The 57,230-nt window shown below is 72.1% G+C and carries 49 protein-coding genes and 2 pseudogenes (1 of these 51 only partly in view); 19 read left to right on the top strand and 32 right to left on the bottom strand.

Going from position 1 to position 57,230, the window contains the following annotated elements; translation table 11 throughout:
- The first annotated feature begins 12 nt into the window (after positions 1-12).
- Positions 13-549, top strand: a complete 537-nt coding sequence (locus ACFYPM_RS16020) for an RBBP9/YdeN family alpha/beta hydrolase (RefSeq protein WP_387196703.1) — start codon at positions 13-15, stop codon at positions 547-549.
- 14 nt (positions 550-563) lie between these two features.
- Here ACFYPM_RS16020 and ACFYPM_RS16015 read toward each other — a convergent pair whose 3' ends face one another.
- Positions 564-1,385 (bottom strand): RNA methyltransferase, encoded by an 822-nt coding sequence (locus tag ACFYPM_RS16015; RefSeq protein WP_387197372.1) that lies wholly within the window; start codon positions 1,383-1,385, stop codon positions 564-566.
- Positions 1,386-1,692: 307 nt separating this feature from the next.
- Here ACFYPM_RS16015 and ACFYPM_RS16010 point away from each other — a divergent pair, with 307 nt between their 5' ends.
- A complete protein-coding gene (locus ACFYPM_RS16010) occupies positions 1,693-2,631 on the top strand; it encodes a hypothetical protein (RefSeq protein WP_387196701.1) in 939 nt (312 codons plus the stop codon).
- 20 nt (positions 2,632-2,651) lie between these two features.
- Here ACFYPM_RS16010 and ACFYPM_RS16005 read toward each other — a convergent pair whose 3' ends face one another.
- Entirely contained in the window at positions 2,652-3,458 is an 807-nt protein-coding gene (locus tag ACFYPM_RS16005; protein ID WP_387196698.1) for a hypothetical protein, read from the bottom strand.
- A gap of 110 nt (positions 3,459-3,568) precedes the next feature.
- Here ACFYPM_RS16005 and ACFYPM_RS16000 point away from each other — a divergent pair, with 110 nt between their 5' ends.
- Positions 3,569-4,705, top strand: a complete 1,137-nt coding sequence (locus tag ACFYPM_RS16000; RefSeq protein WP_387196695.1) for a tetratricopeptide repeat protein — start codon at positions 3,569-3,571, stop codon at positions 4,703-4,705.
- A gap of 31 nt (positions 4,706-4,736) precedes the next feature.
- Here the strand turns inward: ACFYPM_RS16000 and ACFYPM_RS15995 are convergent, their stop codons facing one another.
- On the bottom strand, positions 4,737-7,535 hold the full coding sequence (locus ACFYPM_RS15995) for a CHAT domain-containing protein (RefSeq protein WP_387196693.1): 2,799 nt from the start codon (positions 7,533-7,535) through the stop codon (positions 4,737-4,739).
- 74 nt (positions 7,536-7,609) lie between these two features.
- Between ACFYPM_RS15995 and ACFYPM_RS15990 the strand changes: the two genes are divergently transcribed.
- Both ACFYPM_RS15990 and ACFYPM_RS15985 read left to right on the top strand, forming a co-directional pair.
- Positions 7,610-8,008, top strand: a complete 399-nt coding sequence (locus ACFYPM_RS15990; RefSeq protein ID WP_387196691.1) for a hypothetical protein — start codon at positions 7,610-7,612, stop codon at positions 8,006-8,008.
- On the top strand, positions 8,005-8,907 hold the full coding sequence (locus ACFYPM_RS15985) for a hypothetical protein (protein ID WP_387196688.1): 903 nt from the start codon (positions 8,005-8,007) through the stop codon (positions 8,905-8,907). Before ACFYPM_RS15990 ends, ACFYPM_RS15985 begins: the two co-directional genes overlap by 4 nt.
- Before the next feature lie 23 nt (positions 8,908-8,930).
- Here ACFYPM_RS15985 and ACFYPM_RS15980 read toward each other — a convergent pair whose 3' ends face one another.
- On the bottom strand, positions 8,931-10,178 hold the full coding sequence (locus ACFYPM_RS15980) for an MFS transporter (RefSeq protein WP_387196685.1): 1,248 nt from the start codon (positions 10,176-10,178) through the stop codon (positions 8,931-8,933).
- A gap of 122 nt (positions 10,179-10,300) precedes the next feature.
- Between ACFYPM_RS15980 and ACFYPM_RS15975 the strand changes: the two genes are divergently transcribed.
- Positions 10,301-11,233, top strand: a complete 933-nt coding sequence (locus ACFYPM_RS15975; protein WP_387196682.1) for a LysR family transcriptional regulator — start codon at positions 10,301-10,303, stop codon at positions 11,231-11,233.
- A gap of 57 nt (positions 11,234-11,290) precedes the next feature.
- On the opposite strand, the gene ACFYPM_RS15970 is transcribed toward ACFYPM_RS15975, so the two are convergent.
- The 4 genes from ACFYPM_RS15970 to ACFYPM_RS15955 all read right to left on the bottom strand — a co-directional run bounded on the left by ACFYPM_RS15970 (position 11,291) and on the right by ACFYPM_RS15955 (position 17,317).
- On the bottom strand, positions 11,291-11,905 hold the full coding sequence (locus ACFYPM_RS15970) for a hypothetical protein (RefSeq protein ID WP_387196679.1): 615 nt from the start codon (positions 11,903-11,905) through the stop codon (positions 11,291-11,293).
- 46 nt (positions 11,906-11,951) lie between these two features.
- Positions 11,952-13,295, bottom strand: a complete 1,344-nt coding sequence (locus tag ACFYPM_RS15965) for a serine hydrolase domain-containing protein (protein WP_387196676.1) — start codon at positions 13,293-13,295, stop codon at positions 11,952-11,954.
- 194 nt (positions 13,296-13,489) lie between these two features.
- On the bottom strand, positions 13,490-16,564 hold the full coding sequence (locus ACFYPM_RS15960) for a S8 family serine peptidase (RefSeq protein ID WP_387196673.1): 3,075 nt from the start codon (positions 16,562-16,564) through the stop codon (positions 13,490-13,492).
- 477 nt (positions 16,565-17,041) lie between these two features.
- Positions 17,042-17,317, bottom strand: coding sequence for a hypothetical protein (locus tag ACFYPM_RS15955; RefSeq protein WP_387196670.1), 276 nt, complete (start codon positions 17,315-17,317; stop codon positions 17,042-17,044).
- Positions 17,318-17,475: 158 nt separating this feature from the next.
- Here ACFYPM_RS15955 and ACFYPM_RS15950 point away from each other — a divergent pair, with 158 nt between their 5' ends.
- The 3 genes from ACFYPM_RS15950 (at position 17,476) to ACFYPM_RS15940 (ending at position 19,442) form a co-directional block, all read left to right on the top strand.
- Entirely contained in the window at positions 17,476-18,288 is an 813-nt protein-coding gene (locus ACFYPM_RS15950) for a GntR family transcriptional regulator (protein WP_387196667.1), read from the top strand.
- A 2-nt stretch (positions 18,289-18,290) separates the two neighbouring features.
- Positions 18,291-19,013, top strand: a complete 723-nt coding sequence (locus ACFYPM_RS15945; RefSeq protein ID WP_387197369.1) for a PP2C family protein-serine/threonine phosphatase — start codon at positions 18,291-18,293, stop codon at positions 19,011-19,013.
- An 84-nt stretch (positions 19,014-19,097) separates the two neighbouring features.
- The gene (locus ACFYPM_RS15940; RefSeq protein WP_387196664.1) at positions 19,098-19,442 is read left to right on the top strand and encodes a cupin domain-containing protein; all 345 of its coding nucleotides are present in this window, start codon (positions 19,098-19,100) and stop codon (positions 19,440-19,442) included.
- A gap of 78 nt (positions 19,443-19,520) precedes the next feature.
- Here the strand turns inward: ACFYPM_RS15940 and ACFYPM_RS15935 are convergent, their stop codons facing one another.
- Together ACFYPM_RS15935 and ACFYPM_RS15930 are read right to left on the bottom strand one after the other, a co-directional pair.
- Complete coding sequence (locus tag ACFYPM_RS15935; protein WP_387196662.1) at positions 19,521-20,021, bottom strand: hypothetical protein; 501 nt, start codon at positions 20,019-20,021, stop codon at positions 19,521-19,523.
- A gap of 227 nt (positions 20,022-20,248) precedes the next feature.
- Positions 20,249-20,776, bottom strand: a complete 528-nt coding sequence (locus ACFYPM_RS15930) for a hypothetical protein (protein ID WP_387196660.1) — start codon at positions 20,774-20,776, stop codon at positions 20,249-20,251.
- A gap of 107 nt (positions 20,777-20,883) precedes the next feature.
- Between ACFYPM_RS15930 and ACFYPM_RS15925 the strand changes: the two genes are divergently transcribed.
- Entirely contained in the window at positions 20,884-22,443 is a 1,560-nt protein-coding gene (locus tag ACFYPM_RS15925) for an acetolactate synthase large subunit (protein WP_387196657.1), read from the top strand.
- Positions 22,444-22,460: 17 nt separating this feature from the next.
- On the opposite strand, the gene ACFYPM_RS15920 is transcribed toward ACFYPM_RS15925, so the two are convergent.
- The 3 genes and pseudogenes from ACFYPM_RS15920 to ACFYPM_RS15910 form a co-directional block, all read right to left on the bottom strand.
- Positions 22,461-23,309 (bottom strand): sugar phosphate isomerase/epimerase family protein, encoded by an 849-nt coding sequence (locus ACFYPM_RS15920; protein WP_387196654.1) that lies wholly within the window; start codon positions 23,307-23,309, stop codon positions 22,461-22,463.
- A gap of 56 nt (positions 23,310-23,365) precedes the next feature.
- Positions 23,366-24,517 carry a dihydrodipicolinate synthase family protein gene (locus ACFYPM_RS15915; RefSeq protein WP_387196651.1) on the bottom strand — a complete coding sequence of 384 codons (1,152 nt, stop codon included), beginning with the start codon at positions 24,515-24,517 and terminating at the stop codon, positions 23,366-23,368.
- Positions 24,514-25,664, bottom strand: a pseudogene (locus ACFYPM_RS15910) (Gfo/Idh/MocA family protein). Before ACFYPM_RS15910 ends, ACFYPM_RS15915 begins: the two are co-directional and overlap by 4 nt.
- Before the next feature lie 115 nt (positions 25,665-25,779).
- Here ACFYPM_RS15910 and ACFYPM_RS15905 point away from each other — a divergent pair.
- From ACFYPM_RS15905 to ACFYPM_RS15895, 3 genes are read left to right on the top strand one after another with little or no spacing between them, the layout of a single operon-like run.
- A complete protein-coding gene (locus ACFYPM_RS15905) occupies positions 25,780-26,853 on the top strand; it encodes a LacI family DNA-binding transcriptional regulator (protein WP_387196648.1) in 1,074 nt (357 codons plus the stop codon).
- Positions 26,850-27,866, top strand: coding sequence for a phosphotransferase family protein (locus ACFYPM_RS15900; RefSeq protein ID WP_387196645.1), 1,017 nt, complete (start codon positions 26,850-26,852; stop codon positions 27,864-27,866). The genes ACFYPM_RS15905 and ACFYPM_RS15900 overlap by 4 nt, the downstream gene beginning before the upstream one ends.
- A 47-nt stretch (positions 27,867-27,913) precedes the next feature.
- Entirely contained in the window at positions 27,914-28,399 is a 486-nt protein-coding gene (locus ACFYPM_RS15895) for a GNAT family N-acetyltransferase (RefSeq protein WP_387196642.1), read from the top strand.
- Here the strand turns inward: ACFYPM_RS15895 and ACFYPM_RS15890 are convergent.
- Positions 28,380-29,681 (bottom strand): MFS transporter, encoded by a 1,302-nt coding sequence (locus ACFYPM_RS15890; RefSeq protein ID WP_387196639.1) that lies wholly within the window; start codon positions 29,679-29,681, stop codon positions 28,380-28,382. The two genes, ACFYPM_RS15895 and ACFYPM_RS15890, sit on opposite strands and share 20 nt — an antisense overlap.
- A 254-nt stretch (positions 29,682-29,935) precedes the next feature.
- Here ACFYPM_RS15890 and ACFYPM_RS15885 point away from each other — a divergent pair.
- Positions 29,936-30,082: pseudogene (locus ACFYPM_RS15885) on the top strand (FAD-dependent oxidoreductase); the annotation flags it as partial.
- A gap of 84 nt (positions 30,083-30,166) precedes the next feature.
- Here the strand turns inward: ACFYPM_RS15885 and ACFYPM_RS15880 are convergent.
- The gene (locus ACFYPM_RS15880; RefSeq protein ID WP_387196636.1) at positions 30,167-31,072 is read right to left on the bottom strand and encodes a LysR family transcriptional regulator; all 906 of its coding nucleotides are present in this window, start codon (positions 31,070-31,072) and stop codon (positions 30,167-30,169) included.
- A 118-nt stretch (positions 31,073-31,190) separates the two neighbouring features.
- Between ACFYPM_RS15880 and ACFYPM_RS15875 the strand changes: the two genes are divergently transcribed.
- Positions 31,191-32,120 (top strand): SDR family NAD(P)-dependent oxidoreductase, encoded by a 930-nt coding sequence (locus ACFYPM_RS15875; RefSeq protein ID WP_387196633.1) that lies wholly within the window; start codon positions 31,191-31,193, stop codon positions 32,118-32,120.
- A 73-nt stretch (positions 32,121-32,193) separates the two neighbouring features.
- Here the strand turns inward: ACFYPM_RS15875 and ACFYPM_RS15870 are convergent, their stop codons facing one another.
- Positions 32,194-32,754, bottom strand: coding sequence for an NADPH-dependent FMN reductase (locus ACFYPM_RS15870; protein WP_387196631.1), 561 nt, complete (start codon positions 32,752-32,754; stop codon positions 32,194-32,196).
- Between the two features lie 136 nt (positions 32,755-32,890).
- On the opposite strand from ACFYPM_RS15870, the gene ACFYPM_RS15865 reads away from it, so the two are divergent.
- Positions 32,891-33,373: a MarR family winged helix-turn-helix transcriptional regulator gene (locus ACFYPM_RS15865; protein ID WP_387196628.1), complete on the top strand. Its 483-nt coding sequence runs from the start codon at positions 32,891-32,893 to the stop codon at positions 33,371-33,373.
- Positions 33,374-33,405: 32 nt separating this feature from the next.
- Here ACFYPM_RS15865 and ACFYPM_RS15860 read toward each other — a convergent pair whose 3' ends face one another.
- From ACFYPM_RS15860 to ACFYPM_RS15840, 5 genes are all read right to left on the bottom strand, one after another.
- Positions 33,406-33,906: a DUF1772 domain-containing protein gene (locus ACFYPM_RS15860; RefSeq protein ID WP_387196625.1), complete on the bottom strand. Its 501-nt coding sequence runs from the start codon at positions 33,904-33,906 to the stop codon at positions 33,406-33,408.
- Between the two features lie 49 nt (positions 33,907-33,955).
- The gene (locus ACFYPM_RS15855; protein ID WP_387196623.1) at positions 33,956-35,803 is read right to left on the bottom strand and encodes an IucA/IucC family protein; all 1,848 of its coding nucleotides are present in this window, start codon (positions 35,801-35,803) and stop codon (positions 33,956-33,958) included.
- The gene (locus ACFYPM_RS15850; protein WP_387196620.1) at positions 35,800-36,408 is read right to left on the bottom strand and encodes a GNAT family N-acetyltransferase; all 609 of its coding nucleotides are present in this window, start codon (positions 36,406-36,408) and stop codon (positions 35,800-35,802) included. Before ACFYPM_RS15850 ends, ACFYPM_RS15855 begins: the two co-directional genes overlap by 4 nt.
- Entirely contained in the window at positions 36,405-37,682 is a 1,278-nt protein-coding gene (locus ACFYPM_RS15845; RefSeq protein ID WP_387197366.1) for a lysine N(6)-hydroxylase/L-ornithine N(5)-oxygenase family protein, read from the bottom strand. Before ACFYPM_RS15845 ends, ACFYPM_RS15850 begins: the two co-directional genes overlap by 4 nt.
- 89 nt (positions 37,683-37,771) lie before the next feature.
- Positions 37,772-39,310, bottom strand: a complete 1,539-nt coding sequence (locus ACFYPM_RS15840) for a pyridoxal phosphate-dependent decarboxylase family protein (protein WP_387196617.1) — start codon at positions 39,308-39,310, stop codon at positions 37,772-37,774.
- A 182-nt stretch (positions 39,311-39,492) separates the two neighbouring features.
- Here ACFYPM_RS15840 and ACFYPM_RS15835 point away from each other — a divergent pair, with 182 nt between their 5' ends.
- Positions 39,493-41,541, top strand: coding sequence for a penicillin acylase family protein (locus ACFYPM_RS15835; RefSeq protein ID WP_387196614.1), 2,049 nt, complete (start codon positions 39,493-39,495; stop codon positions 41,539-41,541).
- Positions 41,542-41,596: 55 nt separating this feature from the next.
- On the opposite strand, the gene ACFYPM_RS15830 is transcribed toward ACFYPM_RS15835, so the two are convergent.
- The 4 genes from ACFYPM_RS15830 to ACFYPM_RS15815 form a co-directional block, all read right to left on the bottom strand.
- Positions 41,597-45,310 (bottom strand): S8 family serine peptidase, encoded by a 3,714-nt coding sequence (locus tag ACFYPM_RS15830; protein WP_387196611.1) that lies wholly within the window; start codon positions 45,308-45,310, stop codon positions 41,597-41,599.
- 337 nt (positions 45,311-45,647) lie between these two features.
- The gene (locus ACFYPM_RS15825; protein WP_387196607.1) at positions 45,648-46,256 is read right to left on the bottom strand and encodes a bifunctional 4-hydroxy-2-oxoglutarate aldolase/2-dehydro-3-deoxy-phosphogluconate aldolase; all 609 of its coding nucleotides are present in this window, start codon (positions 46,254-46,256) and stop codon (positions 45,648-45,650) included.
- Positions 46,257-46,387: 131 nt separating this feature from the next.
- The gene (locus ACFYPM_RS15820) at positions 46,388-47,413 is read right to left on the bottom strand and encodes a sugar kinase (RefSeq protein WP_387196604.1); all 1,026 of its coding nucleotides are present in this window, start codon (positions 47,411-47,413) and stop codon (positions 46,388-46,390) included.
- Positions 47,414-47,508: 95 nt separating this feature from the next.
- Positions 47,509-48,357 (bottom strand): S1 family peptidase, encoded by an 849-nt coding sequence (locus ACFYPM_RS15815; RefSeq protein ID WP_387196601.1) that lies wholly within the window; start codon positions 48,355-48,357, stop codon positions 47,509-47,511.
- A 169-nt stretch (positions 48,358-48,526) separates the two neighbouring features.
- On the opposite strand from ACFYPM_RS15815, the gene ACFYPM_RS15810 reads away from it, so the two are divergent.
- Positions 48,527-49,705 (top strand): low temperature requirement protein A, encoded by a 1,179-nt coding sequence (locus tag ACFYPM_RS15810; protein WP_387196598.1) that lies wholly within the window; start codon positions 48,527-48,529, stop codon positions 49,703-49,705.
- Positions 49,706-49,715: 10 nt separating this feature from the next.
- Here the strand turns inward: ACFYPM_RS15810 and ACFYPM_RS15805 are convergent, their stop codons facing one another.
- The 4 genes from ACFYPM_RS15805 to ACFYPM_RS15790 form a co-directional block, all read right to left on the bottom strand.
- Entirely contained in the window at positions 49,716-50,288 is a 573-nt protein-coding gene (locus tag ACFYPM_RS15805) for a nucleosidase (protein WP_357253212.1), read from the bottom strand.
- Positions 50,289-50,325: 37 nt separating this feature from the next.
- Complete coding sequence (locus ACFYPM_RS15800) at positions 50,326-53,040, bottom strand: Hsp70 family protein (protein WP_387196594.1); 2,715 nt, start codon at positions 53,038-53,040, stop codon at positions 50,326-50,328.
- 71 nt (positions 53,041-53,111) lie between these two features.
- Positions 53,112-53,573, bottom strand: coding sequence for a GNAT family N-acetyltransferase (locus tag ACFYPM_RS15795; RefSeq protein ID WP_387196591.1), 462 nt, complete (start codon positions 53,571-53,573; stop codon positions 53,112-53,114).
- Positions 53,574-53,692: 119 nt separating this feature from the next.
- The gene (locus tag ACFYPM_RS15790) at positions 53,693-54,580 is read right to left on the bottom strand and encodes an NmrA/HSCARG family protein (RefSeq protein WP_387196589.1); all 888 of its coding nucleotides are present in this window, start codon (positions 54,578-54,580) and stop codon (positions 53,693-53,695) included.
- Between the two features lie 85 nt (positions 54,581-54,665).
- On the opposite strand from ACFYPM_RS15790, the gene soxR reads away from it, so the two are divergent.
- Positions 54,666-55,172, top strand: a complete 507-nt coding sequence (gene soxR / locus ACFYPM_RS15785) for a redox-sensitive transcriptional activator SoxR (protein ID WP_387196586.1) — start codon at positions 54,666-54,668, stop codon at positions 55,170-55,172.
- Here the strand turns inward: soxR and ACFYPM_RS15780 are convergent.
- The 3 genes in view from ACFYPM_RS15780 to ACFYPM_RS15770 are tightly spaced (at most 57 nt apart) and all read right to left on the bottom strand, a layout consistent with a single transcriptional unit that may run on beyond the window.
- Positions 55,139-55,846 (bottom strand): RibD family protein, encoded by a 708-nt coding sequence (locus tag ACFYPM_RS15780; protein WP_387196583.1) that lies wholly within the window; start codon positions 55,844-55,846, stop codon positions 55,139-55,141. The genes soxR and ACFYPM_RS15780 overlap by 34 nt on opposite strands.
- Positions 55,843-56,508, bottom strand: coding sequence for a GTP cyclohydrolase II (gene ribA, locus ACFYPM_RS15775; protein ID WP_387196580.1), 666 nt, complete (start codon positions 56,506-56,508; stop codon positions 55,843-55,845). Before ribA ends, ACFYPM_RS15780 begins: the two co-directional genes overlap by 4 nt.
- 57 nt (positions 56,509-56,565) lie before the next feature.
- Positions 56,566-57,230 carry the 3' portion of a YbhN family protein gene (locus tag ACFYPM_RS15770; RefSeq protein WP_387196577.1) on the bottom strand. 274 nt of this gene lie beyond the right edge of the window, so 665 of the gene's 939 nt are visible here — the last part of the coding sequence; its start codon lies beyond the right edge, outside the window; it ends in the stop codon at positions 56,566-56,568.

Below are 57,230 nucleotides of genomic sequence, written 5' to 3'. Positions count from 1 at the left end.
GAAGGGGGCAGGGTGGGGCGCAGGGCGATCATCTTCCACGGGACCGGTGGCAACCCGGACGTCGTCTGGTACCGCTGGCTGGCGCGACGGTTGGAGGCCCGGGGCTACACCGTCGAGGTCCCGCACCACCCGGGCATCAACGTCGAACCGATCGCCACGTTCCTGCCGACGGTGCTCAACGGGCACCACTTCGACGAGGACACGATCCTGGTGGGCCACTCCGGTGGCGCGGCGCTCCTTCTGGCGCTCCTCGAACACGTCGACGTGACCGTGGCGCAGGCGATCCTGGTCGCCGGCTACTGCACCCGGCCCAACGCCAGCGACGAACCGGTCCTGCAGCAGAGCTACGACTGGGCCGCCATCCGGTCCCACGTGCGCGACATCTACTTCATCAACTCCCGCAAGGACCCGTACGGCTGCGACGACCGCCAGGGGCGCGCCATGTTCGAGCGTCTCGGGGGCACCCAGATCGTGCGCGACGACGGGCACTTCGGCGACTACGACCAGCCGTACGAGCGCTTCGAGCTGCTCGACCGGCTCATCCCCTGACGCGCGGGAATCCGTCAGCCGCGCGCCCGCTGGCGTGCCGATTCGTACAGGACGACGGATCCGGCCGTGGCGGCGTTCAGGGAGCTGGCCGTGCCCACCATGGGTATCCGGATCAGATGGTCGCAGGCGTCGCGCCACGCCGAACTCAGCCCGGACGTCTCGTTGCCGACCACCAGCAGCGTCGGCTGGGTGAAGTCGTACTCCGCCGCCTCCACCGTGCCGCTCTCGTCGGTCCCCACCACCTGCACGTCGACGCCGTCCGCGCGGATGGCCTCGACCCAGTCGAGCACCGTTCGGTGGGAGGGCACCCGCACCGCGGGGACCGAGAAGAGTGAGCCCGTGCTGGCCCGCACCGACTTGGGGTCGTAGACGTCGGCGGCATGGCCGGTGACGATGACGCCACCGGCGCCGAAGGCGTCCGCCGAGCGGACCAGCGTCCCGATGTTTCCGGGGCTGGTGGGCCTGTCGAACACGACCGCGAGCAGGTCGGGACCCGTCGGGATGCGACCGAGCTCGTCATCGGGCAACGCCACGATGGCGAGCAGTTCCGGGGCGACGTCCGCCTTGCCACCCAGCTCGAGCATCAACTCGCCGGCAACGGCCACCTTCGTCGCGCGGGCCGCGTCGAGGGTCTCGTGCGCCCAGCTCGACAGGTGTGCGTCCGCGTTGTACAGGAGCTCGCGGACCTGCCACCCGAGCTGGGTCGCGAGCGTGATGGGTCGGACGCCCTGCACGAGGAACTCGCCGTTGCGCTGGCGCTTGGTGCGGTTGCCCAACAGCGCCTCCCACTGTTGGAACCGTGCATTGCGAGTTGTCACCCGTAGGACCGCCACCAACCCCGCCTCCATCGCGTCTGACCGTGCACTGTTCGGCACGCCGTGCGGCCGGCTACGACGCACCAGAACCTGCCGAGCTTACGTGGGTGGGCACCGGACCCGGCGCGCGCTCCACGAGGAGTCGGCCCGGTCGCGGTCCTCCTGAGCTGCTGGCCACTCCCCCGGCAGCGGCAGGGCGCTCCCCTCCGGCGGGGAGGAGGTGTCGTCCAGCGCCAGAGATGATCGGTCCATGATCCGCTGGACAGAACGGCCTGTGCGCACGACCGCCAACTGGCGGAGGTGGGTTCCAGCGGGCACCGCGGCGTGGGTGACGGCGTACGCGATCGTGCACGCCTGGTGGGCAGTCCGGGGCGCGCCCCGGTTCGCCGAGCCGGGCGAATCCTTCTTTCCCGGCGGGTGGCTTCCGGTGGTGCCCGCGGTGTTGTCGGCGGCGGCGATCCTGCTGATCAGCTCGGGCGTCGGACGCGACCGGAGCACGAGGGTCCGTTGGACGCTGGCCGTACTCGGCTGGGTGTCCGGTGTGTCGATGGTCCTGTACTCGTTCATGGTCCCGCTGACCCTCCTGATGATCCTCGGCGGCCTGTTCGGGATGGATCTGGACGCGATGGACTGGGTGACGCTGCTGGCACAGGGCAGTGGCGCCCTCGGCGGTGCCCTGACCATCGTCATCGCCAACGCCGAGCAGCGGCGGGCACGCGGGGCCTGCCACGGCTGCGGTCGGGTTCACGGCCGCCGGCCCGCGGGGCGGGACGCTCCGACGCCACCCTGGGCGTTGTTCGCCGGATACCTGACGGTCGCCGCCTGCCTGGCGCGCTTCGTCGCCGAGCGCGTGCACGGCTTCGTGTCGAGCAAGGCACCGGAGATCCCCTGGACCTTCATGATCACTTTTATCGTCCTGATGCTCCTCGCGGGCACACTGTTGCCGCTGGCGTTGGTACACCGCTGGGGCCGGATCTGGCCCGGCTGGGTCCTGCCGCTCGCCGGCCGAAAGGTCCCCCGTTGGCTGGTGGCCGGCCCCGGACTCTTCGTCGGCGCGGGCCTCACCACCTATTTCGGTATCGCCGGCATGACCGCCTGGGCCACCGGCGACAACGTGGACGGGGCGGCGTGGTTCCTGGCCGTCGTGCTGCCGGCGTACACGCTGTGGGGTCTGGGGCTGCTGGTCGCCGCCAGCTCGTACCTCAGCCTGACCAAACCCGAGTGCACGCTGAGTCGAACGAGCGCTCCCGGGGCCGTGTCTCGGTAGCTGGTTCTCGGGGCGAGCCCTCACCGCGGCAGGTGCGTCCAGTACGCCACCGTGGCGTCGTCCGGGACCTGGCCGTCGGGGTCGGCTTCGGCCTCCCGGACGGCCCGGATGACGCCGGCCGGGCCGTCGGCGGCGAGCAGTGCCAGCACGCCGGGCCAGTCGGTCCGCCCGTACGGGTCGACGATGCGGCTGGCGCCGTTGCTGAGCAGCGCGATGCCGTTCAGGTCGGCAAGGGACCGACTGCCGGTCACCGCCTCCCGCGCCGCGCGCGGGTCGTCCTTGGCGATCCAGTAGCCGCCCGGCCGGTTCCGGCGGGCCCGCATCGCCGTGCTGCAGGAGGCGCGAATGCGGTCGTACTCAGGTGTATCCCGAGCTACACCGCTCAGCGGGACGGAACAGTCGCGCCGGGCGATCACCTCACGCTCGTCGGTGATGACCCGCGGGCCGCCGTGGGCCTGGTCGAGGACGAGGAAGGAATCCGCGAGGAGCAGGTAGTCCAGCCGGTCCCCGCGGGCGCGGGCCAGCACGACCGTCGCCTGCGGGCTGCTGGGGTCCACGATGTCGCAGGTCGGCCGGTGCGCGGCGGCGATCTCGTCGATGGCGGTGGCGAGGACGGTCGCGAGGTCCCGGCCGTCGTCGAGCGACAACTGGCCGAGCAGCGCGCCGCCGAGACGGTGGGTGTACCAGGCGACCCCGTGGTGGCAGAGCGACTCGGCTCCCGGAATGCCCGCGCCGTCCAGCAGGACGACAGCTCCGGGCACCGCACCGACGAAGTCCTCGTTGCGCCGGTTGGCCCTGCCGGGGCTCGTCGCCAGACTGAGGTGCACTGTCGACTCCTGACGTTTCCGGGCGCCGATCCGCGAGAACGTGTCGGACTCACGATAGGTCGTCGGGTGTGCCGTCGACACATGGTCTGCTGTCGGTGACGATCGTGAGGGTGTCGACACTGTGGGAGGTGCGGTCGGTGGGCAGATGGTTCAACCGCAGCCGTAAACGCGACGACGAACCACCGCGCGAATCGAAGCCGTCCGGCCCGGTCATCGAGATCACCGTCACCCAGGGCGGTCGGTCGAGCACCACGACCCTCGGTGGTCCGACCGCCTTCGGGCTGCAGTACCACGCCTATCACGAGCAGTACGGCGCGACCGACGCGCGGACGTTGGAGGCGGGGACCCGTTACGCGCAGGAGTTGATGCGCAACAACGACATCGACGAGGCCGTGGCCCTCTGTCAGGAGGTCGTGGCGTTGCGCAGCTCGGCGCTCGGGCCGGAGCATCCGGACACCCTGCGCAGCAAGCACAGCCTGGCCTTCGCGCTCTGGCAGCGCGGCTCCCACGCCGAGGCACATCGGGTGCAACGAGACGTCTACCAGGCGCGGCGTCGGGTGCTGGGCGACGAGGACGTCGAGACGTTGCGCAGCGGCAACAACCTGGGCTGGCTGCTGATCGAGCTGGGTCGGATGGACGAGGCCGAGCCGCTGCTGCGGCGGGTCGCCGACGGCATGGCCCGGACGCTGGGTCGAGACGACCCGGACACCCTGACCTGCCAGATGAAGCTGGCCGGGCTCCAGCATCTCCAGGGCCGCAGCCAAGAGGCCGAACGGGCTCTGCGGGACGTGGTCCGGCGGCTGAGCCGGACGGTGGGGTCCACGAACCCGGTGACGCTCCAGGCCCGCAGCAACCTGCTGGTCGTCCTGCTCGACAACGGCCGGGCGGCCGAGGCGGTCGACGCGGCCCGGTCGCTGGCGGACGACGCCGGGCGAGCCCTGAGCAACACCGACGGCGTACGCCTGCACGCCCTGCACTCCCTGGCCCGAGCGTTGGACGGAGTGGGCCGGCGGGCCGAGGCGATCCGGTTGCTGGCGGACACGCTGCCGGACAGTGATCGGGGTCGAGGCGCCGACCATCCCGCGACCCTGGAGATGCGGACGCTCTTCGCCCTGCTGCTGGTCGAGGCGGGTGACCGGAGGGCAGGCCAGGAGGCGCGGGCCGCGCTGGCCGGGTGCGAACGCGTGCACGGCCCGACCCATCCCCACACGGAGAAGGCCCGGGCGCTGGTCCGGCGCACCCGCTGACGGCGACGGGCGTTGGCCCGGTGGGAGGCGGTCAGCCGCCGGTGTGGATGTGCGCCGCCCACAGCGTCGGCGCCAGCGGGTAGCGGTCCCGCAGCCCGCGCACGGCCGCGTGCAGCGCGTACGCCGCCGCCCCGGTCGCGTCGCCGTGCTCGTAGAAGGCGGTGGTCAGGGCGAGGGAGACCGCGTCCTCGACCTCCCACAGGGTGCCGATGACGTGCCGGAACCCGGCGAGCTGGAAGGCGCCGGTGATGTGCAACGCCTCGTCGACCAGGGTCGGCGGGGCCTGGGCGGTCGCGCAGGCCGACAGGAAGGCGAACTCCGCGTCCAGGTCGAGCCGCGACACGTCGGCCACGGTGAGCGGGCTGTCCTGGTGGTCGTGCACGAGCAGCCGGCCCTGCGCCGGGTCGTGCGGATCGGCCACCGCGTGGCACGCGAAGTGCGCGTACGTCGAGTCGGTCAACCGGTCCAGGACCTGCTCCCGGGTGGCCGTCGCGTCCAGCCCCAGCCACGCTCCGGGCAGCGCCGCCGCCGCCGCCGCGGCCTCGCGTTCGGCGCTGGGCAGCGCCCCCGGGCCGCCGGGGGTGGCGCGCATCGCCACGACGCAGGACCGGGCGTCGGGCCGGGACTGTCGCGGCCCGGTGCGTTTGCGGGCGAGCGCGGTCACGGTCGGGGTGTAGGAGGAGACCACCCGGTCGAGGGCGGACCGGCCGGCGCCGGCCTGGGCGGCGTGCAGGGGGAAGAACGCCAGCGGGCCGACCGGGCACCACCAGACGCGCGGCAGCTCGCCGGCCGCCCCGGGCGCGTCGACGTGCTCCAGCACCGGCCCGACGAGGGCATGCCACAACCATTCCAGTACGCCGGTGAGCACCGACTGGGCGCGCAGCCGACTCCGCGCGTCCGCTGCCGGGTCGTACGCCGTGGTGGTGGCCTCCTGGAGCAGGCGTAGCTGCGTCATCGCGTCGGTCAGCGACAGGCCCGGCAGCGGCAGCACCGTCACGCGGTGCTGCCGCAGGATGAGCGCGTCGCAGCGCAACTCGCTCGCGATCGGCACGATCACGGTGCCGTCGACCTGGTCGAGCAGCTGCCGGGCGCTGGGCGCGCGCAGGAAGTCGCCCAGGCCGGGCAGCTCCCGGATCGTCGCCAGCAGCACGTTCCACTCGGTTTCCCGGTCCCGGCCGAAGGTGGTGGGTCGGGACGTTTCGGGGGCGGGCGCTTCGAAGTCCCGGCGCATCCGCTGGAAGTCGCCCGCCAGCCGCCCGTCGACGCGTTGCAGCGCCGCCCACTCGCCGTCGGCCGTCAACCGCTGGTGCAGCAGCAGGCCCCGGCCACGTTCCAGCAGCTCCAGGGCCCGTTCCGGCTGCCCGGCGCCGACCGCGCAGGAGGCGGCGGTCGCCGCCAACCCCGCCGTCGAGCCGAGGTCGGCGTACTGGTCGTGGCGGGTACGCCCCCGCGAGGCCAGCCGGGGCAGCAACGTGATGGCCTCGTCGAAGGCCTCCGTCGCCTCCTCCCACCGGCCCAGCGTGGTCAGCGTGTAGGCCGCCTTGTCGAAGGCCTGGATCCGGACCGGCACGGCGCCGGAGTCGATGCGGCCGGCGGCGCGCGCCCGCTCGGCGGCCTCGGTGAGCAGGGCGGGTTCACCGGTACGCAGATAGGTCGCCCGCAACGCCTGGGCGATGGACAACCCGGTCTTGACACGCTGCGGGTCGCGCGCGGGCAGGGCGTCGAGCGCCCGGCGCAGCAGGACGAGCGCCTCCTCCAGGTAGGCGGGCTCCCCGGTGGCGTCGTAGAGCAGCCGGAGGCTGTAGCCCAACTGGTCCAGGTACAACGCGTGGTTGGCCTCACCGCCGACGGAGAGCGCGAGCGCCCGGCGCAGCAGGCCGACCGCCGTCTCCAGGGCGGAGACGTCCCCGGTCAGCTGGTGTGTCTTCATGCCGACGGTGGAGAGGCTGGCGAGCGCCATCCGATGGTGCGGATGCCGCTCCCCGACGGTGTTCAGCGCGGCGGCGAACTCCTCCCAGGCCGGGCCGAGCAACTCGGCGCGGCCGGTGCGGTCGACCAGGGTGAGCAACGTCTGCCCGGCCAGGATCCGCGGTTCGATGCTCTGCGGGGTGTGGTCCCGCAGCACCGCGACGGCCCGTTCGACATCGGCGGTGTGGGTGGTCCCGGCCGCCCTGGCCAGCAGGCACCGGGCTCGCAGCATGACGATCTGGTCCTGGTTGGGCCCGGTCGTGTCCACCGAGGACACCAACTCCATCGCCTCGTCGACGTAGTCCTCCACCCCGGTGAGCTGGTAGGCGCGCAGCAGCGCCTCCGCGTGGATGCCGCGCAACACGGGCCGGTGCTCCTCGCTGATCCACCGCTCGGCCGACTTGGCGATGGCCGTGAGCCGGTAGAGCGTGTCGACCGAGCCGTCGAAGGTGTGCCGGGCCTGCTGGACCTGGCAGGTCTTGAGCATCAGCAACGCGCTGTTGCCCAGGTCGGCCGAGGCGTCCTCGGCGAACTGCAGATACTGCTCGGCGATGTCCAGCAGCTGCGGCTCACTCTCGATCCGCGCTCTGGCCAGCAGCACGTCGGTGTACGTGGCCAGCGCGCGGACACCGTGCGCCGTACCCAACTCCTGGGCCAGAAAGGAGTCGGCCATCGTGCGGATCGCGGCCTCCAGCACGACGGTGGCCTCGATCAGATCCTCCCGCGCCTGGTCCGCGTGGTACCTGTCGAGCAGCGCGGCCCCCAACTCCACCTGGGCCTCGGCCCAGCGCCGGTCCCCGCGCGGCTGCCGGGCCGCGGCACGACGCCAGTGGTCGACGGCGTCCCTTGCGTAGTGACCCACCCGCACACCTCCCCGTCGCGGTCGCTCCCCAGCCTGCCAGCCGCATGCCGACATCGAAAGGAGATAATCAGCCGATGAGTCAATCGGCGCCGGACAGGCGACTCGACGACGACCGGGCGGCCCGGCTGGCCCGGGTCTGCGTGGACATCGCGCAGGTGGGCGACCTGCTCGGGCCGGAACCGGCTCGGGCCCTGGCGCGGCTGCGGGACCGGCCGCTGTCCGACCAGGGCGTGGACGCGGTGCTCGCCGAGGTGACCGAGTTGATGCGCCGCAGCGGGCTGGTCGGTGGTGACACGGCCGCCCGGGGACACCACTACCTGCCACTGGTCGGCATCCACGGCCGCCGCCCGGAGGTCGTCCAGGTGTGCCCCGGTGACCTGTGCGACCGGGTGGAGATCCCCCGGGCGGACGCCGGCCCGCCGCACTGCGCCGTGTGGGACTGCCCGCTACCGACGTTTCGGATGGACCGGTGAACGCGGTCATCGCCTCGCTCGGCGGGAAGCTGGCCGAGCGGTGGCTCGCCGGGCTGGCGCTGCCCGGTGTGGTGTTCGTGGCGGTCGCCGCCGTGGCGGGACGGCTCGGCCACGCCCAGTGGTGGGACCTGTGGCTGCTGGCGCGGGAGGTGGACCGGCTCGCCCTCGGGTCACCGGCCCCGGGCACCGGCGCCGCGCTGCTGATCGTACTCGGTGTGGTGCTGGCCAGCGTCGTCGCCGCGACGGCCGCTCAGAGCTTGGAACGCCTGGTCGTGGCCCTGTGGACGCAGGGCTGGGGCCGAGCCGGCGAGGCCGTGACCCGTCGGCGGCGGCGCCGGTGGCACGCCGCCGTGGACCGCTACGAGAACGCTCTGCGGGACAAGGCACGCCGGTTGCGGTCTGCCGACGGCGCCACCGGAGCACTGCCGGACACCCAGGCGCTCGCCCGCGCCTGCGACCGGATCGCGTTGACCGAGCCGGACCGACCGACCTGGATCGGTGACCGCATGGTCGCCACGGCGGTGCGGGTGCGGGACTGCTACGGCCTGGACCTGGCCGCGGCCTGGCCCCGACTGTGGTTGCTGCTGCCCGAGGAGACCCGGGACCCGCTCGCCCTCGCGCAGGTCGACTTCACCGCCGCCGCCCGGCGGGTGGGCTGGGGGCTGCTGTATCTGGCGCTCGGCCTGCTGTGGTGGCCCGCGGCGGTCATCGGCCTCGGCCTGTGCGTGGCGGGTTGGCGAAACGGCCGCGGCACGGTGTCCGTGCTGGCCGACCTGGTGGAGGCGGCGGTTGATCTGCACGTACGCGCCCTCGCCGCCGCGCTGGGCCACCCCACCGACGGCATTTTCGGCACGGCCGACGGCCAGGCGGTGACGGTCCTGCTCCGCAAGGACCGGTGATCCTGAGCCGAAGCGCGCGGGGGTCACGCGACGGCGACGTCGTCGGCCTGCCGGACCGGCTCCGGGGCCGACCAGTCCTTCCGCCTGGGCAGCAGGAGCGGGGTGGCGAGCAGGAGTAGACCGGAGACGGTGATCGCGGCGAGCGCGCTGGTGCGGGTGGCGAGCACACCCCAGATCACCATCAGGACGGCCTGGAGGAGTCTGCTGCTGGCACTCCAGGTGCTGAGGACCCGGGCGGTGTACGCCACCGGAGTCCGGTGCAGGCGTTCGGTCGCGTAGATCGGATTGAAGACGCCCATGCAGGTGATCAGCAGACCCTCGACGACGATCACGGTGACCACCCCGGGGATGCCGGGCTGGACGAACGCGAGACCGAGGGGAAACACCGATCGCAGCCAACCGGTGACCGTCAGGACGCGGTGCCGGCCGTGGCGGTGCACGAGACGCGCGGACAGGCGGGCACCCACGAACCCACCGAGCGCCGGGATGCCGAAGGCGAGACCGTACTGCCAGGCCGGGACGTCGTACTCGCCCAGCAGGAGAACGGCCAGGAGCGGGGCGGTGGCCATGATGAGGCCGCCGACCAGCACCGAGTTGAGAAACAGACCCCGCAGGACGCGGTCGCCGAGGACGAGTCGCCAGCCGTGCAGCAGGTCGGCTGGGCGCAGCCGGGTGACCCGGCCGCGGGGAGTCGCGACGTCGCCGCCCGAAATACGCAGGACCGCGAGCGCGGACAGCAGGTAGCTGAGCGCGTCGGTCAGGACCGTGACGACCGGGCCGAGCATCCCGACGAGCGCGCCACCGAGGGGCGGACCCACTGCGGTCGCCGTCCAGGTTGTGCCCTCGAACCGCCCGTTCGCCACCAGCAGGTGCTCAGCGCGGACCAGATGCCTCAGGTACGCGCCGGACGCGGTGGCGAACGCGATGCTCGCCGTCCCGGAGACCACCGAGACAACCAACAGTTGACCGTACGACAGCACGCCGAGGACGTACGCGACCGGGACACTGGCCATCGCCGCGAACCGGACCAGGTCCATCACGATCATCACGGGACGCTTGGCCCGGTGCTCGACCCACGGTCCGAGCGAGAGGGCGACGATCGCCGCGACGGCGAGCCCCGCCGCCTCCAGCAGTGCCACGGCGAACGCCGACGAGTCCAGCACCTGCACTGCGAGCAGTGGAAACGCGCCAAAGGCGAGCCACGTGCCGTACGCGCTGACACCGTACGCCGACCACAGCCACCCGACGTTGGACCCCAACCGCGTACGCATGCGACTCCCCGTGACAACAGACGTTCCGGTCCGGGCATCCCACCGCCCGGGCCGGCGCGGAATCAAACAACCGACATTCGGGCGAGTCACAACCATCGGTTGTATGTAGGCATAATGAGTCAGTGGATACCGAGGCCGTGCGATCGTTCGTCCGGGCGGCGGAACTCGGGCAGCTGCAACAGGCGGCCGACGAGCTGGGCGTGACGCAGCAGGCCGTGTCGAAGCGGATCGCGGCCCTCGAACGTGAACTCGACGTGCGGTTGTTCACCCGTACCGCCCGAGGGGTCGAGCTGACGCTCGACGGCCAGGCGTTCCTCGCGCACGCCCGGGACGTCGTCGCCGGTGTCGACCGTGGCGTCGCCGCGATCAGGCCCGGCTCGCGGGCCCTGCGGATCGACGTTCTCGGCCTGCGATCCGCGCAGGCCGTCGTCCTGCACGACTACTGGCGGTCGCATCCGGAGATCACCCTCGACGTGGTGACCCTGCGGGTCAACGACCCGCGTGAGGCGGCCGCCGCCGTCCAGGCCGGCGACATCGACGCCTCGTTCCGCTCGGTCACCGACCCGGCCGCCCTGCCACGCGACGTACGGATGATCCGCGCGTTCGACTCCCCGACGGAACTCCTCGTCGGCCCGAGGCACCCGCTCGCCGCCGCCCGGTCACTGACACCGACGCAGCTACGCGGTCATCGGATCTGGGTGCCGGGCATCGCACCGCGCAGCGAATGGGCGGACTTCTACGACCAGCTCGCGACCGAATTCGACCTCCGCATCGACGCGGCAGGCCCGCACTTCGGCGACGAGGTCCTCCTCGACATCCTCGCGGACTCCGTCGACGTGGCGACCCTGGTCGGCTCGCGCGACCGGTACCTCTGGCCGGCGAACCATGACCTACGTCGCATCCCGATCGAGCGTCCGACGCTCGCGTACCCGCTGTCGCTGCTCCTCCCCCGGGCGAACCCGCACCCGGGCCTGCGGGCGGTCATCGACCACGTCGCGAGCCTGGCTGCGCTCCCCGCGGATACCTGGCGCCCATCCTGGGCACCAGCCACCTGAGGGCACGGGCGCTGTTGGACGTGTCCCTGCGCCCGGATCAGCCGGTCGGGCGCGCGGTCACGGGGTGGCCGTTCGGCGGCCTCCGTGTGAGGCGACCAGGGCGTCAGCCACGATCGCGGCGTCCGCCTCGGCGATGTCGGCGGGATACTCCGGCAGGAGGTCGTCCCAGACGACCAACCAGGATCCGAAGAGCTGCGCCTGACCCTCGGGGCGCGCGAAGAACCAGACGTGCAGGTGGGCGCCACCGTCACCGACGCGGTAGACGTGGGCTCGCGAGATGTGCGGCAGGGCCTGCACGTGGCGGACGATTCGCGTGCTCAGCAGGCCCAGCTCCGCGGCGAGATCGTCGGGGAGGTCGGCCATGTCGTAGTGGTCGCGCGGGTACAGCATCAGCGCCAGCGGCACGCCCACGCCCGTGATACGGGCCAGCCGCCAGTGCTCGTTGAACCAGATCCCCTCGTCGCGCTCCTGGCAGTTCTGGCACTCCGCCGGGTCCTCACCGTGTCGGGCGGGCTCGGGCAGCACCGGCGGGCGCAGCGGCGCGGCGCGTAGCCCGTCCTGGTCGAATGGGCTGATGTCCCATCCGGTCATACCCGCCGCCAGCGGAAGCCGCCGTTCGCCGTCCGCGACGGAGATCGCGTGGTCATAGAACTGTTCTGGACTCAGGGCCATGGCGGGCAGAGTAGTGCAACCAAGATCGAATCGCTATCCATCGCCGTCACGATCGTTTCGCGGTTTGCGTCACTCCCTCCTGCCGCAGTTCCAGGACGTCGGCAGGCAGGAACCGGATCTCCAGGTCGAGTCCGGGGTGGAGGTAGCGACCGTCCGGGTCTGCGCGCAGCACCACCGGTTGCTGCCCAGCGGCGGAGAAGGTCAGGTGACCGTCGGAGACCGCGATGTCGATCGGACAGTCGTCGCGCAGGACGTAGCGACCCGACACGTCACCCGACGGTGCGGTGGTGACAGCTGTGGCGTATCGACGGTCCGCGGCGGCGCGAATGCTGACCAGCGTCTCCCAGCCGTCCTCGGAGTTGGTCATCGCCGCGACCGCGACGCCACTGTCGGGCCACACGTACGAGAAGCAGGTGTAGCCGACGTTCAACCCGGTGTGTCCGAAACGCCGGTGTCCGGCGCGGTCCTCGACCTCGGTGCCGAGCCCGTAGGCGCCGCCCGCAAGCTGCGGCTTCCACATGTCGGTGGCCAGGTCGCGGTTCAGCAGCCGCGAGTCTCCCGAGACCGCTCGGGCGATTTCCAGGTCGAGCCGGAGCAGGTCGGTCGGGGTGCTCCACAGTCCTGCCGCCGCCAACTCCGGTTGCGTACGCCAGCCGCCCGGGATGGCGGTGCCGCCGCCGTGGTGGCCCCGGGCTACCAGATGCGGCCGCTGGTGCGGAAACCGCTGGTCGAAGCTGCTGTCGGCCATCGCCACCGGGTCCAGGACCAGCGTGCGCATCAGGTCCTCGAACGCCGTGCCTGTCACATCCACAAGCAACTGCTGGAGTACGCAGTAGTGGCTGCCCGAGTAACGGAAACGGCTGCCCGGCAGCAGGGTCGACCGGACCGGTGCGGTGGTCGTCGGGCCGCTGCCGTCCAGGACCTGCACCAGCGACGGGGCGCGATCCGCCGGGTAGCCGCGGTACCAGGTGTCGGACAGGCCCGCCGTGTGGGCCAGCAACTGTCGGACGGTGACCGCGGGTTGCCGGCCCTCGCGGTCGAGCAGGCGCCACGAGGTGAGGTACGCGCGGATGTCGGTGTCCAGGGCCAGCACACCGTCCTGGACCAGTCGCAGTGCCCCGAACGCGGCGACATGCTTACTTATCGAACAGGCCGCGAACGCGGTGCCAGCGGTGACCGGGGTCGACGTCGCGCCACCGGTGACGCCGTACCCGGCAGCCCACACCTGCCCGTCCAGGTGGCCGACGGCGATGCTGACCCCCGGCACCTGGTAGCTGCCCATCAGATCGGTCAACGCCGCCGTGTCCGGCGACAGCAGCCCAGAGGACACCTGCCGGTCGAGGTTGCCCAGCAACTGGACCCAGTCCTGCGAAAAGTCCCCGTCCTCCACAGCGCCGATTCTTGACCACGCACGTCGGTGGTTCAAGCCCACTCGACAGGCGATGCCCGCCGCGTCGATCTTGCAGTTTCGGTCGCCCATACGCGCCGATATGCCCCCTACGCCGGGGCAGAAAGTGCAAGATCGCGGGAGGGCGGGGACCGTGGGGCGGTGCGCTCGGCACCGCCCCACAGGTTTGCTATCCGCTACTCCCAGGCACTCTGCTGGGTGTAGACGAGGTTGCCGGGGATGACCGTTCCGTTGGTGCTGCTGTACTCGGTGTAGGCCCAGAAGTCGCCAGCGGGCAGCGGCTTGTTCGGCTTGAGGTTGAACTGCTGCGACGAGCCGCGCTCCACCGTGCGGGGCAGCGTCAGCGTGGCACCCGTGTACTTCGCGTTGCGGCCGATGATGGCGTGACCGAACTGGAAGTCGACGACCGGGCCACCGGGGAACTGTGCGAACACGTACGCGGTGTAGCGCCCCGGCTCGGGCAGGAACTTGTACGCCTGCTCCGTGCTGGTCCAGTACCTGTCACTGCTGTAGACCAGGGTGTCGCCCCGGTACAGGTAGAGGTCCAGGTTGGTGTTCGGGTCCTCGGTGTTGGTCTCGACCATGATGCCCGCGGTGTTCGCCGGCACGGTGAAGTCGAACTTCTTCACACCGGGGGCCAACGGGTCGAACACGCCACCGTAGACGCCGGCCGGCATCGAGTACGACGCGCGCCGCATCGGCGTGTAACCGGTGCTGCGACCGGTGAGCGGTCCGGTGAAGCCGGGCTGGAAGAAGCCGAACGCACCGCTGGTCATCCGGCCGAACTCCTCCCCGTCGTCCCCGTACGGTCGGGGCATGACGCCCCACGGACGGGCGGTGACCGGGATCCGGGCGCTGTGGGCCTTGCCGCGCCAGCCGATCGACCCGGTGACGTACCGGTCCCAGGGTGCGCTGCCCCGACGCAGCGTGATGGTCACGGTCGCGGACGTGCCGGGTGCCAGCGTCACCGACGCCGGCGTCACGGTGACCTTCATGCCGTCCAGCCCGGACACCGACGAGCGGTAGGTCTCCCGCGCCTTGCCCACGTTGGTCAGGGTGCGGGTGAGTGTCACCGGACGGGTCCCGTCGTACTCGCGCAGCGAGATGGCCGGCAGGTTGAGTTCCCTGCCGTCCGGCGCGGCCGTCTCGCTGAAGGTGACCAGATCCGCCGCGGTGGGCTCGATGACCAGTCCGGGGTCGGCGGCCCCGGCCAGGTTGATGAAACCGCTGCCCTGGTCGAGGGGGTTGCTGGTGCCGACCGTGTCGGTGGCGGTGGTGCGCAGCGCCGAGGCGACCGCGCCCGGCGACCAGGTCGGGTGCGCGGCACGCAGCACCGCGGCCGCGCCGGCCACGTACGGCGATGCCATCGAGGTGCCCGAGTACGCGTCGTACGCCCGCCCGAAGTTGCCCGCCGGGGAGACCGCGGCGATGATGTCCGAACCCGGCGCGACCAGGTCCGGCTTGAGGACGCCGACGGCCACACTGGACGGGCCGGTGGAGGAGAAGTCCGCGACGCTGGGCAGGCCCGGGACGCTGGAGCCGTCACCGCCGCTGCGCAGGGACGCCTTCGCGTCCGTGGGGTGGCGCATCAGGTAGTTGAACAGCGTGCCGGCCTGCTTCTCGGTCGGCAGGTAGACGACCGGGAAGTTGAAGATCGAGTTGATCCGGTAGTTGCCGACCGGGTCGAACACCACCATCGCCGCGCCGCCCTTGGCCTTGATCTCGGCGGCCGAGCCGAACATGTCGGAGAGCGCGCAGGCGACCACCATGCCCTTGATCTTGGCCGGGTCGAGGCTGCCCGGTTCGCAGTAGACCGCACCCAGATCCGGCGATCCGGCCTGGTCGCCGAAGACCATCGGCGTGTCGCCGCCGGGCATCGCGTCCAGCGAGCCGCCCACGAGCTTCGTGCCGTCGCCCAGTTTGACGGTCGCCTCGTCGAGGTTGGTCACCGCCGCGCCGACCGTGGTCACCCAGGGTGCCGCGTTGCTGATCGCCCCGCTCACGATGCCGGTGTTGCCGGCCGAGGCCGCCACGAAGACTCCGGCCAGCGTGGCGTTGAGGAAGGCGCTGCCGATGGGGGTGTTCGCCTCCCAGTCGCCGAGTTCGCTGCCGATGGAGAAGTTGATTACCTGCACGCCGTCGGCGACGGCGGCGTCGATACCGGCGATGATGTCGGCGTCGAAGCCCATGCCGTTCCAGAGCACCTTGTAGACGGCGATCTGGGCGTCCGGCGCCACCCCGGAGACGGGACCGAAGCGCCGACCGTCGATGGTCACGTTCGGAATCGGCAGGCCGGCCGCCGTGGACGCGGTGTGCGTGCCGTGCCCGTTCATGTCACGGGCAGACAGCACCTCGCCCTCGGGCACCGAGCCGCCGCCCGCGAGCCACGTGTCGGCGAAGTACCGGGCGCCGACGATCTTGCCGTTGCAGTGCTCGGCCACGAAGGCGACACCGGTCTGACAGGTGCCGTGCCAGGTCGAGGGGGCCGGCATCTTCTTGGCGAACGACGCGCTCTCCGGCCAGATGCCGGTGTCCAGAACGCCGATGACCATGCCCGCGCCCGTGCCGGGGCCGGGCTTGACCGGCTTGCCGGCGGGACCTCCCGCCGGGGGCTGCTCCGGCGCGGCCGGAGCGGTGGCGCCCGGAGCGCCGGGTGCCGGGGCGGCCGGTGCCGGCGCGGTGGGCGGCGGCGTCCTGGTGCCGAGTGCCTGCGCAGCGGTCACCGCGTGGACGCGCTTGTCCGCCCGCAGGGTGGTCACCTGCTCGGCGGTCAGCTTCGCGGAGAATCCATTGAAGGCGGCGGTGTACGCCGCTTTGACAGTCACCCCGGCGGCGGCAGCGACGGCCTTACGCTGCGCGTCGAGGTGTCCGCGGTAGGCCCGCGCCGGGGCCGAGGTCACGTCCAGCCGGGCGCCCACCTCCGGACGGGTCCGCGCCAGCCCGGACACACCGCCGGCGTACGCGGTCAGCGGGTCCTCGGCCAGCTCGACGACGTACACGCCCAAGGCGGTTGGGTCCGTCGCGGCCCGTTGGCTGGCCGCATTCCGGCCGCCGGGTCGACGATCGGCCCCGTCGGTCAGGGTGACCTTCTTGTCCTGCCCGGTGGTGAAGTAGCCGGTGCCGCTGCCCGATGCCCCTCCGGGGGCCGCCGACGCCGATCCCGCAACCCCGGTGGTGCCGGTGATCAGGGCGACGACAAGCGTCGGTATCGCTAGTCGTCGCAGCCTGTTCTCGCTCGTGCCTGTAGCCACGAGGCTCCTTTCGATGGCTCCCTTGTGGAGCTGTTCCGCAATCACGATCCGCTCATGGGAGCGCTCCCCCACCTAAGCCGCCGACGGTTAATCGATGGTTTGCACGGTGTTACGGATCGCTGGTGCGAATAAGATCACAATCGGTCGACCGCGCCTAGATCAAGTTTTCCCGATGCCGCCTGAGCAGGGCTTACACCCCCGCTGGTACGACCTCACGGTCCACGCCGCCTTCGCGTACCGCTGCGCGGGTCACGTCGAGGACGGCACGGACGGCAGCAGCGACCCGGCCCTCGGCGGGCTCGTCCAGGGCGTGTTTCGGTCCGGCGTGGGGATGACGCTCGCGCGGCGTAGCCACGGAACGGGTGCTGCGGTCACCGAACCGCCCCAGGCGGTCGGCCAACTCCGCCGCCCGACTACGGAGGGGACCCGAGATTACGCAGTGGACCGCCCGCCGACGCAAGGGCCGGAGGCGCGCGGTCAGAAGTCCTGCCTGACCTTCGCGATGTCGAGGTCCAGCCGGGGGCCGAAGGACCTGGTGAAGTCTTCCAGGCAGTCCGATCGGACGATCTCCCGCGCACCGTCGAGGATGGCAACTGCCCCGGATGGAAGATCGAAGAGATAGCCGACGACCTCCTCGTTCCTGATGAGAACGAAGACCTGCGGCACTTCCGCCACGACAACCGTCGGGATCTCAGGCATCGACCGCTCGCTCGCGGCCCGCAGCTCGCCTGGCTCGCCAGGATTTCCAGTCACGTACACCCTCCTCCTCAGGCACCCCGATGCGCCGGTCTCGACGGGTGACTCGACCCGCAGGCTCCTAACACCAGATTGTCTTGGGACAATCTCTGCACGATAGTCTTGGGACAATCTGGCTCAGAGTCAAGGATTGTCACGGGACAAGTGAGGAGGGAGTGGGCGTGCCGGTGCACTCGCGCTACCTGAACATCGCGGCCATGATCCGAGAGCGGATCGAAGCCGGAGAGTGGGAGCCGGCCGCGCGGCTTCCGACCCTCAACGATCTCGCTGCCGAGTACGACGCCAACCGCGACACCGTCGGGCGGGCGATAGCCCTGCTGGAGACGGAGGGCTACGTGTGGGCGGTGCAGGGGCGGGGCATCGCCGTTCGATACGGCACCATTCGTCCACGTCGACCCCGCGGCGACCTGGTCAAGCGCAACGAGCAGGCAACCGGATACTCGTTTCCGTCAGCAAGCAGCCAGGAGGTGTGGGTTCGCCACGGCAGGGCCGTCAACGCGCCGGCCCCACTGGACGATCCCCGCATCGCCAAGCTTCTCGGAGTGGAGCCCGGCACCGACGTGCTTCGCCGATTTCGGGTTACCGGGCCAGCCTCCGAAGCGCCATTCCAGATCAACATCTCGTGGATTCACCCACGAGTCGCGGACATCGTCGCCGAACTGGACGCGAACCCAGCAGCGGGCGAGTGGCTGCACCACATCGAGGCCGCCGGCCACTGGCCCATCAGTTGGATGGAGATTCACCGCGCCCGAATGCCCAGCAAGGACGAAGCAGCCCTCTTGGAGATCCCCACCAACCTGCCCGTACTGGAGATCGTGCGGGTCGGCACCTCGGGAGGCGACAAGAAGCCGGTCGAGGTGACCGAGTACGTCGTGGCGAGCGACCGGGTCGAAACGGTCCACGTCCTGCACCGCGACTCGAACGCCAAGGAGCCGTGGCCCGACGCCGGACCGAGAAACGGGTCATGACCATGGCCCTCACGATCGCAGCCGCCAGCCGGACACACCAGGGCCTCGTCCGCAAACGGAATGAGGACTCGCACAGCCAAGGGCACTGGCTCTACGTCGTTGCCGACGGTCTCGGCGGCCACGTCGCCGGTGACATCGCCAGCAGCACAGCCATCGCTGCCGTGCAGGCGTACGACCGCCCGGTAGATCCGGAGGATCTTGCTGACGTCCTGGGACGGGCCGTCAACGAAGCGAGCGACGCCCTACGTCGAAAAGTCCGCGCGGACCCGAAGCTGGCGGGGATGGGGACCACGTTTGTCGCTCTGCTGCGATCCGGCAGTCAAGCGGCCGTAGCGAACGTCGGGGACTCCCGCGCCTACGTGATCCGACGCCACGGCTCCCGCGACAACGCCATGGTCCAGATCAGTGAGGATCACACCTACGAACACCTCGTCGCCGGCGCTCAGGAGGTGCCGAACCTCCCCGAGAAGCTGACCCGCTTCCTCGACGGACGGGACGACGGCAGGTCGGCCGACCTGACGCCTCTCCAGTTCCATCCCGGCGACCGGGTCCTGCTGTGCTCTGACGGACTGAGTTCGTACGTGCCACCCGAGCAGATACGAGCTGCGCTGGACTCCGACGGCAGCCCAGGGGACGTCGCCGACCACCTCGTGGCCCTGGCGATCGACCAGGGTGGGCACGACAACGTCACCGTCATCGTGGTTGACGTGACTGCGGCGAAATGACGATCGTCGCGTCCGCCACACGCCCACCCACGAACCCGATCCGGGGCGATTCGCCTACTGCCCATGTCGTACTAGGCTTTCGCCATGCTGATCATCGATGGCGCGGGCCGGTGGACCGCGCCCGCCGGGGCCGCCAACGACTGGGTCGAACAGCTGAGAGTGCCGGACCTGTCGGTGGGGACGTACTGCATCCCGGCGGGCGGCCGCGACGACCAGAGCCCGCACACCGAGGATGAGATCTACGTTGTCACCGCGGGGCGGGCGCGAATCGTGACGCCGGACGGCGCGGCCGAGGTGGGCCCAGGTTCGGTGATCTTCGTGCCGGCCGGCGAGGAGCACCGGTTCGACGAGGTGACCGAGGACCTGGCGCTGCTCGTGGTGTTCGGCCCGGCGTACGGTTCGCGCGCTCCGGGTCGGCGCGCCGAGTAGGGCGACCGAGGTCGCGTCCCACCAGGTGACGCCGGCCCGGATCCTCACTACATGACGACCTCCGCACCGAGGCTTCAGTCACCGAGCTGGCTGCTCCAGCTCGGCGCGGATCCGGCTGAACACACCCTGCGGGTCGTCCGTCTTCGCGAACCCGACGAAGGTCACCATGCCGAGCGTGTGCTGATCACTCCAGACGCAGACGGTGACGGAGGTGCTCGCCCCGCCCGGACCGGTGCCGCAGCCGGCCGTGCCGCCCAGAGGACCCGGTTGGATCGGCGCCACATCGGTCACCTTCGGCAGCCCGGCGAAGGTCTTGTCCAGTGCCGCGGTCGGGTCGGTGATCGTGCCGGACACCGCGCTGATCAGAATGACTCGCTGGTCGTCGCCGGGAATGTGTAGCCCGTGCTCGCGGGAGTACACCTCCTCGGCTTGGACGTAGGCGGTGCCCATCGCACTGTTGGCTTCGGAGCTCAGCAGCTTCTTGAAGTTGCCCATGTTCTGCTCGGCTTGTTCGCGGAAGCCCCGATTCACGGACTCGGTCCAGGTGCCCAGAAGCTTGGCTGGCGTGTCGATGCGCATCGACGCGGCGGGGAGCGTTGACCCGGCCGGCGCAGGGGTGTCGGACTGCCCCGCACATCCGGTAGCGGCCATGAGGATCGCCGAAGTCAGGGTGCCAATGACCGCTGAGGCAGTCGGCTTTGTGCGTTTCATGAGTTCCATCCCGTGTCGTGTCCGCGCGCAACATATCGCACACCACTTATCCCGAAGTGGCCCCCGACCCGACGCGCCCACGCCGGACAGAACAGCTAGTCGGACAGGCCCGCCGGCACGGGCACCTTGAGGTGCGTCAGGAGAGCGGCGACCGCACTGTCGAGGTCCCGGCCCACCTCGTGGACCGCGGCCACCCCCAACGAGCCGAACGCGCGACTGGGTTGCTCGATGACGAACCGCGCTCCGCCGTCGGGTCTGTCGCTGATCAACGTGCGCAGCGGCGCGTACAGCATGACCGCCGGGTCGTGGCGGAACATCCGTTCAGCGGTGGTGTGGTTGCCCATCAGGTATTCGACGCAGTGCCTGCGGTCGCCCGCGAGACTCATCATCGGTCGCAGGTCGCCGCTGCTCCAGTAGACGAGGAAAGCATGTGGCGCCTGGTCGCGCATGAGGGCCAGCACATCGTCCCAGGGCGCGTCGCGGGCCACCAGGGCGTTGAACGCCGCCGCGTCGTAGGGCGGGACGGCCCGCTCGTACTGCCGCCGGAAGTCCTCGAAGGAGCGATCGATGGTGATGTCCAGGCAGCGGGCCTGGTAGACACGTTCGGCCCATCCCTGGCCCATCGGATCCCCTTCACCTATTGGGCTGTTTACTGGAACCTAGCAGCAATAGTCCGAATTGCGAGCTTAGTATCTGAGCACTGATGATCCGACCGGCGTTGGGGTGACGTGTGAACGGCGCAGAAGCACTGCTGCGGACGCTTGTAGACGGCGGGGTCGAGGTGCTCTTCACGAACCCCGGCACCACCGAACTGCACCTGGTCGCAGCGCTGGAGTCGGTGCCCGAGGTGCGCGGCGTACTCGCTCTCTTCGAGGGTGTGGTCAGCGGCGCGGCCGACGGTTACGCCCGGATCGCGGGCAAGCCCGCCGCGACACTGCTGCATCTCGGGCCGGGGCTCGCGTACGGCCTGGCGAACCTGCACAACAGTCGACGCGCCAACTCGCCGGTGGTCAACATCGTCGGAGACCACGCCACGTTCCACACCGCCTTCGATCCACCGTTGAACTCCGACATCGCCGCGCTCGCGGGATGGCTGCGCGGCCCCGTCCGCCGCCCCGAGGACGCGGCCGGCGCCGGCCCGGACGCCGCCGCCGCCCTCGCCGCCGTCCTGGAGCCTCCCGGACAGATCGCCACCGTGATCATGCCGGCGGACGTGTCCTGGTCCGGCGGAGGAGCGGCCGGTACGCCCGTGCCGCCCCGACCGGCACCGACCGTCGACCAGGAGGTGATCACCCAGGTCGCGGCGGCTCTTCGGAGCGGCGAACCGACCGCACTGGTGATCGGCGGAACGGCGCTGCGGGAGGCGGGCCTGCTGGCCGCGGGCCGCATCGCCGCGGCGACCGGTGCCCGCGTCTTCTCGGAGCTCTACTCCAACCGGGTCGAACGCGGAGCGGGCCTACCCGCGTTTGCCCGGCTCGGGTTCTATCCCGACCAGGTGCTCGACCAGTTGCGCGGGGTGCGGCACCTCATCGTCGCGGGGACCAAGGCACCGGTCTCGTTCTTCGCCTACCCCGACCAGCCGAGCCTCCTCGTGCCCGAGGGCGCCGAGACGCACGTGCTGGCCGAGGTCGGTCAGGACGCCGTGGCCGCGCTGGTCCGACTCGCCGACCTGGTGGCACCAAACACCTCCGCCCCGGTCACCGATCCGCACCGACCGGCACTGCCCACCGGCGCACTCACCCTGCAGAACTGGACCGAGGTCATCGCGGCGCTGCTGCCCGAGCGGGCCATCATCATCGACGAGTCGGTCAGCTCCGGGATGGCCCTCGCCGCCGCCACCGCCGGCGCTCCCCGACACGACGTGCTCATGCAGACCGGTGGCGCCATGGGCGATGGCCTGCCCCTGGCCGTCGGCGCCGCCGTCGCCGCACCCGACCGGCCGGTGGTGGCACTGGTGGCCGACGGCTGCGTCATGTACACCGCCACGGCGCTCTGGACCCAGGTCCGCGAGCAGTTGAACATCACCAACGTGATCCTCAACAACCAGGCGTACGCGATCCTGCGCCAGGAGTGGAAATTCTTCAGCGACCGCCCGGGCCGCGCCGATCCCGACAGCAATCCCATGTTCGACCTGACCAACCCTCAGATCGACTTCGTCGGGCTGGCGAACGCGTTCGGGATGCCCGCCACCCGCGCCACCACCGCCGAGCAACTCGCGGAGCAGTTCTCCCAGGCGCTGGCCCGGACCGGCCCACATCTCATCGACGCCAGCATCCCGCCCGCGGCCTAGGTCGCTGCTCGGGCGGCTCAGACGACGTGGCGCAGATAGCCGGCGATCGCCGCGTCCAGCACCTCGGCGCCCGGACGCGCCCAGACCTCGGCGGAGAAGACCTCCACCTCGATCGGGCCGGCGTACCCGGCCGCGTCCACCGCCTCGCGCAGCCGACGCAACTCGATGCAGCCGTCGCCGGGCAGTGCCCGGCCGAGCAGCACCCCCTCCGGCAGCGGCGTCACCCAGTCGCAGACCTGGAACGCGGCGATCCGAGAGCCGGCGCGCTCGATCTGGGCGTACACCGTGTCGTCCCACCAGACGTGGTAGGCGTCCACGACCACGCCGACCACCGTCGGCGCGAACCGCTCGGCGATGTCCAAGGCCTGACCGAGGCTGGCGATCACGCAGCGGTCGGCGGCGAACATCGGGTGCAGCGGCTCGATCGCCAGGCATACGCCGGCGGCCTCGGCGTGCGGGGCAAGCTCACCGATCGCGTGCGCGACCCGCTGCCGCGCGCCGCCGATGTCCCGGCTGCCGGCCGGCAACCCGCCGGAGACCAGCACCAGTTCCGGGGCACCGAGGGCGGCGGCCTCCTCGATGGCCCGCAGGTTCTCCGCGCGCCAGTCGTCGGCCGAGAAGAACCCGCCACGGCACAGCGACGTGACGGTGAGACCGGCGTCGCGGACCAGTTTCGCCGCGCGGGCCAACCCGTACTCGGCCACCGGCTCCCGCCACAGGCCGATACCCGGCACGCCGGCCTGCACACAGCCGGACACCACGTCGGGCAGGGGCCACCGCTGGGCGGTGGCCTGGTTGAACGAGAACCGCCGCAGGGCGTCGACACTGACGTCTGGCCCGGCCACAGCCGCGAACTCGACACTCACTGGGCCGGTCTTCGCTCGCGACTGCGGGGCTCGCAGAACCGGCTCACTCCTCGCGCTCACTGGGCCACCCCCGCCACCGTGAAGAACGCCCGCGCCCGGGAGGCGGCCAGATCGGCGTCCGGCAGCAACCCGGCCCGGTCGGCCAGGACGAGCAGGGTCGCCAGGTGCGCGGCGGAGCGGCCGGACTGGGCGCCGCCGACCATCGTGAAGTGGTCCTGGTGCCCGGCCAGCCAGGCCAGGAACACGATCCCCGTCTTGTAGTGCCAGGTCGGCGCCGCGAACAGGTGCCGGGCCAGCGGCACCGTCGGCGCGAAGATCTCGGCGTACGCCGCCAGGTCCCCCCGGTCCAGGGCGGCCAGCGCGGCGGCGGCGGCCGGCGCGATGGCCGCGAACACGCCGAGAAGGGCGTCCGAGTGACCCGTCCCGTCACCCCGGATCAGCTCCGGATAGTGGAAGTCGTCACCGGTGTAGAGACGCACCCCGGCCGGCAACCTGCGGCGCAGCGCGACCTCCCGGCCGGCGTCCAGCAGCGACACCTTGATGCCGTCCACCTTCGACTCGTGTGCCTTGATCAACTCGACGACCGTGTCGGCGGCCACGTCCAGGTCGACCGCGCCCCAGTAGCCGGTCAACGCCGGGTCGAACATCGAACCCAGCCAGTGCAGCACCACCGGGCCGTCGGCGGCGGTGAGCAGCTCGTCGTACACCCGGAGGTAGTCCTGCGGACTGCGGGCGGCGGCGGCCAGGTGCCGGCTGCACATCAGCACCGGCCGGGCGCCGGCCGCGCGGACGTCACCCAACTGCTCGGTGTACGCGGCGACGACCGCCGCCAGGGTGGCCGGTCCGGCCGGCAGTTGATCCGTGCCGACCCCGGCGACGATCCGCCCGCCCACCGCGCGGGCCTCGGCGGCACTGCGACGGATCAGCTCCCGGGTGGCCGGGTAGTCCAGCCCCATCCCCCGCTGGGCGGTGTCCAACGCCTCGGCGACCCTCAGCCCGTACGACCAGAGGTGCCGCCGGAACGCGAGGGTGGTGTGCCAGTCCACCGCGGCCGGGGCACCCGGCACGTTCTCCGCGGTCGGGTCGGCGACCACGTGCGCGGCGGCGTACGCGATCCGGCTGGTCGCCGGGGCGGTCGGGCGGGCGAAGCCACTCCCCCCGGCCAGCCGGTGCCGCCGTCCGCCCGGCAGCACCACCTCGACGGTCATGAGCGCAGCTCCGGCACCTGGACGCGGCGGCCCTCGCGGGCCGAGCGCAGCCCCAGCTCGGCGAGCTGGACGCCGCGCGCGCCGGCCAGGAAGTCCCACCGGAACGGCCCACCGGCCACGACGTGCCGCAGGTACGCCTCCCACTGCACCTTGAAACCGTTGTCGAACTCCTCGATGTCGGGCACCTCGGCCCACTGGGCCCGGAAGTCCTCGGTGGCCGGCAGATCCGGGTTCCACACCGGCTTCGGCGTGACCGCCCGGTGCTGCACCCGGCAGTTGCGCAACCCGGCCACGGCGCTGCCCTCGGTGCCGTCGACCTGAAACTCCACCAGCTCGTCGCGGTACACCCGCACGCCCCAGGACGAGTTGATCTGCGCGATGATGCCGCCGTCCAGTTCGAAGACGGCGTACGCGGCGTCGTCGGCGGTGGCCTGATAGACCTGACCGGTCTCGTCGACCCGCTCGCAGATGTGGGTGGCGGTCACGCAGGACACGGCGGTGACCCGGCCGAACAGCTCCTCCAGCACGTAGTGCCAGTGCGGGAACATGTCGACCACGATGCCGCCGCCGTCCTCGGCCCGGTAGTTCCACGATGGACGCTGGGCGGGCTGCCAGTCGCCCTCGAAGACCCAGTAGCCGAACTCGCCGCGCACCGAGAGGATCCGGCCGAAGAAGCCGCCGTCGATCAGGCGCTTGAGCTTGCGAAGGCCGGGCAGGAAGAGTTTGTCCTGCACGACGCCGGTGCGGACACCGGCCGCCTCCGCCGCGCGGGCCAGGTCGAGCGCGGCGGCGGTGTCCTCGGCGAGGGGCTTCTCCGTGTAGATGTGCTTGCCGGCCTCGATGGCCTGCCGGATCGCCTTCTCCCGCTGCTGGGTGACCTGGGCGTCGAAGTAGATCTCGACGTCGTCGCGGGCCAGCGCCGAGGTCAGGTCGGTGGTCCAGTCGGTCAGGCCGTGCCGTTCGGCGAGCTAGCGGAGCTTCGTCTCGTTGCGCCCGACCAGGACCGGTTCCGGCCAGATGGTCGTGCCGTCGGCGAGCGCCACGCCGCCGGAATCGCAGCTGCCAGCAGCGAGCGGACGAGGTGCTGCCGGTAACCCATCCGTCCGGTCACGCCGTTGACGGTGGTGCCGATCGACCTGCGGGTCATGGGTGTTCCCCCCGTCGTGCTGGTCGTCCCTCCCTGCGGGGAAAGGGCTTTCTCTGCGATACCGTGGCGCTAGCCGGCACGGCGAAACGCCGTCGACAGACCGAGAGGGCGGGCCATGGCGACCCTGTCCGATGTGGCACGCCAGGCGGGCGTCTCGCCCGCCACCGCCTCCCGGGTGATCAACTGCAGCAGCAAGCCGGTGACCGACGAGCTGCGGGATCGGGTGCTCGCCGCCGTCGCCGAGTTGCAGTACGTGCCGAACGCCCACGCCCAACTGTTGGCCCGCTCGCACCGCGGCGCGGTGGGCGTGATCGTGCACGACGTCTCCGACCCGTACGTCGCCGAGATCACCCGCGGCCTGCAACGCGTCGCCACCGACCAGGGCCGGCTGCTGATGATCTGCAACAGCTACCGCGATCCGGACCGCGAGCTGGAGTACGTGGAGCTGCTGCGCGGCCACCAGGTCGCGGCGCTGATCCTGGCCGGGTCCGGTTACCACGACGAGGCGTTCACCCGGCAACTCAACGAGAAGCTCGCCGCGTACGAGGCCAGCGGCGGGCGGGTGGCGGTGATCGGTCGGCATGAACACTCCGGCGACGCGGTGATGCCGGACAACCGGACCGGCGGCTACCTCGCCGGACGTGAGCTGTGCGGGTTGGGGCACCAGGTGATCGGGGTCGTCGCCGGTCCGCACAACCTGACCACCACGACCGACCGCCTGGCCGGCCTCCGGCAGGCCCTCCGCGAGCAGGGCCGGGACCTGCCGGAACGGCGCATCCGGTACGCCGAGTTCGACCGCGACGGCGGCGCCGAGGCGACCGCCCGACTGCTCGACGCCGACCCGGAGCTGACCGCGATCGTGGCCCTCAACGACTCGATGGCCATCGGGTCGCTCGCCACACTGCGGGCCCGTGGGCTGGCCGTGCCGCAGCAGATCTCCGTGGTGGGGTTCGACGACATGCCGATCGCCCGGGACGTCACCCCGGCGCTGACCACCGTGCGGTTGCCGCTTGTCGACCTGGGAGTCCGGGCGATGTCCCTGGTGCTCGGTGCGGAGGTCCCAGCCCCACGGGTCGAGGTGCTCCCCGCCGAGCTGGTTCGCCGGGACACCGCCGGTCCCGTCCCGCCCGCCGCACCCGGGACCGTCGGCGCCGCGCCGCGCGCTCGGCAGGGTGACACCGTCTCGTGACCGGCGTCAGCCCGACGCAGCGCCTGCTCACCGGTGACGACGTGGCGTATCTGGTCCGGGCGTCGTTCGGCCCGCACACCCGGGTCCGGGACGCCGGACCGCTGGCCGGCGGCGGATACGCGACGGTCTGGTGGGCCCGCCTCGACGACGACCGCCGGGTGGTGCTGAAGCTCGCCCCGCCGGCCGGTACGCCGCTGCTGCGCTACGAACGAGGACTCTGCGCCGCCGAGGCCCGATACTTCCGCCTCGTCGCGGAGCACGCCCCGCAGGTGCCCGTACCCCCGGTGTTGTGGCACGGCACCGACCCCGCGTACGGCGAGTGGTTGGTCACCGCGCTGCTGCCTGGCCGGTCCCTGTCCGAGCTGGCCAGGGCCGGCATCGCCGTCGACGACGGCCCGGCGCGTCACGACCTCGGCGTCGCCCTCGCCGCGTTGCACCGGGTCACCGGCGACCGGTTCGGGTACGACGGCGACCGAGCCGGCGCAGCGACCTGGCGGGTGGCGTTCACGGCGATGCTCGACGCCCTGCTCGCGGACGCGACCGACTGGCACGTGCGGCTGCCGGTGACCCCGGATCGCCTGCACACGCTCGTCGGACGGCACGCCGACGCGCTGGACGAGGTACGCCGACCGGCGCTGCTGCACTTCGACTGCTGGGACGGCAACGTGCTGGCCGCGCCCGACCCGCAGGGTCGGCCGCGGCTGTGCGGCCTGGTCGACGGCGAACGGTTCCTCTACGGCGACCCACTGCTGGACCTGGTCTCGCCGCTGCTCTTCCGGCGCGTCGAGGACGAGCCGGAGCATCCGCTGCTGCGCGGCTACCGCGACGCCGCCCACACCCCCCTGGTGCTGGACGCCTCGGCGCGCCGCCGGCTCGGCCTCTACCGACTGCACCTGTACCTGCTGATGACCGTGGAGATGCCCAGCCGTGGTATGACCCCGAGCAGCCATCCGCAGCGGCACGCCCGGCTCGCGGCGCTGCTGGACGCGGAACTCGACGCGCTCGCGGCCTGACCCGAATTCCGTTGTCCGGGCCGTCCGCCGCTCCTACCCTTCTCGGCGTGCGGATTCGGGAGTTCGTGGCGGAGGACTGGTCGCAGGTGTGGCCGATCGTCGAGGAGGTGATCCGGGCCCGGGAGACCTTCCCCTACGACCCGGCGATGACCACCGAGCAGGCGTACGGCATGTGGGCGGAGGCCCCGCCGGGTCGGACCGTCGTCGCGGTCGACGGCGAGCGGGTGCTCGGCACCGCGAAGATGGGCACCAACCGACCCGGGCCGGGAGCGCACGTGTCCACCGCGAGCTTCATGGTCGCCGCCGACGCCAGGGGCCGGGGCGTGGGCACCGCGCTGTGCCGCGACGCCCTGACCTGGGCACGCCTTCAGGGGTACGCCGGCATGCAGTTCAACGCCGTGGTGGAGAGCAACATGTCGGCGGTCGAGCTTTACCTGCGGGAGGGTTTCGCGGTGGTCGGCACCGTGCCCGGCGCGTTCCGCCACCCCACCCTCGGTCGGGTCGGTCTACACGTTATGTACCAGGAGTTCTGACCGGTGGCTGACCGGCCGTGCCCAGCTCGACCGCGGCCGGCGGACGACGCGCCTCGGCGCCGGCGCGGCGGACCGGGGTGAACACGCCACCCACCGCGACCAGCAGGCAGCCCGCGCCCGCCGCGAGGGTGACCGCCTGGACGCCGTACCGGCCGGCGGCCCAGGTCAGCGTTGCTGCGCCGATCGGCCCGAGGGCGTAGTGCGTGCTCCAGAACGCCGAGGTGACCCGGCCGAGCAGGTGGTCGGGGGTGATCTCCTGGCGCAGCGACATCGAGCAGATCCCGCCGACGCTCAGGCAGCACAGGTAGACCGCGGTCAGCGCGGTGACCGCCGGCACGTTCGTCGCGAGGCCGACGCCCGCCACCGCGAAACCGCAGACCGTGTGCGCACCGATCCAGGTCGGGCCGAAGCCACGTCGACGGCGCAGCGGGGCCACCAGCAGCGCACCGGCTACCGTGCCCAGCGCCGCCAGGCCGAGCACCGCGCCGACGGTGCCCGCCGAGCCGCCGAGGTCGTGGGTGACGTGGTAGATCAGCACGTCGGTGAAGCCGTAGGTGAGGAAGATGAACACCGACAACAGGACGGTCAGCGCGCGCAGCACGGGCTGCCGCCACAGGAACCGCGCCCCGGCCAGGAACTCGGCAAGTGGCCGCTCCCGGGTCGCCGGTGCGGCGACGTCGGCTCGTACGGGTCGCAGCCGGATCAGCCACAGACCGGTTGCCGAGAGGGCGAAGCTCGCCGCGTTGACGGCGACGGCGAGCGCCGGGCCGAAGCGGGCCGACACCACGCCGGCGAGCAGCGGCCCGAGGACGGCCGCCGCCGCGTACGTCGCCTGCAACCGGCCGTTGGCCTCGGTGATCCGATCGGAGTCGACGAGGTTACGGACCGCGGTCACCGCCGCGACCTGGAACAGCATGCCGGCCGCCTCGCAGATCGGCAGCACGACGAAGAGCAGCCAGACCTGCGGGCCGGCGAGCCAGGCCAGTGGCACCAGACCGTAGAGCACCAGCCGGGCCAGGTCGGCCACGATCATCAGGGTGCGGCGGTCGTACCTGTCGACGAGCACCCCGCCGAAGATCCCGGCGACGACGGACGCCGCGCCCGCGACGGCGGTGAGCAGGCCCATCTGCGCCACCGACCCGGTGGCCTGGAGCACCAGCAGCGGCACCGCCAGGTAGGCGAACGAGTCACCGGCCGCGGAGAGCGACTGGGCGACCCAGTAGGTGCCAAAGGTGCGGTCGCGCCACAGCGGAGGCCGGCCGAGGGCGGCGGATCGGCTCATCGCGACGAGGGTAGTGGATTCGGCCACCCCGGTGCTGGCCGTGGCGGGCGTCACACCGACCCGATGTCACGAAGCGGGGACCGCCGCGCATCTCGTGGTCGTCAATCCCCGCAGAGAGGCGACAACAATGAGCACAGCGCACACCGAGCAGGAGAATCGCGCCGATCTTGCACTTCCTGTCGCCGATTTAAGCGGTAATGCACCCTAATGTCGGGGCAGAAAGTGCAAGATCGCCATGCAGGATCGGTTGACGGGTGCTGCGCTACGACACCCTGGTGTACGGGTTGGGCAGCGTGACCGACACGGCGGTGGTGCCGGGTGTCGAGGAGCACGCGTACACGCTGGACGGTCCGCGCGACGCGACGACGCTGGCGGATCGGCTGGCGCGGCTCGGCGGCGGCACGGTCGTCGTGGTGGGCGGCGGGTTGACCGGCGTCGAGTCGGCCGCGGAGATCGCCGGAGTGCACACGGTGCCGGCCGGCCGGTCAGCCGGTCCTGGTGAGGTCGGTCGTCCTCGCGAGTTCGGCTACCACGTCCACGAGCCGGCGCAGGGCGGGCGCGACGTCGCCCGGCAGCCAGACCATCTCGGTGTGGGCGTAGGCGCCGGTCAGCGGGACGAACACCACGCCGCTGCGGCGAAGGCTGGCTGCCGAGCTGGCGAGCCGGGTGACGCCGACTCCGGCGGCGACCAGGCCGAGGAGACCCTGCACGCTGGCTTCCTCCTGGACGACGTTCGGCACGAACCCCGCCTCCCGGAACTGCTCCTCGAAGGTGCGGTGCCAGGGTTCCCAGGAGGTGCGCGGCGTCATCACCCACGGTTCGTCCGCCAGGTCGGCGAGCGTCAACTCGGCGCGGTCGGCGAGCGGGTGGCCCTCGGGCAGCACCGCGCACACCGGTTCGGTCGTCAGCCTCCGGGATGCCAGGCCGGGGACCAGCGGGGTCCGGGTGAAGGCGACGTCGTAGTGGCCGCCGAGCACGCCCTGCACCAGCGGCGCGATGGCGGTGGACTCGGTGGCCAGGTGAAGATCGGGAAGTTGCTCGTGCACGGCCCGGACCACCGGGGGCAGGAGGTGGTTGGCGACGGTGGTCAGGAAGGCGAGTCGTAGGCTGCCGACCTCGCCCCGCAGGGCCCGCCCCACGACGGCGACGGCCTCGTCGGCGCGGTCCGTCACGGCCTGCGCCTCGGGCAGGAACAGGGCGCCGACGGCGGTCAGGGTGGTGCCGCGGGAGTCGCGGTCGAACAGCTTCGCCCCGAGGGTGCGTTCCAGTGCGGTGATCTGCTGGGACAGCGACTGCTGGGCGATCATCAGCCGGGCGGCGGCACGGGTGTAGCTCAGCTCCTCCGCGAGGACCAGGAAGTATCGCAGTTGCCGCAGCTCAGGGGTGGCCACAGGGACAGACTGTAGCCAGGTCAGGAAGCCTGTGTTGGCCGTCTCGTCGGACTCCCGCGCAGGATCGTTCGGGAGGCGGTAACGGCCTCCCGACGACACCCAGCGAAGGAAGCCGATCATGACCGCAACACGACTCACCACGCCGTTCAACGCTCGGTCCACCGCCAGTGACGTGGTGGCCGGTGTCGACCTCAGCGGGCAGCGCGCCGTCGTCACCGGCGCCTCGTCGGGCATCGGCGTGGAGACGGCCCGAGCCCTCGCGAGCGCCGGCGCCGAGGTGACCCTGGCGGTACGGGACATCCGGGCTGGCGAGCGGACAGCGCAGGACATCGGGGACAGCGCGTCGATCCGGGTCGTACCGCTGGATCTTTCCGACCAGCGGTCGATCGCGGCCTTCGTCGCGGCCTGGGCGGGCCCCCTGCACATCCTGGTCAACAACGCCGGTGTGTCGGCAACCCCCGAGGCGCGCACGCCGGAGGGCTGGGAGTTGCAGTTCGCCACGAACCACCTCGGCCACTTCACGCTCACCACCGGGCTGCACCGGGCGCTCGCGGCGGCCGGCCGGGCCCGCGTGGTGTCGCTCAGTTCCATCGCCCACGTGCAGGCGCCGATGGTCTTCGAGGACGTCAACTTCCGCACCCGCCCCTATGACCGGCTGCTCGCCTACGGCGAGTCGAAGACGGCCACCGCGCTGTTCGCGGTCGAGGCGAACCGGCGCTGGGCCAACGACGGCATCACCGTCAACGCGGCCAACCCGGGGGCGGTCGCCACGAACCTGGGGCGGCACCTCACCGAGGAGGACTACGCGGGGCTGCCGGCGTTCGACTTCAAGACCCCGGAGCAGGGGGCGGCGACCTCGGTGCTGCTCGCCGCCTGGCCGCAGCTCGACGGTGTCGGCGGTCGCTACTTCGAGGACTGCAACCAGGCTGCACGCCACCGCCCGGAGACGCCACTGCAGGGCGTCGCCGACCACGCGACCGATCCCGCGTCGGCGGCGCGGCTGTGGCAGGTCTCGCTCGACCTGCTCGCCGACGCGGGGCGGGCCTGACCGCCCGGGAGGCGGACAGACGCAGACGGCCGCGGGAGGATCCCGCGGCCGTCCACGGACGTGCTCAAGACGATCAGGCCTGGCGCAACGGCGCGAGCGCGGTGCTCCAGGCGACCACCTGGTCGAGGGTGGTGGTCAGCGCGTCGCGCTGGAACTCGTTGGGCTTGAACACGCTGAAGTTCTCGAAGTCGGTGAAGAGCGACAGCGCGACCTGTGAACGCACGTCGGCCATCTGCAGCTCACCGGAGATCAACCGGAGGTGCTCCACGGCCCGCGCGCCGCCGACCGAGCCGTAGCTGACGAAGCCCACGGCCTTGTTGTTCCACTCGGCGTACAGGAAGTCGATCGCGTTCTTCAGGGCACCCGAGGTCGAGTGGTTGTACTCGGGGGTGACGATGATGAACCCGTCGTAGGAGGCGATCGTCTCGGCCCACCGCAGCGTGTGCGGCTGGGAGTACTGGCCCATCGACGGCGGGTACGCCTCGTCGAGGTGCGGCAGCTGGTAGTCGAGCAGGTCGATCAGCTCGTACTCCGCGTCGGAGCGCTGCTTGGCGATCTCGAGCACCCAGCGGGCGACGGCTTCACCGTTACGCCCCGGGCGGGTGCTGCCGAGAATGATCCCGATCCTGGTCATGGTGGCGCCTTTCCTCGGTACGTGAACTGACGGCCCGACGCTAACCGGTGATTGCTTGGTCAAGCAAATGCCGCCGCTATGGTCGTGGTCACACGCTGAGTAACAAGTTGCTTAATCAAGCAAGTATGCTGTGAGGATGTCCAACTCCGCCGCAGAACCCCTGCAACCCCTCAACCCCGACGAGGAGGCCCTGGTCCGGGCCCTGGGCCAGGTGATGCACGTGCTGCCCCGCGCGATCGACGCCGACATGGTCGGTGACCGTCAGCTACCGCTCACCGAATACACCGCTCTGATGAACCTATCCGAGGCGCCGGACCGGCGGATGCGGATGAACGAGCTCGCCTCGGCCTGCTACCTCTCGCTCAGCGGCATGACCCGCACCATCATCCGGCTGGAGACACAGGGCCTGGTCAAGCGGGAGCGCTGCGCGGAGGACGCGCGCGGCTGGAACGCCGTGCTCACCGACGCGGGGTTCGCCCGCCTGGAGGAGTCCTGGCCCAGCCACCTGGACTCCGTCCGCCGGCGCTTCCTCCAGCACTTCGAAAGCTTCGACCTCGCCCAGTTGACGCGCGCGTTCCAGCGGGTCGGCACCGCCGAGAGGACCGAGGCGACCGACTGAGCCCGGCCCGGCCCAGCCGGTCGCCCGGCGACTCAACCGGGTAGCCGCCCCGCCGCGACCAGCGCCCACGCCAGCAGCCCGAAGGCGCCGGTCGACGCGACCGCGCGGAGCACGTTGCCGCGTACCCAGCTCACCTCGAAACGCTCCCGCAGGGCCGCGAGGTCGGTGCCCCCGTCCACGTCGCCGGCGCGGGCCAGCACGTTGTTCAGCGGCACGTTCACCGCGGCGGTGACACCGAGCACCACCAGGTACAGCAGCAGCCCGGCGACGATCCACGGCAGCACCGCCCGGCGTTCGGCGGCCAGGTGCAGCGCCGCCGCCAGCAGCCCGAACAGCAGCGCACCGCCGAAGCAGACGGCGAACCACCCGTTGAGGATGGACTCGTTGATCCGTCGCATGGCGAGCACCAGCGTCCGGTCGTCGGTGCGGCCCAGGCCCGGCATGACCGCATACGCGAAGGCGGCGAACAGCCCGGCGGTCAGGCCGGTGGTCAACGTGGCGACGAACAGGCTCGCGGTACTCAGGAATCCCATGAGAACCATTGCACCCGCCGGCACGCCTGCTGACCAGACCCGATCATGGTCACCGGGTCGGAGCGTGGGCGGCCAACGGGTTGACGAGGGTGCCGACGAACTGCAGCGCCGCCGACGGGTCGGCCAGGTCGATCATCTGCTGGTTGTCGCGCAACTGGAGCCGGTTGAGGCAGGACAGCGTGAACTCCGGTGCGAACAGGTCGTAGTGGCGGACCCGCTCGGCCAGGTGCGGCACCCGGTCGAAGTAGTCGGCGGCGCAGGCCGCGACCGTACGCCAGAAGTCGTCCTCGGCGAGCACACCGGCCTCGACCAGCACCGCGTTGAGGTGGCGCAGGAAGCAGTCCACCACGTCGGTGAAGATGGTCAGCAGCTTGGTGTCGTCGGGCACGTCGACCCGGATCCGTTCCACCTCGGCGGGCAGCTCGACCTTGTCGCTCATCACCGCGATCTCCTCGGCGATGTCCTTGAAGATCACCCGCTGGACCGTGTCGTGCTCGTCGAGGACCAGGATGACGTTCTCGCCGTGCGGCATGAAGGCCAGGTCGTGGGCGTAGAAGCTGTGCAGCAGCGGGGTCAGGTAGGCATCCAGGTAGCGGCGCAGCCACACCTCGGGGGCCAGGCCGGACCGGGCGATCAGCGCCGCCGCCAGTGCGCCACCATCGTCGTCGACGTGCAGCAGCGCGGCCATGGTGGACAGTCGCTGCCCCGGCGCGAGGTCGGGCACCGGGCTCTCCCGCCACAGGGCGGCCAACATCTTCCGGTACGGGGAGGTGCGGTCGGTCGCCGCCTCGTACTGCCGGTGCCGGTAACCCACGGCTGCCCGCTCCCGGATGACGGTCAGGCCGGTGCCGGTCAGCACCTCGTCGGAGGCGATCAGCTCGGCCAGCCAGTCGTTGATCGCCGGGGTGGCCGCCATGTACGCGGCCGACAGCCCCCGCATGAAGCCCATGTTCAGCACCGACAACGCGGTCTTCACGTAGTGCCGGTGCGGCGCGGTGACGTTGAAGAAGGTCCGGATGGACTGCTGGGCGAGGTACACGTCCGGCCCCGGGCCGAGGTGCACCAGCCGGCGCGCGGCCAACTCCCCGGCGAAGGTGACCGCCAGCTTGTTCCACCACTGCCACGGGTGCGCGGGGATCAGGTGGTAGTCGGCGAGGTCCAGCCCGAGATCGGTCATCGTGGCCGCGAACCGGGCCCGGGTCTCGGCGTCCAGCTCGCTCTCGATCAGCGTGTCGTAGTCGAGGTCGGCGGCGCTGCTGAACGTCGAGTGGTCCCGGTGCGCGGCGAGCCACTCCAGCCGGACCGGGGCGGCGGCCTCCGGCGCGTACCTGTGGTACTCGTCGACGCCGAAGCCGAGCCGGCCGTTGTTGGCCACGAAGCACGGGTGACCCTCGGTCATCGACGTCTCGATGGTCTGGAAGTCCGCGTCGGCCAGTTCGGCGGCGCTCGGCGCGGCCTGGGCCAGCTTGTACGCGGTGCCGGCCAGCGTCGAGGTGACCTCCTCCAGGTAGACCGGGAGCACCCGCGCGGAGAGCCCGAGGGCGCCGCGCAGCTCGACGATCAGGTCCACCGCGTCGGGCGGCAGCGCCGAGTCGTCGCGGTGCCGGGTGATGCTGTCCGCGTCGATCTGCCAGTGCGCCAGGGCGAGCACCCGCGCGGCGAACCGGTAGGCGACCGTGCCGTCGTCGCTGCGCACCTCGTACCACTGCCGGTCGTCCGGACCCGGCACCGGCTGGGGGGTGAGCAGCCGCTCGTGGGTGAACTCGGCGAGCGCCTTGCGGACCAGCAGCCGGTTGGCCCGGGCCCAACGCTGGGGGGTGAGGTGCCCGACCGGGTCGCGGGGGCTGTCGTACCGCGCGGCGACGGTGGTCTGGGCGCGGACGGAGGTGGCGGTCACGCCGGGGCTCCTTCGGTTCGGGTGGCGGCGGCGCGGTCGGCAGCGGCGCGGGTGGCAGCGGCCTGGAACTGGGCTCGGGTGCAGACGCTGAGCAGCGCGTCCTTCTCTTCCTTGACGATCGGGCCGACGACAGTGAAGCCGACGGCGGCATTCAGCGCGTGCACCGCGGTGTTGCGGACGTCCGGCTCGACCACGACCCGACGGGTCGCCGGGTCGGCGAAGAGCCAGGCCATGACTGTGGTGAGCACCGCCCGGGTGAAACCGTGCACCGGAGTGCCGACCGGCGCGCAGAGGAAGTGCATGCCCACGTCACCGGGCTGGTGGTCGTACCGGCCGACCAGCTCGACGTGGGCCGGGTCGTAGCGCTCGGCGAGGAACGCCGGACTCCCCCGCCACAGCCCCAGGTACGCGTCGTGGTGTGGGTGCGCGGCGATCTGCCGGTACTCGTCGGCCACCCGGGCCACGTCGGCGTCCTGCATCAGCCAGAACGCCGCCTTCGGGTGGGTCACCCAGGTGTGCAGCAGCGTGGCGTCGCCGTCGGCGTCGAGTGGACGCAGCGCGAACTCACCGAGCCGATCGTCGGCACGGGTGAAGACGGCGCTCACGACGTCACCCCGAACTCCTGGAACGTGATGCTCTTCTCGATCGGGTAGTGCTCCCGGCCGAGCAGCTCGGCGATGATCCAGGAGTTGCGGTAGGCGCCCATCCCCAGGTCCGGTGAGGTGATGCTGTGCGTGTGGGTGCCCGCGTTCTGCAGGAAGATGCCGCGCCCGCTGTGGTCGATGCTGTAGTTGCGGGCCACGTCGAACCGACCGTGCGCGTCCCAGCGGATCTGATCGCGCACCGGCGCGAGGAACTCCGGCACCCGGTAGTGGTAGCCGGTGGCCAGCACCAACCCCTCCGTACGCAGCGTGAGGTCCCGTTCCTGCTCGACCTGACGCAACCCCAACGTGTACGCGCCGTCCTGGTGCGCGGCGCTGACCAACTCGGTGTTGGTGAGCAGGCGGGTGTTCACCGGCCCGTTGACGCTCAGCGCGTACAGCAGGTCGAAGATGTCGTTGATCAGGTCGGCGTTGATCCCCTTGAACAGGCCCTTCTGGTCGGACTCCAGCCGGTAGCGGGTCGCCTCGGGCAGCGCGTGGAAGTAGTCCACGTAGTCCGGTGAGGTCATCTCCAGCGTCAGCTTGGTGTATTCCAACGGGAAGAACCGCGGCGACCGGGTCACCCAGTTGAGCTGGTAGCCGTACCTGTCGATGTCGCCGAGCAGGTCGTGGTAGATCTCGGCGGCGCTCTGCCCGCTGCCCACCACGGTGATGCTGCGCCTGGTGCGCAGCGCCGTGCGGTGCTCCAGGTAGCGGGAGTTGTGCACGGCGTCGCCGGGCAGGTCGGCGACCGCGTCGGGCAGGTGCGGCGGTGTGCCCGTGCCGAGCACCAGGTGCCGGGCGCGATATTCGACGGTCTCCCCCGTGCCGGTGCTGGCCCGCACCACGTACCGCTGGTCGGCGGTGTCGAACTCCACAGTGGTCACCGTCTGACCGAAGCGCAGGTTCGGCAGCTTCGCCGCCGCCCACCGGCAGTACGCGTCGTACTCGCTGCGCAGGGGGTAGAAGCTCTCCCGGATGTAGAACGGGTAGAGCCGGCCGATCTCCTTGAGGTAGTTGAGGAAGGAGTACGGCGAGGTCGGGTCGGCGAGGCTGACCAGGTCGGCGATGAACGGGGTCTGCAACCGGGCCGACTCCAGCAGCATGCCGGGATGCCAGGCGAGGCCCGGCCGGGCCTCCAGGAACACCCCGTCCAGGTCGTCGATGGGCGCGGTGAGACAGGCCAGCCCCAGGTTGTACGGGCCCAGCCCGATGGCGATGAAGTCGTGGGTGGACATCCGGGTCTCCAGGCGCGAATTCGGGTTCACCGGCATCAGCCGACGGGGCAGGTCGCTCGGCATCAGCCGACGGGGCAGGTCGCTCGGCATCAGCCGACGGGGCAGGTCAGCTCGGCGGCGACGTGGTCGTGCACGTACCGGCCGGCGTGGGTGGCGATCAGGTCCAGCACGTAGCCGACGTCGTCGACGGTGGTGGCCGGGTTGAGCAGGGTGAACTTCAGGAAGTGTCGGCCGTCGACCCGGGTGCCGGCGACCACGGCGAGACCGGACGCCGCGAGGGCCTCCCGGGCGTGCAGGTTGGCGGCGTCGGCGAGGCCCCGGCCCGCCCCGGTGGGGAGGTACCGGAAGACCACGGTACTCAGGTCGGAGCGGGTCACCACCTCGAAGCGGGGGTCCTCGCTGACCAACTGCCACGCGTCGGCGGCCCGGTCGATCACCTCGTCGAAGAGCGCGCCGAGGGCGTCCGGCCCCATCACCCGCAGGGTCAGCCAGAGCTTCAGCGCGTCGAAGCGGCGGGTGGTCTGCAGGCTCTTGTCGACCTGGTTGGGGATGCGCTGCTGCACCATCCGGGCCGGGTTGAGGTAGTCGGCGTGGTAGGTGGCGTGCCGCAGCGACTGCCGGTCGCGGACCAACAGCGCGCTGGAGCTGACCGGCTGGAAGAAGGACTTGTGGAAGTCGACGGTCACCGAGTCGGCCCGCTCGATGCCGTCGAGCAGGTGCCGCCGCGTCGGCGAGACGAGCAGCCCACAGCCGTAGGCGGCGTCGACGTGCAGCCAGACGCCTGTCGCCGCGCGGATCTCGGCCAGCTCCGGGAGCGGGTCGATGGAGCCGAAGTCGGTGGTGCCGGCGGTGGCCACGACGGCCATCACCACCAGGCCGGCCTGCCGGCACCGCGCGATCTCCTCGCGTACGGCGGCCGGACGGATCCGCCGCCGGGCGTCGGTGGGTACCGGGATCACGGCGTCCGGGGCGAGGCCGAGCAGCTTGGCCGACTTCTGGACGCTGAAGTGACCGGCGGCGGAGGTGAGCACGCGCAGCCGGGGCAGCAACTCGGCACGCGCCGCCGGTCCGACCGCGTCGGCGCACGCCTCCTCCCGGGCCAGCAGCAGGGCCTGGAGGTTGGACTGGCTGCCGCCGCTGGTGAACACGCCGTCCGCGCTGGGACCGAGGCCGATCCGTTCGGCGGTCCAGTCGATCAGCCGCCGCTCGATGAGTGTCGCCCCGGCGCTCTGGTCCCAGGTGTCCAGCGACGAGTTCACGGCGGAGAGCACCGCCTCGCCGAGCAGCGCCGGGATCGCCACCGGGCAGTTGAGGTGGGCCAGGTAGCGGGGGTGGTGGAACCAGACGGCGTCGCGCAGGTAGACGTCCTCCAGCTCGTCGAGCGCGGCGCTCGCGTCGCCCAGTGGCCGGTCCAGGTCCACCCGGTCCACCAGGGGGGCCAGCTCGGCCGGCGTGATGCCGGTGAGCGGGCGGTCCACCGTGGCCACTCGGCGGGCGACCCGGTCGACGCCCTCGGCGATGGTCCGCCGATACTGCTCGACCGAGCCGTCCTGCAACAGGTGGGCCCGCGCGCCGGCCGGCGCCGGTGGTGGCGCGGTGGTCTCGACGGGGTACGTCGGCACGGTCACGGGATGTCCTTCCACGTTCTCGACGAGAGCAGCCGGAACCACCCCCGGGGCGGTCGCGCGCCTCCGGGGGCAGTGCTGTCGATCAGGGGTGGCCAGGGTCGACCAGGGCGGCGAGGTTAGGTTAGCCTAACCTCGGTCATTGTCAACAGCGGTTCGCTGTCACACCACCGGGGAGCCCACACGTGAATGCTCGGCGTTTCCGGGACCCGTGGGGCATACCGCACCTGCGGGCCGACGACCCGCTCGCGCTGGCGGCGGAGCAGGGCCGGGTGACCGCGTACGACCGGGCCTGGCAGATCGAGGTGGAACGGCACCGCGCCCAGGGCAGCAGCGCCGCCTTCCTCGGCGTCGACGCGCTCGGCTGGGACCGGTTCACCCGGCAGATCCGGCTCGACGACACCGCACGCCGCTGCCACGCCGCACTCGACCCGGCGACCGCCGAGTGGGTGGGCGCGTACGTCGACGGGGTCAACGCGGGCCTCGCCGCCGGGGCGGCCCGCGCGCCGGAGTTCGCCGCGACCGGGCTGCGACCGGGCCGGTGGGAGCCGTGGACACCGCTGGCGGTCTGGCTGGGCCACCACATCCTGTTCGCGGGGTTTCCGAGCAAGCTCTGGCGTGAGCACGTGGCGCAGCGGCTCAGCCCGGACGCGGTCGACGCGTTCGCCACCGACGGTCCGGCCGTGGCCGGCAGCAACGGGTGGCTGCTCGCCGCCGCGCGCACCGGCACCGGCGCGGCGCTGCTCGCCGGTGACCCGCACCGGTTCCTGGAGGATCCCGGCGTCTACCAGCAGATCCGGTTGGCCTGCCCGGAGTACGACGTGGTCGGGCTGGCGGTGCCGGGCGTGCCGGGCATCGCGCACTTCGGGCACACCGGTGCGGTGGCCTGGTCGATCACCAACGCGATGGCCGACTACCAGGACCTGTACGCCGAGCAACTGCGCCGCGACGGCGAGCAGGTGCAGGCCCTCGGCCCGGACGGTTGGCGGCCGGTGCACGCCCACGTCGAGACGATCCTGGTAGCCGGGGCCGATCCGGTCCGGGTCGAGGTGCTGGAGACCGATCGGGGTCCGGTGATCAGCGGCGGGCCGGACGGAGCGACGGCGATCAGCCTGCGTTACCCGCCCCGGGTCCGCGCCGAGCTGGGCTTCGCGACGCTGCCGGAGCTGCTGCGCGCCCGCACCGTGACCGATGTGGACCACGCGCTGCGGCACTGGGTGGAGCCGGTCAACGTGGTGCAGGCGGCGGACACCGCCGGTGGGCTGCTGCACCGGGTCGCCGGGGCGGTGCCGGTACGGCATCCGGACAACGGCCGGCGGGTGGTCCCCGCCTGGGAGGCCGCGCACGTCTGGCAGGGCTGGTACGCGCCGATGCCCCGGGCCGAGGTGGTCGGCCGGGCGGTGATGGCCAACGAGCGGGGGCTGGCGGCGCCGCTCGGCGTCGAGTTCGCCCCACCGCACCGGGCACACCGGATCGCCGAACTGCTCGACGCCGGGCACGCCTGGACGGCCGACGAGGTGGCCGCGGTGCACACCGACACTCACCTGGGCTCCGCCGGGCCGCTGCTGGCGGTGCTGGCCCAGTCGACCGGGCTCGGCCCGACCGCCGCCGCGCTGCGCGAACGGCTGCTGCGCTGGGACCGACGGATGGCCGCCGACAGCACCGACGCGGCGGAGTTCGCCCTCCTGCGGGCCGCGGTCGTCCGCCGGTTCGCCGCCCACCCGGCGCTGGCCGCGCTGGCCGAGCCGCCCCCGTACCCGGAGGTGTTCGCGCCCTGGTTGGCGCTGACCCCGCGCGTCGGTCACGCGCTGGAGCACCTGCTCGGCGCGGCCCCGCTGCCCGGCGTGGACGTGGCCGCGCTGGTGCGCGCCGCGGCCGAGGAGGTCGCCGAAGCGGCGGACGGCCCGGTGCGGTGGGGGGACCTGCACCGGCTCGCGGCGTGGCGGGCGCTGCCCGACCCGGATCCCGGACCCGGCCCCGGACTCGACGGCGACCACGACTGTGTGCTGGCCACCTCCAGCGTGCCCGGGGTCACCCACTGGTGCTTCCGGGGGCCGGCGGCGCGCTTCGTCTGGGATCTGGCCCGACGTGAGGACAGCCGCTGGGTGGTCCCGCTGGGCGCCTGCGGGGTGCCCGGCGACCCGCACCACGACGACCAGACCCCCGCCTGGCTGGCCGGAAGACTGTTGCCGGTGACCACCTCCTGGGACCAGCTCACCGAGGAGCGGGAATAGGACGGCCGCCGGCCGGGATGCCGAGGCACCCGACCGGCGGCCGGTCACACGGGCGTCAGCGCAGGCCGAACGCCCGGGTGATGCGCTGACTCACGGTGTTGCCGGCGGCGTCCCGCGCGGTGGTGCGCAGGCTCACGAAGCCGGCCGTCGCCGGTGCGGCGAGCGAGGTACGCCAGCCGTCCCCGTGCCGGCTCAGGCGCTGCTTCTGCCAGGTCGCCCCGTCGTCGTAGGACACCTCGACGGTGACCGCGCCGACCGTGCCCGAGACGCCGGGCAGGTGGGCGGCGACCACCGTCAACGGTGCCCGCCGCGACGACGTGCCGGCGGAGTCGAGGGCCACCCGGTAGTCCACCTGGATCATCGGCAGCACCGCCGACGACTCCTCCCCGGTTGCGGCCGAGGTGAAGCCCCACTCGGTGCGGGTCTGCCGGGAGTACGGGTTGGTCCAGGCGGCCCGGTCGTTCTCCACCACCAGCCGGTACGGCAGACGCTGCGCCGCCAGGCCGGAGACCTGGAGATACTCGGCGTTGCCCCAGTTCAGCTCCCGGTCACCCTGGTAGAGGGTGGTCCGGTTGACCATGTCGAAGTTGGCACGCGCCTCACCGATGTGACCACCCCCGTCGCCCCAGCCGGGCGCGGGCAGGTAGAGGGTGTCCAGGTAGCGCACCGGCACGTAACCCCCACCCATCCGGGGTCGCTGGATCGGCCCGAACCACTCGACGGCGCTCGGCCGCCCGGCCGGATAGGAGGCCACCTCCATCAGGTGCTGGCCCGTCTCGCCGACGATGTACGCGTCGTCGATCCACCGCTCGCCGGCGGTTACCCAGTCGGTACGCCGACCCTGGGCCGGGACGGTCTCCTGGTTGCCCGAGGCCATGCCCTTCCAGACGTCGGTGCGGAACTCCAGCGCCTTGCCCGGCCGGTAGTTGCGGAACTCCACGTCGACCCGGGCCAGGTCCCGCTTGGCCGGCCGGTAGGTGGGGTCGGCCGGCACCGTGCCCGTCCAGTGGTGCGCCACGTCGTACAGGTAGGTGGTCTCCGGGTGCGACTCGGCGGTCAGCCGCACCGGGCCGTGGCCCAGCGCCGCGATGAGCTGGTCGCCCTCGTCGGCGGTCAGCGTCGCCACGGTCACCGGGGCCGGGCTCTGCGGGCTCCACGGCGTCTCGTCCCAGGGGTCGAGCCGACCGACGCCGTCGTTGACCACCAGCAGCAGCTTCGCCCCGGCCGCCGCGACGGCCCGCGCCTGGGTGGCGATGTCCACGGTGTCGCTGCGCCGCACCACCACCGCCCGGTCCCGGACCGGACGCTTGGCCAGCCCCGCCGCCGAGGTGTCGGCGACGTAGACCGCGTCCAGCTGGCGACGACCGGCCGGCAGCGCGGGGGTCGCCCGCTTCACCAGCAGATCGTCGTACGCGCGGCCGGCCGCGGAGATCGTCAATGCCGGCTGTTCGAGCCGCCACCGGGCACCGAACTCGAACTCGCCGTCGGTGACCTTACGGCTCGTCGGCAACGCCCACATGCTGTCGTACGAGTCGTTGGGCAGCACCTGACTCTCGGTGAGGCCGTTCGCGGTGGACCGGTGGATGTCCATCCGCAGCGAGGTGGCCGTGACCTGCTGCGGCACCGTGGCCCGTACCTGCCGGGCGGCCCGTGCGTCCAGGGTGACGGTGCGGTCGCGGTCCAGGTTGACGTCGGTGAAGCTGAGCATCGCCATGCCCCTGGAACGCGGTCCGTTCACGCCGCGCACGTCCGCGGTGATCCAGCCGGTCCAACTCGCCACCGGCAGCCGCAGCGTGGCGGTGCCGCTCTCGGGCAGGTCCACGGCGGTGAACAGCCCGTCGGTGGTGAGAATGACCTTGCCGACGAGCGGTTTGCCGTCCCGGTCCTTGGCGACAAGCGTCAGGTTCTGCCGCTGACCCTCCTTGCCGGCGCCGATCAGGGTGCGACCGCGGACCACACCGGCGTCGTCGGTGGCGACGATCATGCCGCTGACCTGCTTCTCCACCGGCAGCTTGTCGTACGCCGCGGTCAGCGTGACGGTTGCGGTGCCGCCGGCGGGCACGGTCACCCGGTCGGCGGCGAGGATGAAGAGGCCGGCCGGCGCGGTGGTCGCGTCGAGGGCCAGCTTCAGCGTGACCGGCGCGGCGCCGAGGTTCGTGTAGGTGACCGTCCGGTCGACGGTCCTGCCCGGCTGCTGCGGCCAGGCCTGGAAGCCGGAGTACGCGCTCGGGGTGGCGAAGACGGTGGCCCGGGTGGCGGCGACCGCGTCGACGCGGCCGGCACCCGCCTGATACGGGGTGTACTCCGGAGTGGCCTTGACCGTGCTGACCAGCGCCTCCTTGATGCGCTGACCGGTCCACTCCGGGTGCGCCGCAGCAACCAGCGCCGCCGTGCCGGCCACGTGCGGGGTGGCCATCGACGTGCCGCTCATCAGCGTGTAGTCCCCCGACCCACCGCGTACGTAGTGGGAGCGGGCTGCCAGGATGTCCACGCCGGGCGCGGTGATCTCGGGCTTGAGCCCGCCGTCGCCGGCCCGGGGTCCCTGGCTGGAGAAGTCGGCGAGGTGGTCGGTGGAGTCGACGGCGCCCACGGTGAGCGCGGAGTTCGCCGCACCCGGGCTGCCGATGCTGTTCGGCCCGCCATTGCCGGCGGCGATCACGAACAGCGCGCCGGTCTCGGCGCTGAGCCGTTCGACAGCCTGGCTCATCGGGTCACTGCCGTCGGTGGCCTCGCCGCCCAGGCTCATGCTGACGACCCGGGCCTTCTGCTCGCGGGCCGCCCACTCCATGCCAGCGATGATCCAGGAGTCCTGCCCGCTGCCCTCGCTGTTGAGCACCTTGCCGATGTGCAGGCGGGCACCGGGGGCGACGCCCCGCTCGGCCCCGCCGGACCCGGCGCCGGTGCCGGCGATCGTCGAGGCGACGTGTGTCCCGTGGCCCTTGTAGTCGAGGATGTCCGGCTCCGTGGGCACGAAGCTGCTGGACTCGGCGATCTGACCGGCGAGGTCCGGGTGCTCGGCGTCGGCGCCGGAGTCGAGGACCGCGACGTCGACACCGGCGGCGGTGTTGCCCCCGGCCCAGACGGTCGGAGCGCCGATCTGCGCGGTGGAGTCGGCCAGGTCGGCGCGTACCCGTCCGTCCAGCCAGACCTTGGCGATGCCGTTGGCGAGGGTCGGGGCGGCACCTGTACGCCGGGCGGTGCCGGCGGTGAGGGCGGTCCAGAACCGGTCGGCGGTGGCGCGCTGGCGCGTCAGCGCGGCACCCCGCACACTGTCGAGCGGGCGGACCAGCTCGGCGCCGTCCACTGTGGGGCGGGTGCGGGCGCGGACCGCCGCGTCGGTCATCGTGACGATCAGCGGCAGCTTGTCGGTGTGGGTGTCGTCGTAACCGTCGTCGATCAGTTCGGTGACGTTGAACAGTTGCCGGTCCAGCACGCCGCTGGTGACGTACGGCAGCGCGCTGTCCGGGTAGACGTACGTGTCGCCGTTCTGCACGGTGCGGTGGAAGGTCGGCGTGCTGCCGTCCGGGCGGCGCACGGTCGACACGGTGCTGCCGTCCGCCGCGGTGGTCACCGTGACCGTGTCACCGGTGATCAGCGTGACGGTGGACGCACGTCCGGCGGCGGCCGGGGGAAGCCCGACCGGACGGTCGGGGGTGGTCGGCGGGGCGGCGGACGCCCCCGCGGCGGGTGGGGTGAACCCGGCCGCCAGGGTGAGGGCGGTGCCGAGGGCGATCAGCCCGGATCGGCGACGCCGGCGAGACAGAGCCAAGATGACCTCTTTGCGTCGAGAAGTGGTACGCCGCACAGCATCGACGCAACACCCACCCCCGATGCCCACCAACCCCCGACGCACTTACGCCATGGCACAAACCCGCCACCCGCCACCCCACCCCACCCCACACCCCGACCCCACCCTCCGCGCCCTCCGCGCCCTCCCCACCCTCCCCACCCTCCGCGCCCTCCGCGCCCTCCGCGCCGATCTTGCACTTTGTGTCGCGACAGAAGTGACGAATCAGGACAGATCGGCGACCGAAAGTGCAAGATCGGCGCGCCGGGGAGGGGGGTGGGGGGCGGGGTGGGGGGTGGGGGGTGGGGGGTGGGGTGGGTTAGTGGGAGGGGCGGGTCAGCTTGGCGAGGGAGTCGAGCTGGGTCGGGTCGGACAGGGCTGAGCCGACCGCCGCCACCCGTACGCCGGCCTTCAGGAAGGCGGCGGCGTTGCTCGCGTCCAGGCCTCCGGTCGCGACGAAGCGCAACTGCGGCAGCGGGCCGGCCATGGCCTTGAACCAGGCCGGTCCGAGCGAGATCGCGGGGAACGCCTTGAGCCAGGTGAGCCCGTGCCGCAGCGCCTGCTGGGCCTCGGTGGGAGTGGCCACACCGGGCAGGTGCGGCAGACCATGGGCGGCCGCCGCGTCGGCGATCGCGAGGTCCAGGCCGGGCGCCACGGTGAACCGGGCTCCCGCGTCGGCGGCAGCGGCGACCTGCTCGACGTCGAGCACGGTGCCCGCGCCCACGATCCGACCGCGTGCGGTGCCCGCCTCGACGGCGGCGCGCAGCGACGCTACGGCGTCCGGGGTGGCCACCGGCACCTCCACCACGTCGATGCCGAGGTCCCAGGCGCGCTCGGCGAGCCGAACGGTCTCGGCGACCGGCAGGCCGCGCAGGATCGCCATCACCCGGGCGCTGCCGAAGATGTGCTCGAAGTCCGCTGTGGTCATGGTGCACTCCATCCGAGATCGCGGTGAAAATGTTGCCTGCTGGCCGGGTCGAACGCCGATCTGGCCGGGTCGGACGGCGACCTGGCCGGGTCGGACGGCGACCTGTCCCGGTCGGACGCCGACGGTATGACTCAGGTCGTCGCCAGGGCGCCGGTCAGGTCGAGCGGCGACCAGGCCTCGACGGGGGCGTCGATCAGCCTCTCGAACCAGGCCCATGCCGGGACCGGGGCGTTGTCGCCGCTGCTGGTCAACGCCTGTGCCGCGACGAGGTGCCCGAGGCGCAGGCGTCGCACGGGATCCAGGCCGCGGAGCAATCCGGCCAGGTAGCCGGCCGCGAACGCGTCTCCGGCGCCGACCGGCTCCACCACCGTCACCAGGGGCGCGGATACGAAGACCGGCTCGGCGTCCCGGCACAGTTCGGTGGCACCCACCGCGCCATCCTTGACCACCACCGTCTCCGGCCCGGGTAACAGCTGGCGTACGGCCATCGGGTCAGCGGTGCCCCACAGCGTCTCCGCCTCGTCCTGCCCGACGAAGACCAGGTCGCTGCGGTCGGCCAGGTCGCGCAGCACCGGCGCGGCCTGCTCGGCGGGCCACAACCGGCCCCGGTGGTTGACGTCGAAGCTGACAAGCGCCCCCGCCAGCGGCCGGTCCGCCACGGCGTGCTCGACAAGCGCCCGGCAGGAGGCCGAGAGCACCGGCGTGATGCCGGACAGGTGCAACACCCGGGCACCGGCCAGCCCTGGAGCGGCAAGCGTGCCGGGACCCATCCGGGAGGCCGCCGAGCCAGCCCGGTAGTAGTGCACGGCGGTGCCCTCCGGGCTCGGGTCCTTGACGTACAGGCCGGTGGGGGCCGCGGAGTCCACGCTGACCTGGTCGACACGGACGCCGGTGGCGGCGACGTGCCGGACGACGGCCCGACCGAAGGGGTCGTCGCCGACCCTGCTCACCCAGGCCGCCCGGTGCCCCAGCCGCGCCAGGTAACCGGCCACGTTGGATTCCGCGCCGCCGACCGACACAGCGACCCGGTCGGCGCGCTCCAACGGCTCGCCCGGCGTGGGGCAGAGCACCACCATCGTCTCCCCGACCGTGGCCACCTCAATCGGCGCGGAGCCCGCCGGGACGGTCGCGTCGTCAGGTGGGAAGTCGGTCGGCATCGGGCACACGTCCTCGCGGCGGGGGTGCTGGGCGTCGCCGAGCCTAGGTGTTCGGACGCGAGGCGAGCAACCCGTCATACGTCACACCTCGGCGCTCAGGGCAACGTCAGCGCGTACGCGGCGAGCACCTCCCCGATCGGCTGGTAGTAGGTGGTGCCGCCGGAGGTGCAGTTGCCGCTGCCGCCGGAGAGGATGCCGAGGATGGTGCCGGTGGAGGCCACGTAGAGCGGCCCGCCGCTGTCGCCCGGCTCGGCGCAGATGTTGGTGCGGATCAGGCCGTAGATCACGCCGGTGGCGTAGTTGACGGTCTGGTTGAGGCCGGTGACGGTGCCGCAACGCACGCCGGTGGTGACGCCGCTGCGACAGACCGCCTGACCGACGTACGCGGTGCCGGGTCCGTGGATGGTCAGCAGACCCGGGTACGTGTAGACCGCGCTCGGGTGGGCGATCCGCCCGGTGTAGCGGATCAGCCCGTAGTCGTTGGTCGGGTAGCTGGTGGCGGTGCGGGTGCCGAGCACGGTGGTCTGCGCGCCGTCGGTGTACCAGGTGGCGGCGGCGGTGGTGCAGTGCCCGGCGGTGATCACGTAGTAGGTGCTGCCGCTGCGCGCGTTCGCGCCGAGCGAGCAGCGCGCGCCACCGCCGTAGATGCCCTGCCCGCCGGCGATCAGGGGGCGCAGCGTTCCGGGTTCGCGGCGCAGCGCCACGCCGGCCCGGTCGGTCACCGCCCGCAGTGCGGCCAGCTCGCTCGGAGCCACGGTGTCGTCGACGGTGAGGGTCATCCGGCCGGTGGCGGGGTCGAGACCCCAGGCGGTGCCGGCGGTGCGTACCCCGACGAGCACGGCCGCCGCGTCGGCGGCCCGGTCGGGGACGGCGCCCCGCGCCGTGCTGGGCGTGCCGAGCAGGAGGATGGTCAGGACGAGGGCGACGAGCGGGGAGCGGCGCATCCGAACCTCCGCGAGAATCGAGCGTGATGGATGCTCCCAAGCATCGCCCGGGTCCGACGCCGTGGCAACCTCCGGCCGTCCCCTCGCCGACCGGCGGGAATCGCCGATCCGCAGACGGACCCCACCGACGCCGCCGATAATTCTCGGGAGACACGGCGGGAGGCCGGGCATGACCACCGGAGGCACCGCGGCACTGGTACGCCGGCCGGACGGGTCAACTCGGGCCACGCTGCTGGAACTGCTCTTCGACGTGGTCTTCGTGGCCTCACTCGCGCTGACCTCGACGCTGCTCGCCGAACTCCACACCTGGGCCGGCGCGGCGACGGTGCTGCTGACGCTGACGGCGATCTGGTGGACCTGGTCGGTCACCTCCACCACCACCGAGTTCTACGACCCGCAGCAGCGTCCCATCCAGGCCATCCTGATGGTCGCCATGGTCGGGTCGGTGGGGATGGGCGCGTCGCTGCCGAAGGTCACCAGTGGGCACGCGCTGGTCTTCGCCACGGCGTACGTCGGCACGCACGTGATCCGCGGCATCATCCTGATCACGAAGTTGCACCAGCAGCGGCACCGGTCTGCCATGATCCGCGCCACCCGGTTCCTGTTCTGGTTCCTGGTGTCCGGCGTCTTCTGGATCAGCGGCGCGCTGTCCGACACGGCCCTCTGGACCCTCTGGACCATCGCCATCACGATCGACCTGGTCTCCGCGGCGGCCCGCTATCCCACGCCCGGGATGGGTCGGGTGCCCTTCGACCAGTACGAGCGGACCACGGCGCACCTGGGAGAGCGGTACCAGCAGTTCGTCATCCTGGCCCTCGGCGACATCATCCTGGTGCCCACCCTGCAGGTCAGCCGGGGCGAGTTCGCCGGGCTCCGGGTCGCCGCGCTGTTCTGCGCGTTCGCCATCATGCTGCTGCTCTGGCAGGTCTACGTGTTCCGGGCCGGCGAGCTGCTGGAGGCCGGGGCGAGGGCGGGGCGGCCGGCGCGGGTGGCACCGTACACCCATCTGGTGATGCTGGCCGGCGTGGTCGCCACGGCGGCCTCGTTCGACCGGGTCGTCACCCGGCCGACCGGCACGACACCGGTGGGCTGGCTCCTGCTGATCCTGGGTGGTCCGGCGCTGTTCGTGCTCGGCCGCGTCCTGTTCACCCTGCTGGTGTCCATGGTCGTGCCGTGGCGGCGAATGCTCTGCCTCCCCCTGCCGCTGCTGACGCTGCCCTGGGCCGGCCGTTGGCCGCCGCTGCTGGTCACCACGGCCGTGGCGCTCGCGCTGGCCGCGCACATCCTGATACCGGGAGCGGCCCGGGAGACCACCCCGGGTCTGCGGGTGCGGCAACGCGACGACTGACGTGGCCCGGTCAGCCGAGGTGTTGGCCGGCCCACTCGGCGAGGTCCCGGGCGCACGCGTCCACCGACTCCCGCCAGGTGCGCGCCGCGCCGTCCCCCGCCTCGTCGCTGACCTGCTTGACCAGTCGGCACGGCACACCCGCCTGCGCGGCCGCCCACGCCACCGCGTACCCCTCCATGTCGACCAGGTCGGCGCGCTGCGCCAACCGGTCCCGCGCCGCGTCATCGGCCACGAACGTGTCACCGGTGGCCAGCACCGCGCCCTCGGCGGCCAGGGCCAGCGGCGCACCGTAGGTCTCGCCGGTGAGCGTCCGCAGCAGGTCGGTGTCCAGATCGTGCTGGAGCACGGTCGCAACCTCGTGGATACCGGCCCATCCGGGGCGCAGCGCACCCGCCGTGCCCAGGTTGAGCAGCAGGCTGGGGCGCGGCCCGGCAGCCAGCACAGCGGCCACCGCGCTGGCGGCGTTCACCTTGCCCATGCCGGTCAGCAGCACCGGCAGCTCGGGCGGGAGGTAGCGGGCCTCCTCCCCGACGGCGAGCACCACCAACGGACGATCGGCGCGGACCGTACCCCGAAGATTCACCGGAGCATCGTACGAGCCGCCTTCGGGGCCGGTGACGTCAGTCCGAGGTGAAGCGGTACACGACGAAGTCCTTGTCCGCGCCGCAGGCGATCACGTGGGTGTTCCACGAGCAGGACGAGCTCCGGACGTCCTTCAGCTCGCCCAACTCGTCCACCTCCCCGGAATCGGCCCACACGCCGGCCAGCACCCGGTTGTCCGCGACGACGCTGGGCGCCTTGGCGAAGACCAGCAGGTTGCCCGCGTCCAGCCGGACCCCCACACCGCTCCGGTCGCGCAACACCGGCTTACCGGAGGCGTCGAAGAGGGTGAACGCCGGCTCCGGGTACTCCCGCTGGGCGAGTAGTTGCTCCCCCACCGGCACCAGGTCGGTCACACCCGGCACCGACCAGTGGTCCGCCTGTTCGCCCTCGGTGGCCGCCACCACCTCGGTGCGCTGGACGTCGCTGTTCGGCACCTGCAACAGGCAGGCCCGCCGCTCACCGCAGGCCACAAGTGCCCTCGGGCGCTGCTCGTCGTTGTCGGAGCGGTAGAGCACCACCGGTTCCGCCGTGGACCCCAGGTCGTACGCCAGCAGCTGGTACCCGCCCTCGTTGGCGGCCACGAACAGGCGGTCCTCGTGGGCGACCACCAGATCGTCGAGGTCGGCGACGTTGCCCCACTGGCGGAGCACCTTGCCGGATGCCAGGTCGAGCACCCGCACCGACCGGTCCGCACCCACCTGGACCAGTCGCCGCCCCTTGCCCGCCCACGGGTCGCGGGGCGTCCCGTCGAGGAAGGCCGGTCCACCCGCCGCCTCGTCGCTGCCCACCGGCCGAACCACGGTGCGACTGCCGTCGTACTGGTCGCGGGGGTTCGGCTGGTTCCACTTCTCGGTGCCGTCGCTCAGGCGCAGCCCGACCAGCCGGGCCGCCCCCCGGTCCACCAGCACCGCAGTGTCGTCCGCGACGTAGATGTCGTCGTCACCGCGCACCGTGCGCTGCCAGCGCTGAGTGCCCGAACGACCGTCCAGGACAGCCAGCGGGCGCGGCGTGCTGTCGCCCGGTGCGTCGGCGAGGACCGCGACCGCCCCGGGGGCGGCGATGATCGCCTTCCAGTCGTCGGCTCGCACGTCGGTCGCCCTGCGCCACAGCTCGTCGCCGGTGCCGGTGTCGACCGCCACCACCTCCAGGCGGTCGTCCGGCAGGGGGAAGCCGAGGTAGGCCCGGTTGCCGAGGACCGCCGTCCACATCTCGGGCGGTCGCTCGCCGCCGGCCGTCGGCCGGGACAGTTCGCGCAGCGACGACGCGTACTCCAGGTCCGGGTAGCGGTCCCGGGTCAGGTACAGCGTCGCGGCGGCGCCCACCCCGAGCAGGGCCAGCACCGCGCCCAGCACCACCCAGCGCGCCCGCCGCGAGCGCGGAGCGCCCGCCGCACCGGCGGGCGGGCCGCCCTTCCAGCCCGACGGGGGCGGACCGGCCGGTGGGGCGCCCACCCAACCCGGTCCCGCCGGCGTGGACGAGCCCGGCCAGGGCTGCGGCGATGGCACGGCCTCCGCCGGGCCGGCCGGCGCGGGCGGACTCACCGGAGCCGGTGGGGCGAGCTGCGGCCCGGCGTACGCCGGTGTGGGCACCTGTCGGCGCAGCGGGAGGTCGGTCAGCGCGCCCTCGGCCACCGGCAGTTCGGGCTGGTCGAGCACCGTCGGCGCCACCCCCAGTTCGGTGTGCACCATGCGGGCCACCAGGGGGATCCGCGACGAGCCACCGACGAGGAACAGCCCGGCGAGCTGGTCGGGGCTGAGCCCGGCGGCGGCGATCACCTCCCGGGCCCGGTCCACCGCGCGGCGCAGCAGCGGCGTGGCCGCCCGCTCGACGTCGGCCCGGGTGAGCTGGACGGCTTCGGCCACCCCCGGCACCGCGACCGGCGCCACCGTCGAGCGGGACAGGGTCTCCTTCGCACCTCGTACCTCGTCCCAGAGCCTTACCTGGTCGCGGCGTTGCGTCGGGTCCTCCGGTCGGATCAGCCGGGACCACTGCGCGGCGTGCCGCTCCCCGACCAGGTCGCCGACCCGCCGCACCAACGCGGCGTCGAGATCCAGGCCGCCCAGGTCAGGCAGGCCACCATCGGCGACCACGCTGAACCCGGAGTCACCCCAGGGGTCCGCGCCCTCGTTGCGCAGCACCGCGACGTCGAGGGTCCCGCCGCCGAAGTCGAACACCGCGACCGCTTCGCCGACCGGCACCGGACGATGCAGCACCTGCGTGTAGTAGCGGGCGGCGGCCACCGGTTCCCGCAGCAGCCGGGTGCCCGGCGGCGTCGGCCCGGCGAGGGTGTGCTCGGCCACCTGCGGCCAGCCCGCCAGCAGCAGGGCGTCGGCGAGCACCTGCCGCCGCGTCGCATCCCAGGCGGCCGGGCAGGTGAGCACGGCCGGAGGCAGGAACCCCACGGCGCCCACCGCGGCCCGTGCGACCGCCGCCAGCACCGCGGCGAGCAGTTCGGCCGGTGGGTACGAGCGGTCCCCGAGCACGATCGTCGGCTCGTCCACCCGGCGCTTGGGGTTCGCCTCGAACCGGGCCGGGTCCGTCTGGGCCAACCGGCGGGCGTCCCATCCGGTGTGCAGGGCGCCGTCCGGGTCGGCGTACACGGCGGACGGACTGAGTGGCTGACCGTCCATCAGCAGCGGACGGGTCCGCCCGTCCGGCCAGCGCAGCACCGCGACCGTGTTGGACGTACCGAGGTCGACGCCGAGGGCGAAACCCTCGTGCTGGCCTGCCATCTGCCCGATACCTCCGCCGCGACGAGGGGAACTCGACCCCGCATCGTACGCAGGCCCCGCCGCCCCGCTGATCAGTCGGTCAGGTGCCGTACCCCGACGACCTCCCCCTCGCTGCTCTCCCCGGTGGGGCGAAAGCCGAGCTTCAGGTAGAACCGCTCCGGGCCGTCCGTCCCCGGTTCCCACGTCGTGAACACGCGGTCGTGCCCGCGGTCGCGCGCCTCGGCGCAGACGGCCCGCACCGCGAAACGACCGTACCCGCGGCCCTGGTGCTCGGCGGCGATGTTCAACCGCCACAGGCCCGAGCGCCTGTCGTTCGGGCTGGCCGGGTCCCACACGATGTCGAAGAAGCCCATCAGGAAGCCGACGGTGTCGTCACCCTCGACGATCAGCCGTGGCCACGCGATGTCGGGCTGCGCGTACGCCTCGGCGAGAGACCAGGCGACCGGAGACGAGAACTTCTCCTGCTCCGGCCGCACGCTCACCCGGCAGGCGGCTTCGACGTTTTCCGGGGTGATCTGCACGAGTCGCGGCACGCCGGCCACCCTATCGGGCCGGGGGCCGGACAGCGGGCCGTCGAGCAGCCGGCACGGGCCGGACCACAACCGGGTGTCGAGGTCGGTGTCGGGTCTGCGCCGTCCGGCCGCGTACGGGCCTACTGCCAGCTCGGCCGCTCGGCGAGGACGCGCTCCCAGTCGACAGTGCGGACCCACTCCGCGTAACGGTGCCAGACCACGTCCGGATACCTGGCGCGCAGCCCGTCGATGTCGACGAAGTCGGTGTTGTCCTCGAACCGCTGGAACATGTCGGCGATCTCGTCGCCGGCCCACTGCCGGACCTGGTCCAACGGCATCTGCTGGTACGGGATCTCGCGGCCGAGCACGTCGCTGAGGATGCGGGCCGCCTCGTCGCCGGTGACCCGGTCGGAGGCGACGTCGATCCGCTCGCCGACGAACCGGTCCGGGTGCTCGACGGCGTGCACGGCGAGACCGGCGATGTCGCGGACGGTCACCTGGTCCAGCGGCTTGCCGGCGGTCAGCGGATTGGCCAGGACACCGTCGCTCAGGCGGCTGAACCCGACGTTGAGCGCGTTCTCCATGAAGTACACCGGCCCGAGGACTGTGGCCCGGACCTGCTGATCCCGCAGGTACGCCTCCACGAGTTGCTTGCTGTCGGCATGGTCGAGGTCGGTGGGCATGAACCGGCCGGCACCGCGTACGGACGAGTGGACCAGGTGCGCGTCGACACGCGCCGCGACGTCGACGAGGTGGCGTCCCTGGGCGACCTCCTCGTCCTTCCCGCCGGATCCGAACGGGACGGACAGGCCGAAGATCGCATCGACGTCCTTGGCGGCGGCGGCGAGGCCCTCGGGGTGGGCCAGGTCGCCGGTGACGAGCCGGACTCCGGCGGTAGACAGCGCCACCGCGGCGGGCGAATCGGGCGACCGCACGTAGGCGACGACGTCGTGGCCGTGGTCGAGCAGCAGTTCGGCGACGGCGCCGCCCTGCTTGCCGGTGGCGCCGATGACGAGAACGTGTGCCATGAGGGTGCTCCCTGACTCGCGGTTGTGGACGCCGCCGAGTCTCTGGCCTCAACCTCGATTGAGGTCAAGTCCTAGGCTTGGTCCCATGCCCAGGGCGCGCACCACGTTTCACGAACTCACCGTCGGCCAGGTCGCCGACCGCAGCGGCGTCGCGATCTCCGCGCTGCACTTCTACGAACGCAAGGGTCTGATCAGCAGCAGCCGGACGGCGAGCAACCAGCGCCGGTACGCCCGCGACACGCTGCGCCGGGTGGCGTTCATCCGGGCCTCCCAACACGTCGGCATCTCGCTAACGGCGATCCGGGAGGCCCTGGACCAACTGCCGAGCGAACGCACCCCGACCCGCGACGACTGGGCTCGCCTGTCCGCCGACTGGCGCAGCGTCCTCGACGCGCGCATCGAGCACCTGCGGGCGCTGCGGGACGACCTCACCGCGTGCATCGGGTGCGGCTGCCTGTCCCTGCGGGACTGCCACCTGACCAACCCCCGCGACGTGCTGGGCCGCGAGGGTCCCGGCGCCCGCCGCCTACCCACGCCGCAACCCCCGCTCCCCCCGGGTCAGCTTTCCGTGCAGCGCTCGGAGAGGGCGTAGCGCAAAAGCACCACATCGCCGATCTGGCGGGCCTCGACCAGCCGGGCGCGGCGACCCGGGTGCCAGGGGAAACTACCCTCGCCGACGAACCGGGGCGCCCGAGCGTCGCCGACGAAGAACGGGGCGACCACCAGGTGCAGCTCGTCGGCGAGACCGGCGGCGAGGAACTGGGCGTGCACCGTCCCGCCGCCCTCCACCATCAGCCGCCGCACGCCCCGCGCGGCCAGGTCGCTCAGCAGCCACGCGGGGTCGACCGGCTCCCCGGCGTCCACCACGGTGGCCAGTCGACCGATGCGTTCCCGGGTCTTCTCCAGCGCGCCGGTGGCGCAGTAGACGAGCCGGGTCGGGTCGCCGGCGGTGAAGAACCGGGCGGTCGGGTCGAGGTCACCGCGGGCGGTCAGGGTGACCTTGGCGGGCGAGGCGGGCCGACCCTCCGCCACCCGTTCGGCCCGGCGGCTCGCGGAACGCACCAGCAGCCGAGGATCGTCACGGCGGACGGTGCCGGCACCGACCAGGATCGCGTCGCAGCTGGCCCGAACCGCGTCGACCCGGTCCAGGTCATCGTCGTTGGACAGCAGCAACCGCTTGTCGGACGTGTCGTCGATGTACCCGTCGATCGAGGCGGCGCAACTGAGCAGCACGTACGGCCGCGTCGGCGCCGGGGTGCGGCTCACTTGTCGACGGGCAGGTCGGGCGCGACCGAGACGACCTCCGCCGCCTTGGCGGCCTTGGCGGCCAGGTAGTCGGCGTTGGCCGGCGAGAGGAAGACGCTTGTGGGCACCTGTTCGGTGACGTCCACCCCGAGGCGGGTCAGCTGCACGGCCTTGTCCGGGTTGCTGCTCAGCAGTCGGATCCGCGGCACCCCCAGCGTGCTCAGCATCTGCGCGGCGGCGGTGTAGTCCCGCTCGTCCTCACCCCGGCCCAGCGCGACGTTCGCCTGGTAGGTGTCCAGCCCGGCGTCCTGCAACGCGTACGCGTCGAGTTTGGCGTACAGGCCGATGCCGCGGCCCTCCTGGCGCAGGTAGAGCAGGAAACCACCGGTCTCGGCGATCCGCTGCACCGCCTCGCGCAACTGCGGCCCGCAGTCGCAGCGTTGGCTGCCGAACACGTCGCCGGTCAGGCACTCGCTGTGCGGGCGGACCAGCGGTGGCTCCCCCCCGGCGGCGAGCCGGTCCAGGGCGCCCGCCCAGTCGCCGAGGCCGAGCGCGAGGTGCTCCCGGCCGTCCACCAGGCCCTTGAACGAGAACACCCGGACCGTCGTGGTGTAGCCGTCGGGAAACGTCAACGGCACCGTGACCTGGGTACGGATCGTGGCTACCGGCAATGCTTCGGGCATGGGACTCCTCTGTCCGGCGTCACCGGCGCGCGGCGACGCGTGTTCCTCACCACCGACTCAACAGCCGCCACCGGGGGCGGCTTCCCGGACGGCGATCGGATGGCGGTTCCGTCGCACCAGCAGCACCGCGGCTCCGGGCAGGCTGGCGACGAGGATCAGTGCACCGTAGACGGTGGCGGTGGCGACGCCCTCGGCCGCGCTGAGGCCGGCCGCGCCGAACACCCACGCGGCAACTCCCTCGCGCGGTCCGAAGCCGGCGACGTTCAGCGGCAGGCCCATGGCGAGCAGGGCGAGCAGCGTCAACGGCAGCAGCCGTGCCAGCGGGGCGTCGGATCCGGCGGTGCGGGCCGCCACCAGGAAGGTGGCCAGGTGACCGGCGACCATCACCGCGGAGGCGATCAGCACGCCGAGCCAGGTGCGCCGGGACAGCAGCCCGGACCGCACGTCCGCCCCGGCGGTCCGCAACGCCCGCGCCCAGCGCGAGGGGCCGGCGTTCGGCACGGCCCGGGCCAGCAGCACCGCGACCAGCCCGGCCGCGATCAGCAGCGCGACGGCGAATGGCAGATACGTCCGCACCGGGGACGGGAAGGCGGCGAGCACCACGAGCGCGATGCCGACGAGCACCACCTGCCCGGCGGTACGTTCCCAGACCACCGCGCGGATGCCCCGGCTGACGTCGCCGGCGTCACGGCCGTGGCGGACCGCCCGGTGCACGTCACCGA

It is taken from the genome of Micromonospora sp. NPDC005203 (assembly GCF_042872705.1).
Classification (GTDB): Bacteria; Actinomycetota; Actinomycetes; order Mycobacteriales; family Micromonosporaceae; genus Micromonospora.
The sequence above is the reverse complement of the archived record's forward strand: the minus strand, read 5'-3'. Positions and strand labels throughout refer to the sequence as shown.

What these genes read in the sequence shown, in the direction of transcription:
- ACFYPM_RS15915 (WP_387196651.1), bottom strand. Translation starts at nt 24,517, where the DNA reads ATGACCGTCGAGGTGGTGCTGCCGGGCGGACGGCGGCACCGGCTGGCC.
- ACFYPM_RS15940 (WP_387196664.1), top strand. Translation starts at nt 19,098, where the DNA reads ATGCTGATCATCGATGGCGCGGGCCGGTGGACCGCGCCCGCCGGGGCC.
- ACFYPM_RS15845 (WP_387197366.1), bottom strand. Translation starts at nt 37,682, where the DNA reads ATGTCCACCCACGACTTCATCGCCATCGGGCTGGGCCCGTACAACCTG.
- ACFYPM_RS15945 (WP_387197369.1), top strand. Translation starts at nt 18,291, where the DNA reads ATGGCCCTCACGATCGCAGCCGCCAGCCGGACACACCAGGGCCTCGTC.
- ACFYPM_RS15980 (WP_387196685.1), bottom strand. Translation starts at nt 10,178, where the DNA reads ATGCGTACGCGGTTGGGGTCCAACGTCGGGTGGCTGTGGTCGGCGTAC.
- ACFYPM_RS15865 (WP_387196628.1), top strand. Translation starts at nt 32,891, where the DNA reads ATGTCCAACTCCGCCGCAGAACCCCTGCAACCCCTCAACCCCGACGAG.
- ACFYPM_RS15970 (WP_387196679.1), bottom strand. Translation starts at nt 11,905, where the DNA reads ATGGCCCTGAGTCCAGAACAGTTCTATGACCACGCGATCTCCGTCGCG.
- ACFYPM_RS15825 (WP_387196607.1), bottom strand. Translation starts at nt 46,256, where the DNA reads ATGACCACAGCGGACTTCGAGCACATCTTCGGCAGCGCCCGGGTGATG.
- ACFYPM_RS15890 (WP_387196639.1), bottom strand. Translation starts at nt 29,681, where the DNA reads ATGAGCCGATCCGCCGCCCTCGGCCGGCCTCCGCTGTGGCGCGACCGC.
- ACFYPM_RS15930 (WP_387196660.1), bottom strand. Translation starts at nt 20,776, where the DNA reads ATGGGCCAGGGATGGGCCGAACGTGTCTACCAGGCCCGCTGCCTGGAC.
- ACFYPM_RS15790 (WP_387196589.1), bottom strand. Translation starts at nt 54,580, where the DNA reads ATGGCACACGTTCTCGTCATCGGCGCCACCGGCAAGCAGGGCGGCGCC.
- ribA (WP_387196580.1), bottom strand. Translation starts at nt 56,508, where the DNA reads ATGCCCGAAGCATTGCCGGTAGCCACGATCCGTACCCAGGTCACGGTG.
- ACFYPM_RS15875 (WP_387196633.1), top strand. Translation starts at nt 31,191, where the DNA reads ATGACCGCAACACGACTCACCACGCCGTTCAACGCTCGGTCCACCGCC.
- ACFYPM_RS15860 (WP_387196625.1), bottom strand. Translation starts at nt 33,906, where the DNA reads ATGGGATTCCTGAGTACCGCGAGCCTGTTCGTCGCCACGTTGACCACC.
- ACFYPM_RS15870 (WP_387196631.1), bottom strand. Translation starts at nt 32,754, where the DNA reads ATGACCAGGATCGGGATCATTCTCGGCAGCACCCGCCCGGGGCGTAAC.
- soxR (WP_387196586.1), top strand. Translation starts at nt 54,666, where the DNA reads ATGCCCAGGGCGCGCACCACGTTTCACGAACTCACCGTCGGCCAGGTC.
- ACFYPM_RS15820 (WP_387196604.1), bottom strand. Translation starts at nt 47,413, where the DNA reads ATGCCGACCGACTTCCCACCTGACGACGCGACCGTCCCGGCGGGCTCC.
- ACFYPM_RS15990 (WP_387196691.1), top strand. Translation starts at nt 7,610, where the DNA reads ATGAGTCAATCGGCGCCGGACAGGCGACTCGACGACGACCGGGCGGCC.
- ACFYPM_RS15905 (WP_387196648.1), top strand. Translation starts at nt 25,780, where the DNA reads ATGGCGACCCTGTCCGATGTGGCACGCCAGGCGGGCGTCTCGCCCGCC.
- ACFYPM_RS15810 (WP_387196598.1), top strand. Translation starts at nt 48,527, where the DNA reads ATGACCACCGGAGGCACCGCGGCACTGGTACGCCGGCCGGACGGGTCA.
- ACFYPM_RS15800 (WP_387196594.1), bottom strand. Translation starts at nt 53,040, where the DNA reads ATGGCAGGCCAGCACGAGGGTTTCGCCCTCGGCGTCGACCTCGGTACG.
- ACFYPM_RS15935 (WP_387196662.1), bottom strand. Translation starts at nt 20,021, where the DNA reads ATGCGCATCGACACGCCAGCCAAGCTTCTGGGCACCTGGACCGAGTCC.
- ACFYPM_RS15815 (WP_387196601.1), bottom strand. Translation starts at nt 48,357, where the DNA reads ATGCGCCGCTCCCCGCTCGTCGCCCTCGTCCTGACCATCCTCCTGCTC.